The sequence below is a fragment of the Mycobacterium sp. genome (assembly GCF_004298145.1).
In the GTDB taxonomy this organism is placed as follows: domain Bacteria; phylum Actinomycetota; class Actinomycetes; order Mycobacteriales; family Mycobacteriaceae; genus Mycobacterium.
On the sequence record NZ_SCRH01000030.1, the window covers coordinates 112115 to 169785 of the forward strand.

Sequence of the window (57671 nt, forward strand, 5' to 3'; positions counted from 1 at the left end):
ACGCATTCGAGCTGGCCTGCCGACCGGTTGCCGAACGCATCAAGATCGCGATCGCCGGGTGAGGGACCGACCGTGACGAACGCTTCGCCGAGCAATCTGCAGCTGGCACTGAGCAGCAAATCCGTGATATTCGGCGGCTGGGTCACCGGCCCGACATTGCTGGGACCCGAGGAATTCGCACGTGCCGGTTACGATTACGTCGGATTCGACGCCCAACACGGCTATCTCGACGACGCCGACATCGCGGGCATGCTGCGCCGCACCGAACACCTGCCCCTCGGCACCGTGGTGCGCCTACCCAACGCCGAAGCCGCACCCATCGGGCGGGTGGCCGACGCCGGCGCCGACGCCGTCGTCATCGCGATGATCGAGTCGGCCGATCAGGCCGCCGCGGCGGTGGCCGCGACCCGCTACCCGCCGGGCGGCGTGCGTAGCTTCGGACCGCTGCGCGCCAGCCTGGGTCACGACCCCGCCGCCCACGAATCCCGGGTCAGCGTGTTCGCGATGATCGAAACCGCGGCGGCGCTGGCGGACATCCGGGAAATCTGCGCCGTCGACGGCCTGACCGGAATCTACGTCGGCCCCGCCGATCTCGCGATCTCCCTGGGCGCCGGTGTGGTCGGCGCGACCCGACATCCGGAGGTGCTCGACGCGATAACGCGCGTCCAACGCGCGGCGTCGGACGCGGGCCTGGTCACCGGCATCCACGCCGGGGACGGCAACACGGGTCACGCCATGGCGCGATTGGGGTTTGGCATGATCACCCTGGCCGCCGAGTCGCAGGCGCTGCGGCGGGGGGCCGCGGAGCACCTGCGTGAGGCGACGCAATGACCACCCGCCTTTTGGATGACCACGCCGCGATCCGCGAACTGATCGCCGGCTACGCGCTCGCACTCGACGCCGGTGACTTCGACGCGTGCGTGCAGCTGTTCGCTCCCGACGGTGAATTCCTGGTCTACGGCACGACGTTCGCGGGCCATGACGGCATCGCCGGCATGTTCCGCGACGCCCCGCGCGGCCTGCATCTGACCGGCGTGTCACGGATTGCTGTCGAGGCGGAGACCGCCACCGCCAGATCGCAGGTGTTGTTCGTCCGCGCCGGCGATCTGCAGCTGCGGCCCGCCCTCTACGACGACGAACTGACGCGCATCACCGGTCACTGGCGCTTTGCGCGGCGGCGGTGCAGCTTCATCACCAGCGGTGGATTGGCCGACAGTCCGGAGGGCGGGCCGGCATGAACCCACGTGTCGCGTTGGTGACCGGCGCCGCCGGCGGGCAGGGCCGGGCCATCGCCGAACGGCTACGCGCCAAGGGGTTTTCGGTGGCCGCGTGCGATCGGCGCACCGACGAACTCATCGCGGCGATACGCGAATCGCGCGACCAGGAGCTGATCGCGGTCGAGCTCGACGTCACGTCGGAGCAGCAGTGGAACTCGGCCGTCGCACAGGTCGTCGACCGCTTCGGGTCGCTGAGCACGCTGGTCAATTGCGCCGGGGTGCTGCACCGGGCGTCGCTGAGCGAGGAGACGGCCGAAGGTTTCGAAAACTCTTGGCGGGTCAACTGTCTGGGCGCCTTCCTCGGCGTGCGCGCGGTGCTGGAACACCTTCGCGAGGCGCCGGATGCGTCCATCGTGAACATCTGCAGCACCGGCGCGATCCGCCCTTTCCCGCAGCACGGTGCCTACGGCTCGTCGAAGTGGGCACTGCGCGGCCTGACCCAGACCGCCGCGGCCGAACTCGCCCCCTCCGGCATCCGCGTCAACGCCGTATTTCCCGGACCGATCGCCACATCGATGCTCGACGAGGCCACCCAGACCCGGCTGGCCGAGGCGTCGATGTTCGGGCGGATAGGCCGGGCCGATGAAGTCGCCGACGCCGTCGCCTTCCTGGTCTCCGGCGAGGCGTCGTTCATCACCGGCTCCGAACTGATTATCGACGGTGGTCAATGCCTGCAGATCCGATGAACGACATTTCGGTCGGCATCATCGGCGCCGGCCCCGGCGGCCTGGCGCTGGGAATCATGCTGTCACGTAACGGGTTTGGCAACTTCACCATCTTCGACCGGGAAGACGGCGTCGGGGGCACCTGGCGGATCAACACCTACCCGGGACTCGCGTGCGACGTCAAGTCGCACCTCTACTCGTATTCCTTCGACCTGAACGCCCACTGGTCACGGCTGTGGTCGGGACAACCCGAGATCCTGGACTATTTCCAGCGAAGTGTCGATAAGTACGGTCTGCGGCCGCACCTGAAGCTGCGCACCGAGATTTGCGCGGCACACTGGGATCCGGATACCCAACTATGGTGCCTGACCACCCCGGCCGGCGAACGGCATCACTTCAACGTCGTCGTGTCGGCCGTGGGCCTGTTCACCCGGCCGCTGCTCCCCGAACTCATCGAACAAGAGCCGTTCACCGGAACGGTGATGCACTCGTCGCGCTGGGACCACTCGATCCCGCTGGAAGGCAAACGGATTGCCGTGCTGGGTACCGGATCTACCGCCGCCCAGCTGATCCCGGAATTGGCCAAGGTGGCCGACAAGGTGTATTCGGTGCAACGATCGGCGACCTGGATACTGCCCAAGCCGGACCGGCACTACACACGGCGGGAGCGCTGGGCCTTCGCGCACCTCCCGTTCGCCAAGAAGCTCTACCGGACCCGGCTGTGGCTGCGCAGCGAATCCAACGTCTCGGTGATCGAGCACGGCAGCGAAAAGACCGAGCAATTCACCGCTGTCGCACTGGGACTGCTCGAGAGGACCGTCGACGATGAGGAATTGCGCCGCAAGCTCACACCGGATCATCCGATGGGCTGCAAGCGGCTGGTGTTCTCCTCGGACTACCTGTCCGCACTGACCCGGCCCAACGTCGAGGTGGTGACCAGCGCGGCGCGCTACCTGCGCGCCCGATCCCTTCTCACCGAAGACGGCACCGAACGCGAGGTCGACCTGGTGGTGTGCGCCACCGGCTACGCCGCCGCCGACTATCTCGGGGAACTGGACGTGTCCGGCGAACACGGAATCACGCTGCGGCAGGTCTGGCGCGACGGGGCGCACGCCTACCTCGGCATGGCGGTGCCGGGCTTCCCAAATTTCTTCATGCTGTACGGGCCGAACACCAACGTCGGCTCCAACAGCGTCATCTTCATCCTCGAAGCCCAGGCACGCTACGTCGTGCGGGCGCTGCGCTACCTGCGGCGCAACCGCAAGCGCTACGTCGCGGTGCGTCCCTCGGCGCTGGCCGATTTCGTCGCCAAGATCGACCGCTGGATGGCGGGTACCGTGTGGACCACCCAGTGCAGCAACTACTTCCGCGCTCCCAACGGGCGAGTGGTCACCCAGTGGCCGCGTAGCGCGCGTACCTTCTGGGGAATGACGCGCAGGTTCAGGCCGGCCGATTTCCGCTTCGAAGCGCCCGCCATCCCCGTCTCGGCCGCGGCCGCCGCGCGCGAGCGGGGCACGCGATGACGGAGCCGGACGGTGCCGATCGCTTCGACCCCGCGCTGCGCGCGGCCGCGAGCATGCGCACCGACTTTTCTTCGGCCGCAATCCAACTCACCCGTGGACCGTTCGACGAACGCCGCCGTCTCACCGCCGGGCAGACCGATGCGCGCGAGGTCCGGATCGCCGAGGACAACGCCGCCGGCGTCGGGGTGCGCATCTATCGCGGCGGGCCCGAGCCGGCGCCGGTCGTTGTTTATTGCCACGCCGGCGGTTTCGCGCTGGGAAACCTCGATACCGATCACCGCCAGTGTGTGGAGCTAGCCCGCCGCGCCCGCTGCACGGTGGTGTCGGTGGACTATCGGCTGGCGCCGGAACACCCCTATCCGGCCGCGCTCGAGGACGCGAGCGCCGTGCTGCGCTGGGTGGCCGCCGACGCGGCCGCGCTCGGGGTGGATCCGGCACGACTGGCCGTCGCGGGCAGCAGCGCCGGCGCCGCCCTGGCCGCCTGCCTGACGCACGGCGCCGCCGACGGCTCGTTGCCGCCGGTGGCTTTTCAGCTGCTGCACCAGCCGGTGCTCGACGACCGGGCCACCCCGTCGAAGGCGGAATTCCGCACCAGTCCCGCCTTCGACGGCGAGGGCGCCGACCTGATGTGGCGCCACTACCTGGGCCCGGCGGCCGGGTCGGCGGCCATGGTGCCCGCCCGGCGAACCGGATTTGCCGGTCTACCACCGGCTTTGATCACCTGCGCCGAGATCGACCCGTTCCGTGACGAGGCCATCGACTATGCGCAGCGGCTACTGCACGCCGGAGTCTCGACCGAGCTGCACGTGTTTCCGCGCGCCTGCCACGGCTTCGATTCACTGCTGCCGGAATGGCCCGGCTCGCAACGATTGTTCGCGCTGCAGGGCCACGCCCTGTCGTGCGCGTTGCACGGCGGCTAACCGTCGAACCTGATGAGCTGGCGCACCGCCGTGCCCGCGGCCAGATGGTCCATCGCCTCGTTGATGTCGTCGAGCCGGATCGTCGAGGACACCAGTGATTGCACCGGCAGCCGGCCCGAGCGCCACAGCTCGACAAACCGGGGAATGTCGCGGCTGGGCACCGCCGAGCCGAGATAGCTGCCGATCAGCGAGCGGCCCTCGGCCACAAACCCCAACGGCGACACGGTGATCCGCGCGGCCGGCGGCGGCAGGCCGACGGTGACGGTCCGCCCGCCCGGCGCGGTCAAACCGATCGCGGTCTCGAGTGCGGCGGGATGGCCGGCGGCCTCGACGACCACGGCCGCCTTCACGTGCGCGTCGGCGGCCTGCCGCGGCGTGTACGCCTCGTGGGCACCCAGGCCGCGCGCGGCCGCCAGCTTGTCGGGCAGCTGATCGACGGCGACGACGCGCACGTCGTCATAGGTGAGCGCGGTGAGCAGCGCCGCCATCCCGACGCCCCCCAGCCCGACGACGGCGACCGTCTGGCCCGGTCGCGGATGCCCCACGTTGAGCACCGCGCCGCCGCCGGTCAGCACCGCGCACCCCAGCAGCGCGGCGACGTCGGCCGGCACGTCGGGTGGCACCGCGACCGCGCTGGCCCGATTGACGACCGCCCGCGTCGCGAAGCCCGAGACCCCGAGGTGGTGATACACCGGCCGGCCGGCGCGGCTCAGCCGAACATCGCCGCCCAGCAAGGTGCCCGCGCCGTTGGCGGCGCTGCCCGGCTCGCACGGCGTCAGGCCTTCGGTCGCGCACGCCGCGCAGTGGCCGCACCGCGGCAAGAACACCAGCACCACCCGCTGGCCGACGGCCACATCGCCGACGCCGGCACCGACCTGTTCGACGATTCCGGCGGCCTCATGACCGAGCAACATCGGCACCGGGCGGACCCGGTTGCCGTCGACCACCGACAGGTCGGAGTGACAGATGCCGGCCGCCTCGATGCGGACCAGGATTTCGCCGCGCCCCGGGGGCGCGAGGTCGAGGTCGCTGATGCTGATGGGCCGCGACTGCGCGTAGGGCCGGGGTGCCCCGATGCGCTCCAGTACCGCGCCCCGAATTCCGGACATGCTGGAATACAACCATGGCCTCGGCTCCAGCAGTTCCCCCCGCTCCGGACGGGTTGACCAGCAGCGACTTCCCGGTGCTGTGGCCGGTCGGGACGCGGTGGGCCGATAACGACATGTTCGGCCATCTCAACAACGCCGTCTACTACCAGTTGTTCGACACCGCGATCAACGCCTGGATCAACACCAGTACCGGGCTGGACCCGATCACCACGCCCGCGCTGGGCATCGTCGCCGAGTCGGGCTGCCGCTACTTCTCCGAACTGCACTTCCCCCAGAACCTCGCGGTGGGCCTGGCCGTGACACGGCTGGGCCGCAGCAGCGTCACCTACCGGCTGGGCGTCTTCGAGTCCGGAGCAGGCCCAGCGCGGCGGATCACCGCGCTGGGGCATTGGGTCCACGTCTACGTCGACCGGGTCACCCGCAAGTCGGTCCCGATTCCCGACCCCATCCGGTCCCTGCTGTCGACGGCCCGCGTCGGCGAATCGAGCTAGGCCCCCCAGATAGCGGCCTGCGCTGGGGTTTTCGCTCACCCCGTTATGCTGCGCGCATGCCAGTCTTGAGCAAGACCGTCGAAATCGGCGCCGACGCCGCACTGATCATGAAGATCGTCGGCGATTTCGAGGCCTACCCGCATTGGAACGAGGAGATCAAAGGCCTCTGGGTGCTTGCCCGCTATGACGACGGCCGGCCCAGTCAGCTACGGCTCGACACCGATTACCAAGGCATGCAGAGCATGTTCATCCAGGCCGTGTACTACCCGGGGGAAAACCAGATCCAGACCGTCTTGCAGCAAGGCAACCTGTTCACCAAGCAGGAGCAACTGTTTTCCGTGGTGGCGATGGGCCCGTCGAGCCTGCTGACGGTGGACCTGGACGTCGAAACCTCGATGCCGGTCCCGGCGCCGATGGTCAAGCAGCTCCTCAACAACGTCCTCGACCACCTCGCCGAGAGCCTCAAGCAGCGCGCCGAGCAGCTGTCCGCGAGCTAGGGGCCGCGCTCGCGATCGCCGCGGGGCTGATGGCGGCGACCCGCTTCGCCCGGCTTCGCCGCGCTCGCGATCGCCGCGGGGCTGATGGCGGCGACCCGCTTCGCCCGGCTTCGCCGCGCTCGCGATCGCCGCTATTCGAATATTCCGGTGCGGTCGCGCAGCTCGGTCAGCCGGGCCGCCGCGTCGGTGAACTGCCACACGGTGTGCTCGATTACCGCCGCGGTGTCGCGCCGGCGCAGCGCGGCGATCAGCTGCCGATGGTTGTCGACGGCGGCCTTGCCCCAATGCGGATCGGCGGCGTACACCAGCACCGGCATGTAGCGGGCGGCGTTGAGCAGGAACCAGGCCAACTTGATTCGGCCGCTGGCCTGGTTGAACACGCGGTGGAACGCGAATTCGATGCCCGCGATGGTCTCGGCGTCGCTGGACCCGACGGCCGCGGCGAGCGAATCATTGATGCGGTCCAGCTCGTCGATCTGGGCGTCGGTGATGTGATCGGTGGCCGCGACCGCCAACTGTTTGGCGATCGAGGCCTGCAGCCAGAAGATGTCCTCGATGTCTTGGTGGGTGAGCGGCAACACGACGTGACCGCGGTGCGGTTCGAGTTGCACCATGCCCTCACCGCGCAGCTTCAGCAGGGCTTCCCGCACCGGGGTGACGCTGACACCGAGCTGGGCCGCGGTCTCGTCGAGCCGGATGAACGTTCCCGGACGCAGCGTGCCGGACATGATCGACGCCCGCAGATGGCCCGCGACCTCGTCGGACAGCTGAGCCCGCCGCAGCGGCCGCCGGCTCCTCGGCTGCATAGACATCGGTGCGTTCACAGGGGCTGCCAGGGCTTTCAGTGGCTCGGTCGGATGGAGTTCAAGCTTTGACGGGGCTGGACGAGGGCTTGTCGAGGACTTGTCAGTGGACCATCAAAGCCATAGTGTGACCCACACAACACCATGTTTTATCAAATATCAACCTGGCGCAAGCGGTGCGCGAGTGAAGGGAAGTGTTGAGTTTGACCGCGCAATTGGCAAACCATCTGACACGCGCGAACGAGCAGCCGTACCTGGCCCGGCGGCAAAACTGGGTGAACCAACTCGAACGGCACGCGCTGATGCAACCGAAGGCGGCGGCGCTGAGGTTCCTGGGCAAGACTCTGACCTGGGGTGATCTGCGCGGCCGGGTGGCGGCGCTGGCCGACGCGCTGAGCCGCCGGGGTGTCGGTTTCGGCGACCGGGTCATGATCCTGATGCTCAACCGCACGGAGTTCGTCGAGTCGGTGCTGGCCATCAACATGCTCGGCGCCATCGCCGTGCCACTGAACTTCCGGCTCACCGCGGCCGAAATCGCCTTCCTGGTGCAGGACTGCGAAGCGCGCGTCGTCGTCACGGAATCGGTGCTCGCTCCCGTGGCCACCGGGGTACGCGACATCGAGTCGCTGCTCGGCACGATCGTGGTGGCCGGTGGCTCGACCGACGACGGCGTGCTGGGTTACGAAGACCTCATCAACGAGACCGGGGAGCCGCACCAACCCGTCGACATCCCGAACGACTCGCCGGCGTTGATCATGTACACCTCGGGCACCACCGGCCGGCCGAAGGGCGCCGTGCTCACCCACACCAATCTGACCGGCCAGACGATGACCGGGCTCTACACCAACGGCGCCGACATCAACAGCGATGTCGGGTTCGTCGGTGTGCCGTTCTTCCACATCGCCGGTGTCGGCAACATGCTCACCGGGGTGTTGCTCGGCATCCCCACGGTCATCTACCCGCTCGGCGCGTTCGAGCCCGGGCAACTGCTCGACGTGCTTGCCGCCGAAAAGGTCACCGGGATCTTCCTGGTTCCCGCGCAGTGGCAGGCGGTCTGCGCCGAACAGAAAGCACACCCGCGCGACCTGAAATTGCGGGTGATGTCGTGGGGGGCCGCGCCGGCGCCCGACGCTTTGCTACGCGAGATGTCGGCGACGTTCCCCGGCACCCAGATACTGGCCGCGTTCGGCCAGACGGAGATGTCCCCGGTCACGTGCATGTTGCTGGGCGAAGACGCCATCCGCAAACGTGGCTCGGTCGGCAAGGTGATCCCCACGGTAGCCGCCCGCGTGGTCGACGAAAACATGAACGACGTGCCCATCGGTGAGATCGGTGAAATCGTCTATCGCGCACCAACTTTGATGAGCGGCTACTGGAACAATCCGGAGGCCACGGCGGAGGCGTTCGCCGGCGGCTGGTTCCACTCCGGCGACCTGGTCCGCATGGATGAGGACGGCTACGTGTGGGTGGTCGACCGCAAGAAGGACATGATCATCTCCGGCGGTGAGAACATCTACTGCGCCGAGGTGGAGAACGTCCTGGCCAGCCACCCCAGCATCGTCGAAGTCGCCGTCATCGGCCGGGTCCACGACAAGTGGGGTGAGGTGCCGATCGCGGTCGCCGCTGTCGCGGGCGACAATTTAGGGCTCGACGAGCTGGACGAGTTTTTGACCGAGCGGCTGGCGCGCTACAAGCACCCCAAGGCGCTCGAGATCGTCGATGCGCTGCCGCGCAACCCGGCCGGCAAGGTGCTCAAGACTGAACTGCGGATCCGCTACGGAGTCGCGAAAATCGACTAAATCCATTCTAGGGCAACAGATTTTACGGCCAGAGAGGAAATTTGATGGGAGCTGTAACGTTTGCCGGTTGTTGGCGAAGGGTTAATTGTGCAGATGCGGTTCACACGTGCTTGGCCATCGGGTACATTCCTGTGGTCTCCGTTACTACTTGCCAGTAGGGAGCCGATGGTCACAGACATCAAGTCGGGGCGAGGTGGAGGCGTGCTACACGATCCACCGCGGTGCCAGGGGGCGCGCGGTGACGGCCAGAGGGGGCAGCGGTGACTTCAACGTCGACGAGTCGACGGGGTCCCTACCTGGTCGGCTACCTGCGCGATCAATTGGAGACCCCGCTGACGCTTGTCGGCGGCTTCTTCCGGATGTGCGTGCTGACCGGAAAAGCCCTGTTCCGTTGGCCGTTCCAGTGGCGCGAATTCGTCCAGCAGTGCTGGTTCATCATGAGGGTGGCGTTTTTGCCGACCATCATGGTCTCGATCCCGCTGACCGTGTTGCTGATCTTCACCCTCAACGTCCTGCTTGCACAGTTCGGGGCCGCTGACCTGTCCGGCGCCGGCGCGGCGATCGGCGCCGTCACCCAGCTCGGCCCGCTGACCACGGTGCTGGTGGTCGCCGGTGCCGGCTCGACGGCGATCTGCGCCGACCTGGGCGCGCGCACCATCCGCGAAGAGATCGACGCGATGGAGGTGCTCGGCATCGACCCGATCCACCGCCTGGTGGTGCCCCGGGTGATCGCCGCGACCCTGGTCGCCACCCTGCTCAACGGTCTGGTGATCACCGTCGGTCTGGTCGGCGGCTACTTGTTCGGCGTCTATTTGCAGAACGTGTCGGGTGGCGCATACCTGGCCACCCTGACCACCATCACCGGCCTGCCCGAGGTTGTCATCGCGACGGTCAAGGCCGCGATCTTCGGTCTGATCGCCGGCCTGGTCGGGTGCTTCCGCGGGCTGACCGTGCGCGGCGGCTCCAAGGGGCTCGGGACCGCCGTCAACGAGACCGTCGTGCTGTGCGTCGTCGCGCTCTACGCGGTCAACGTGGTGCTGACCACGATCGGCGTGCGATTCGGGACGGGGCACTGACATGTCAACTACCGCCGTCTTTCGCTCCCGCTTCCCGCGGGCCGCAGAGAATCTCAACCGCTACGGCCTTGCCGCGGCGCGGGGGCTCGACGACTTCGGTCAGATGGCGTGGTTCGGTGGCGTGGCCCTGGCGCACATTCCGCACGCGCTGCGCAACTACCGCAAAGAAACCCTGCGGCTGATCGCCCAGATCGGTATGGGCACCGGCGCCATGGCCGTCATCGGCGGCACCGTCGCCATCGTCGGCTTCGTGACGTTGTCCGGTAGCTCCCTGGTCGCCATCCAGGGGTTCGCGTCACTGGGAAACATCGGCGTCGAGGCGTTCACCGGATTCTTCGCCGCGCTGATCAACGTGCGCATCGCCGCGCCCGTCGTCACCGGTATCGCGATGGCCGCCACCGTCGGCGCCGGCGCCACCGCCGAGCTGGGCGCCATGCGCATCAGCGAAGAGATCGACGCCCTGGAAGTGATGGGCATCAAGTCGATTTCGTTTTTGGCGACCACCCGGATCATGGCCGGGCTGGTGGTGATCATCCCGCTCTACGCGCTCGCGATGATCATGTCGTTCCTGTCGCCGCAGATCACCACGACGGTGCTCTACGGACAATCCAACGGCACCTACGAGCACTACTTCCGGACATTCCTGCGCCCCGACGACGTGTTCTGGTCGTTCTTGGAAGCCATCATCATCACCGCGGTCGTCATGATCACCCACTGCTTCTACGGCTACAACGCCGGCGGCGGGCCGGTCGGTGTGGGTGAGGCCGTCGGTCGATCGATGCGTTTCTCCCTGGTGTCGGTTCAGGTTGTCGTGTTGGCCGGCGCGTTGGCGCTCTACGGCGTCAACCCCAACTTCGCACTCACGGTGTAACCGCCATGTCAGCACCGATCCAGACCAACGCCCCGCGGACCCCCCCGTACAAGTGGGTCGGGTTGGCGGGCCTGCTGATCGCCGCGGTGGCCCTCGGACTGGTCTACGGCCAGTTCCGGGGAGACTTCACCCCCAAGACCGAGTTGACGATGCTGGCGTCGCGGGCCGGGCTGGTGATGGACCCGGGGTCGAAGGTGACCTATAACGGGGTGGAGATCGGCCGGGTGGGCAAGATCGCGGAGACGGTGCGTGATGGGAAGCCGGCGGCCAAGTTCACGCTGGAGGTGTATCCGCGCTACTTGAAGCTGATTCCGTCGAATGTGAATGCCGATATCAAGGCGACGACGGTGTTCGGTGGTAAGTATGTGTCGCTGACGACGCCGGCTCATCCGTCGCCGCAGAAGATTTCGCCGCATACGGTGCTGGATGCGCGGTCGGTGACCACTGAGATCAATACGTTGTTTCAGACGATCACCTCGATCGCGGAGAAGGTTGATCCGGTCAAGTTGAATTTGACGCTGAGTGCGGCGGCGCAGTCGTTGGCGGGGCTGGGGGACAAGCTCGGGCAGTCGGTGGTGAACGCGAATGCGGTTTTGGATGAGGTGAATCCGCGGATGCCGCAGGCGCGTAAGGATATTCAGCGGTTGGCGGCGCTGGGGGATACATATGCGAATGCGTCGCCGGATTTGTTCGATTTTTTGAACAATGCGGTGATCACCTCGCGCACCATCAATGCGCAGCAAAAGGATTTGGATCAGGCGTTGTTGTCGGCGGCCGGGTTCGGTAACACGGGGGCGGAGGTGTTCAACAAGGGCGGGCCGTATCTGGCGCGCGGGGCGGCCGACCTGGTGCCGACGGCCCAGTTGCTGGACACCTACAGCCCCGAACTGTTCTGCACGCTGCGCAACTATCACGACATCGAACCCAAGGCCGCCGCGTTCCTCGGCGGCAACGGCTACTCGCTCATCACCAACACCGCGGTGCTGTCCGGGTTGGGGCTGATAGCCAACCCCCTGGGACTAGTCGCCGCCGCCGGGCTCACCCTGGGACTCGGCGCCACGGCCGGTCTGGTCGGTGGGGCGCCCAACCCCTACATCTGGCCGGAGAACCTGCCGCGGCTGAACGCTCGCGGCGGGCCGGGAGGTGCGCCGGGCTGCTGGCAGCCGATCACCCGCGGTCTGTGGCCCGCACCCGAATTGGTGATGGACACCGGTAACAGCCTCGCGCCGTACAACCACCTGGAAACCGGTTCGCCCTATGCGATCGAGTACGTGTGGGGCCGTCAGGTAGGGGATAACACGATCAACCCATGAAAATCACCGGAACCCTTATCAGACTCGGCATCTTCTCGGTGGTGCTGCTGATCTTCACCGTGATGATCGTCGTGGTGTTCGGTCAGATGCGTTTCGACCGCACCAACGGATATTCCGCGGAGTTCAGCAACATCAGCGGCTTGCGTGCCGGCCAGTTCGTCCGCGCCTCCGGCGTCGAGGTCGGCAAGGTCAGTTCGGTGAAGCTGGTCGACGGTGGCAAGCGCGCGCGGGTGGAATTCGCCGTCGACCGCTCGATCCCCCTGTACGCGTCGACAAGCGCCCAGATCCGCTACCTGGACCTGATCGGTAACCGCTACCTGGAGCTCAAACGCGGTCAGGGCGAAGGCGCGGACAAGGTGTTGCCGCCCGGTGGTTTCATCCCCCTGTCGCGAACGCAGCCGGCACTGGATCTCGACGCTCTGATCGGTGGGTTCAAACCGCTGTTCCGGGCGTTGGACCCGCAGAAGGTCAACACCATCGCGACCGCGCTGGTCACGGTGTTCCAGGGGCAGGGCGGCACGATCAACGACATCCTCGACCAGACCGCGCAGCTGACCAGCCAGCTCGGTGAGCGCGACCAGGCGATCGGCGACGTCATCAAGAACCTGAACATCGTGCTGGACACCACGGTTCGCCACCGGCAGCAATTCGACCAGACGGTCGACAAGCTCGAGGTGCTGATCACCGGGCTCAAGGACCACGGCGACCAGCTGGCGGGGGGGACCGCGCACATCAGCAACGCCGCCGGCACGGTGGCCGATCTGCTGTCCGAGGACCGCGCGCTGCTGCACAAGACGATCAACTACCTCGACGCGGTGCAGCAGCCGGTCATCGACCAGCAGGACCAACTGCAGGACTACCTCAAGAAGGTGCCAACCGCGCTGAACATGATCGGGCGCGCCGTCGGTGTCTACGGGGACTTCGTGAACTTCTACGCCTGCGACATCATCCTCAAGATCAACGGTCTGCAGGCCGGCGGTCCGGTCCGCACGGTTCGGCTGTTCCAGCAGCCGACGGGTAGGTGCACGCCGCAATGAGAACACTGGAACCCCCCAACCGGGTCCGCATCGGGCTGATGGGCATCGTCGTGACGGCGCTCGTGATCGGCGTCGGCCAAAGCTTCACCAGCGTCCCGATGCTGTTCGCCATGCCGAGCTACTACGGCCAGTTCACCGACTCCGGCGGCATCAACACCGGCGACAAAGTGCGCATCGCCGGCCTGGACGTCGGCAAGGTGGAGGGCCTCACGATCGACGGCGATCACATCCGGTTGAAGTTCTCCGTCGGCACCAACACCATCGGCACCGAAAGCCGGCTGGCGATCAAGACCGACACCATCCTGGGTAAGAAGATCCTCGACGTCGAGGCCCGCGGTAACAAGGAGCTGCGGCCCGGGGCGACGTTGCCGATCGGCCAAAGCACCACGCCGTATCAGATTTACGACGCCTTCTTCGACGTCACCAAGGCCGCCCAGGGCTGGGACATCGACACCGTCAAGCAGTCGCTGCACGTGCTCTCGGAGACGATCGACCAGACCTACCCGCACCTGAGCGCGGCGCTTGACGGGGTGGCCAAGTTCTCCGACACCATCGGCAAGCGGGACGACCAGGTCAAGCACCTCCTTGCCCAGGCCAATCAGGTGGCCGGCGTCCTGGGTGATCGCAGCGACCAGATCGACAGGGCGTTGGTGAACGCCAAGACGCTGCTGGCCGCGTTCAACGAACGCGGTCAGGCCATCAACGCGTTGCTGGCGAACGTGGCCGCCTTCTCCGAACAGGTGAAGGGACTGATCAACGACAACCCCAACCTCAACCACGTGCTCGAACAGCTGCGCACGATCAGCGACATCCTGGTCGAGCGCAAGGACGACGTCGCCAGCGGGCTCATCGAGGTCGGCAAGTTCCTTCCGTCGTTGAACGAGGCCATCGGGTCGGGACCCTTCTTCAAGGTGATCCTCGGGAACCTGGCCCTCTATCAGATTTCCCAGCCGTGGGTCGACGCGGCGTTCAAGAAGCGCGGCATCGACCCGGAGAACTTCTGGCGTGGTGCCGGGCTGCCCGAATACCGGTTCCCCGATCCCAACGGCACCCGGTTCCCCAACGGCGCGCCGCCGCCGGCACCACCGGTGCTGGAGGGCACGCCCGATCACCCGGGACCGGCGGTCCCGCCGGGCTCGCCGTGCTCGTACACGCCGGCGAACCCCGGCGGCAACGTCACCGTTGGCGACGAGGGTCTGCCGCGGCCGTGGAATCCGCTGCCTTGTGCGGGCGCTGCTGGGGGCCCGTTCGGTGGGCCGGGCTTCCCGGCACCGATCGACGTGATGACGTCGCCGCCGAACCCCGCCGGCCTGCCGCCGACGCCGGGCATCAATATCGCGGGCCGGCCGGGTGACCCGCCGCCGGACGTGCCGGGAACGCCGGTGCCGTTGCCGACGCAGGCACCCCCTGGTGCACGCACCGAGAACCTGGCGCCGGCCGGGCCGGTGCCGCCGCCGTCGACGTTCGCGCCGGGCTTCCCGCCGGGACCGGCCGCGCCACCCGGGCCGGGCAACCAGTTGCCGGCACCGTTCATCAACCCCGGCGGAGCGGGAGGCACCGGTGTCACGGGAGGTAGCCAGAATTGAGCACCATCTTTGACATCCGCAACGTGCGGCTCCCGAAGCTGTCCCGGGCGTCGGTGATCATCGGGTCCCTGGTGATCGTGCTGGCCCTCGTCGTCGGTTATATCGGTTGGCGGCTCTACGAAAAGCTGACGAACAACAGCGTGGTGGCCTACTTCCCGGCAACGAATGCGCTCTACAAGGGCGACAAGGTCCAGATCATGGGCCTGCGGGTGGGTGCGATCGACAAGATCGAGCCGACCGGCGACAAGATGAAGGTCACCTTCCACTACGAGAACAAGTACCGGGTGCCGGCCAACGCGTCGGCGGTGATCCTCAACCCCACCCTGGTCGCGTCGCGCGCCATTCAGCTGGAGCCGCCGTATAAGGGTGGGCCGGTACTGGCCGACAACGCCGTGATCCCCGAAGAGCGCACCCAGGTGCCGGTCGAGTGGGACCAGCTGCGCAACAGCATCACCAACATCATCTCGAAGCTGGGTCCCACACCCGAGCAGCCGAAGGGCCCGTTCGGTGAGGTCATCGAGTCGTTCGCCGACGGGCTGGCCGGCAAGGGCAAACAGATCAACGCGACCTTCAGCAACCTGTCGAAGGCGTTGACCGCGCTGAACGAGGGTCGCGGCGACTTCTTTGCGGTGGTGCGCAGCCTGGCGCTGTTCGTCAACGCGCTGCACCAAGACGACCAGCAGTTCGTCGCGCTCAACCAGAACCTGGCTGACTTCACCACCCGGCTCGCCCACGACGACACCGCCCTCGCCCGCGCGGTGCAGCAGTTCGACGGCCTGCTCACGACCGTGCGGCCGTGGCTGGACCAGAACCGCGGAGTGCTGACCCACGACATCAACAACCTGGCGACCGCGACGAACACGCTGCTGCAACCGGATCCGCTGAACGGGCTGGAGACCGCGCTGCATGTCACTCCGACGGCCGCGTCGAACATCAACCAGATTTATCACCCGGCCCAGGGGGCCGTCGTCGGCCTGCCGGCGATCCAGAACTTCGCCAACCCGATGCAGTTCATCTGTAGTGCGATTCAGGCCGGCAGCCGGTTGGGTTATCAGGAGTCGGCCGAACTGTGCGCCCAGTACCTGGCGCCGGTCCTCGACGCGATCAAGTTCAACTATCCGCCGTTCGGCATCAACCCGTTCAGCACCGCGGCGACGCTGCCCAAGCACGTGGCCTATTCCGAGCCGCGGTTGCAGCCGCCCAACGGATACAAGGACACCACCGTCCCGGGCATCTGGGTGCCGGACACCCCGACGTCGCACCGCAACACCCAGCCGGGCTGGATCGTCGCCCCGGGCATGCAGGGCCAGCAGGTCGGGCCCATCACCGCGGGCCTGATGACCCCGGAGTCGCTGGAAGAGCTCATGGGTGGGCCGAACATCGAGCCCGTGCAGTCGAACCTGCAGACCCCGCCGGGGCCGCCGAACGCCTATGACGAAAACCCGATCGTGCCGCCCATCGGGCTCAACGCCCCGGTGCCGATCCAGCCGCCACCGCCGGGGCCGGGCGTGATACCGGGTCCGGTCGCGCCGACACCGGCGCCGGTGTCGGCGCCCGCGCCGACCGCGGGTGGCCCGGCGTCGCCCGCTGACTTCGGAGGTGGCCAGTGAGGCGCGTGACGAGCGCGGTGCGCGCGAGGAGCAAGCCGAACCGAGGGCCAGTGAGGCGCGTGACGAGCGCGGTGCGCGCGAGGAGCAAGCCGAACCGAGGGCCAGTGAGGCGCGGGACGAGGCCGATCCTTCACCGGTCCTGGCAGGGGCTGGTGCTGCTGGTGACCGCGATGGTGCTGAGCTCGTGTGGCTGGAAGGGCATCTCGAACGTCTCGATTCCGGGCGGCCCCGGCAGCGGCTCGGGCTCGATGACCGTCTATGTGCAGGTGCCCGACACCCTGGCGATCAACGGCAACTCCAAGGTGATGGTGGCCGACGTGTTCGTCGGCTCGATCAAGGCCATCCAGCTGAAGAACTGGGTGGCCACCCTGACGCTGGGCTTGGACAAGCACACCAAGCTGCCCAAGAACGCCACCGCCAAGATCGGCCAGACCTCACTGCTGGGTTCTCAGCACGTCCAGCTCGCCGCACCGCCGAATCCGTCGCCCGAGCTGCTGAAGGACGGCGACACGATTCCGCTGAAGAATTCGTCGTCGTATCCCACCACCGAGCAGACGCTGGCCAGCCTGTCGCTGATCCTGCGTGGCGGCGGCATCCCGAACCTGGAGGTGCTGCAGAACGAGGTCTACAACATCTTCAACGGGCGCGGAGACCAGATCCGGTCCTTGCTGGGCAAGCTGGACACCTTCACCACCCAGCTCAACGCGCAGCGCGATGACATCACCCACGCCATCGACTCCACCAACCGCTTGCTGACCTACGTGGGTGGCCGGGCCGACGTCCTGGACCGGGTGCTCACCGACGTCCCGCCGCTGATCAAGCATTTCGCCGACACCAAAAACCTGCTGATCAACGCCGTCGATTCGGTGGGACGGCTCAGCCAGGCCACCGACCAGTACCTGTCGGAGGCGCGCGGCCCGTTGCACCAGGATCTGCAGGCGTTGCAATGCCCGCTCAAGGAGCTCGGCCGTGGCGCGCCGTATCTGATCGGCGCGCTGAAATTGATCCTCACTCAGCCGTTCGACATCGACACCGTTCCCAAGCTGTTCCGCGGTGACTTCATCAATGTGACGCTGACGCTGGACGTGACTTACAGCGCCGTCGACAACGCGTTCCTGACCGGGACCGGATTGTCGGGAGCACTGCGGGCGCTCGAGCAGTCGTTCGGGCGTGACCCGGAGACGATGATCCCCGACGTCCGCTACACGCCGAACCCGAATGACGCCCCGGGTGGACCGCTGGTGGAAAGGGCGGACAGAAGCCAATGCTGACTTCCTTCATCCGACGCCAGCTGATCGCGTTCGGGATCCTGACCGTCATCTCGCTGCTCGTGCTCGGTATCTACTACCTGCAGATCCCGAGCCTGATGGGCATCGGTCAGTACACGTTGAAGGCCGAACTGCCCGCCTCGGGCGGGCTGTACCCCACGGCGAATGTCACCTATCGCGGCATCACCATCGGCAAAGTCACCGATGTCGAGCCGACCGAGCACGGCGTCGAGGCCACCATGAGTATCGACAGCCACTACAAGATCCCGATCGACGCGACGGCCGACGTGCACTCGGTCTCGGCGGTCGGTGAGCAGTACCTGGATCTGACATCGACCGGAAACCCCGGAAAATACCTGTCATCCGGGCAGACCATCACCAAGGGCACGGTGCCCGCCGAGATCGGGCCGGCCCTGGACACGGCGAACCGCGGCCTGTCGGCACTGCCCAAGGAGAAGATCGGCACGCTGCTGGACGAGACGGCGCAATCCGTCGGCGGGTTGGGTCCCGCCCTGCAACGCCTGGTCGATTCCACCCAGGCGATCGTCGGTGACTTCAAAACCCAGATCACCGACGTCAACGACATCATCGAGAATTCCGGCCCGGTGTTGGACAGCCAGGTCAAATCGGGCGACAACATCGAGCGCTGGGCGCGCAACCTGAACACGTTGGCCGCCCAGTCCGCGCAGGAGGACCAGCATCTGAAAAGCGTGCTGCGCCAAGCGGCGCCGACGGCCGATCAGATCAACGACGTCTTCGGCGACGTCCGGGATTCGCTGCCGCAGACGCTGGCCAATTTCGAGGTCGTCTTCGACATGCTCAAGCGCTACCACACCGGCCTCGAGCAGGTCCTGGTGTTCCTTCCGCAGGGCGCGTCGATCGCCCAGACGGTGGCTGCGCCCTACCCGAACATGGCCGCGCTCGACCTGGCGCTGTCGATCAACCAGCCGCCGCCGTGTTTGACCGGCTTCACGCCGGCCGCGGAGTGGCGGTCCCCGGCGGACACCAGCCTCCAGCCGCTGCCGACGGGCACCTACTGCAAGATCCCGATGGAAACCCCGGCCAACGTGGTGCGTGGATCGCGCAACATCCCCTGCGTCGATGTCCCGGGCAAACGGGCGGCCACGCCGCGGGAGTGCCGCGACCCCAAGCCGTACGTTCCGGCGGGAACCAACCCGTGGTACGGCGACCCCAACCAGATCCTGACCTGCCCCGCGCCGGGAGCGCGATGCGATCAGTCGGTGCGCCCCGGCATGGTGATCCCCGCGCCGTCGATCAACAACGGGGTGAACCCCGCCCCGTCGGACCGGGTCGCGGGGACACCGCCGCCGGTCAGCGATCCGTTGTCGCGGCCGGGGTCGGGTAGCGTGCAGTGCAACGGCCAGCAGCCGAACCCGTGTGTCTACACCCCCGGCGGGCCTCCCACGGCGGTCTACAGTCCCCAAAGCGGTGAACTGGTAGGGCCAGACGGAGTTAAATACTCCGTCGAGAACTCGACCAGAACAGGAGACGACGGATGGAAGGAGATGCTGGCGCCAGCCGGCTGAACCCCATCGCCACGGACGACGATTCGTTGAGCACCCAAGAGAAGGACGAGGATTCGACGGCACCCGAGAACGGAGCCGAGCAAACCGGTCCGCAGGGTGCTTCCGAGGATCCGGTGGAATCCGGCGAGCCCGGCGCGGCCACCCCACGCGGTCCGTCGCGGGTGGGGCGCGGGTGGCTGGCCGCCATCGCGGCGGTGTTGGTGCTATGCGCCGGCGCCATCGGGGCGGGGGGCTACCTCGCGCTGCGCTACCACGACCAAAGCCAGGCGATCGCCCGCAACGATGCCACGGCGCTGCAGGCGGCGCTGGATTGCGTTTCGGCGACCCAAGCGCCCGACACCAACGCGATGACCGCGAGTGAGCAGAAGATCATCGACTGCGGCACAGACGCTTTCCGCGCGCAGGCCCTGGTGTACACCGGCATGCTGATCCAGGCGTATCAGGCCGCGAACATCCACGTTCAGGTGGCGGATGTGCGGGCGGCGGTCGAGCGCAACAATCCCGACGGTTCGATCGATATCCTTGTCGCGCTTCGCGTCAAGGTGGCCAGCGATCAGACGCAGAACGAAGCCGGCTACCGCCTGCGGGTGAAAATGGCTCTCGCGGAGGGTCAGTACAAGATCTCCAAACTCGACCAGGTGACGAAGTGACGGTGGTGGTCGAGCAGACTGCACCCACGGATGTCCAGGAGTCACGGCGGGATGCTCTGGCGCCCTGGCATTGCCGTGTCGGTGCCTTCGTTATCGACGTGGTGGCGGGGGCCGCGGTGGTGACGACGCTGGCGTTGGTGTCGTTCAGCGTGCCGGTGCGTGGCGTGTGGTGGTGGACATGTATCTGCGTGATCGGGGCCGTTGTCCTGCTGGTGTTGGTCAATCGGCTGTTGTTGCCGACGATCACCGGGTGGAGCCTGGGCCGCGCCCTGGTCGGCATCGCGGTGACGCGGCGCGGCGGTGACGTTCCGGGACCGTGGACGCTGCTGCTGCGTGATGTCGCCCATCTACTCGATACCGCATCGGTGGTGGGATGGCTATGGCCACTATGGGATTCGCGCCGCCGCACGTTCGCCGACATCGCCGCGCGCACCGAGGCGCGGTGCCTGCAACCGGACACGGCGCGGCCTGAGGTCCGGCGCTGGGCCGCGGCCGCGGTGCTGGGCGCGACGGTGCTGTGCCTGGGTGGTGCCGCGATGAGTTACTGGGCGGTGTACGCCCCGCAGCGGGCGAGCGATCAGACTCGCGCCCAGATCGCCACGCAGGGACCGAAAATCGTGGCCCAGATGCTGACGTACGACCCCAAGTCGCTGCACGACGACTTCACCCGGGCCCTGTCCTTGGCGACCGACAAATACCGGGCCCAGCTCGCGGCCCAGCAGGACCTCGTGCAGAAGGGCAACCCGGTCATCAACGAGTACTGGGTCATCAACAGTTCGATCGAGTCGGCGGCGCCGAGCCGGGCGACCATGCTGATGTTCATGCAGGGCCGGCGCGGCGCGGCACCCGAGGTGCGCTACATCAGCGCAACCGTGCGGGTGAGCTTCGCCAAGGACGGCGGGAACGCTTGGCGCGTCGATGATCTCGCCGTGCTGTCCAAGCCGAAACCGCCCGGGAACGGCAAATGAGCCCGCGCCGCAAATTCGCGCCCGGTGAGCGGCCATTGCTCGTCGAGCGGCCCGTCGCGCCGCGGCGAGGATGGATGATGCCGTTGGCCAGCACGGTCGCGGCGGTGCTGATGGTGGCGGCGATCACCGTGTGCGCGCTGGTGTGGGTCTCCCACGAATCCCGGGCGCGGGCAGCGTCGAGAGACCGCGAGGTGCTGGGCTACGTGACCGGTTTCATGACGCAGTTCACCTCCATCGACCCCTATCACGCCAACGACTACGTGAACCGCATATTGGCCCAGGCGACCGGCGAGTTCGCCAAGCAGTACGAGAAGAACGCCAACCAGATCCTGCTCCAGATCGCCCGGGCCGAACCGGCCACGGGCAGCGTCCTCGGCGCCGGCCTGGAGCGATGGAACGACGATGGCAGCGCCAATGTCATGGTGGCCACGGCCATCACCACGAAGTCACCGGATGACAAACAGGTATTGGAAAACGCCAATCGCTGGACGGCAACCGCGACGCAGGAAGGGAACAAGTGGAAGATCAGCAACCTGCAGCAGGTGATCTGACCGCCGCGCAGACCCCAGCGGCCCCCGAGGACGAGGCGACCGCCGCGGCATCCCACGACGTCGATCCCGAGGCCACCGAGGACGCCGAAGAACAGGCGACGGACACGCCGCCGGCCGCCCCTGCACGGAAAAGACGGTTGGCGGGTAAGGCGTGGGCCATCGTCGCCATGGTCACCGCCGTGCTCTTCGTCGGCTCCGCCGGATTCGCCGGCGCGATGGTACAGCCGTATCTGGCCGACCGGGCCGTCACCGAAACGAAGCTCAACGTCGCACGGACCGCGGCCAACGCGATCACCACCCTGTGGACCTACACCCCGGAAAACATGGACAGCCTGGCCGACCGCGCATCCGCCTATCTCAGCGGCGATTTCGCGGCGCAGTACCGCAAATTCGTCGACGCCATCGTGGCGCCGAACAAGCAGGCCAAGATCACCAACAGCACCCAGGTCACCGGGGCGGCGGTGGAATCGCTCGGCGACTCCGACGCCGTGGTCATCGTCTACACCAACACGACGTCCACCAGTCCGTTGACCAAGAACGTGCCGGCGTTGAAGTACCTGTCCTACCGGCTGTTCATGAAGCGGTCAAAGAGTAGCTGGCTGGTGACCAGAATGACCACGATCACGTCGCTGGATCTGACGCCGAAGGCTTAGCGTTCGGCGGTGATAGCGACGAGCCTGCGGATCCTCAGGTCGAGTTCCGTCGCTGCGAAAACCGCTGCGGCAGCTGCTAATTGAAGGCCAACCAGCTTGGCAGCGCCCGCTCGTGGGAGTCGCAGAGCACCTGGCGGGTGTCGCACGATCCCCTGGGTGAGCCCGCGCCGGCCCACATGCCGCCGGTGTCACGGCGCAGCACGATCGCCGATGAACCACCGCCGTCGAGCAGCACGGCGTTATCGCTGCCCAGCCCACGGAACAGGTCCTGCATGTTGTCCGGCGTGTAGTTGCCGCCCTCGAAGATGTACATCTCGTCCTTTTGCCTGGCGTAGGCCAGGGCCGTTCGCGCCGCGCTGGGTCCGCCGTCGTTCAGCTGTCCGGTGTTACCGGGTGCCAACAGCCCGATCCCCGACACCGCTACGAACCTCTCGTTCCTGTTGAGCAGGTCCTGGACTACCGGCGTGGCGGCGTCGTAGTCCTTTTTGGTCTTGGGCCACACCACATACGGTGCGCCACCCGACGGCAGGATCATCGTCGTCAGCGCGCTCCAGTTCTCGCCGCCGCCGGAGAGACCCTGCTTGCCGGGGTAGGCCAGGGTGCCGGTGACCGCCTGGTTGGCGCGGCCCCGGCCGTTGGTGTTGTCCACGAAGGCACCCAACGGTGAACTGCAGCCGGTCTGGCGCCACGAGCCGCCCTTTTGCCCGCGCACGTCGAAGAAGTTTGCGTTGATCGCGATCGTCGGCTGACCCATGCGTTGCCAGGCCTGCAGCGGTGCGTAGAGCTCCGAGGCCTGCCACAGCCCCTCGCCGGTGCGGGCGCCGGGATTGTTTTCGCAGCGGGCCTGGTCGCCCTGGTGTGTATCGACCAGCAGGTGCGGCGAGAGCCGCCCCGCCGCGTTCTTGATGATCATCAGATGGCCGCCGTTGTTCATCTCATACCAGCTGCCTCCCGCGTTGAGCATCGGCGCGGAGTGGCCGGGACCGAAGTTGTAGACCAGGTAGGAGCCGCGGGTGCTGCCGATGGCGTTGGCGAGCAGATCGCGCCCGTCAGCGGCGCGCGCGAGGGGCTGCCCCGAGGTGACGGCCAGCGTGAAGCAGGCGATGAGGGCGGTGCAGCACGCCGCCAGCCGGCGGAAGCTGGCGCGTCGGGTCAGCACGATCGCCCTTTCGGCCATGATCTGGATGCAACACGAACATCATCAGCCCCAGCAGTCACACTGTCAATAAAGGTAACGACCCGATGACGCTTGGGCCACGCGCAAATTACGTTTGCTCGCTTGAACTTTCAGACTGTTCGGTGGCGGCCGGCTCCGCCTGCTTGCCGCGGCGGGCTTTGTGTTGAGCCTGGTGCTCCTGAGCGATCGCGAACTCGACCGCACCCTGAATCCGGTGAAAGCCCTTGCGGTCGTAGAGGTGCGTGACGATGCCGCCGAGCAGCAGCCCGATGACGAGGCCCACCGACGTCATCGTCAGCGCCTGGGCCAGCCCCGCATCCCCGCGGCCACCGAAGTACAACAGCGATCGGGCACCCAGGAAAACCTGGTGCATCGGCTCGAATTCGGCCAGCCAGCGAAAGAAGGACGGCGTCGCCTCCAGCGGCACCGTGGCCCCGGCCGACGGCAAGCCGAGGATCACGAAGATGAGCATGCTGACCAGCATCCCCGCCGTACCCAGCACCGAGAGCAGAGAACTGGACGTGATACCCACCGCGGCGATCGCGAACACGCCGAACGCCCAGAGTTGCCAGCTCAGATCGATGGGCATACCCAACCCGTCGGCGATCCACAGATACACCGCCGAGGTGAGCAGCCCGAGCAGCACCATCATGGCCCACTTGAGCAGCAGCGTCTGGAATCTCGAGATCCTGACCTGCTCGGCGAACCGATACACCGGGCCGAATTCGGCCGGCACGTAACCGAGTAGCGCGTCAACCAGCGTGCTGACCACAATGCTGCCGGTGAATCCGGCGAGCAGCAGCAGGAGCGCGTAATAGAAGGCGGACAATCCGTTCCCGGTGCCGTTGGGCAGCGGGTTGTAGACGACCGAGTGGATTTCGATGGGGGCGGCCAGGCCCACCTGGGCCGCACCCGCCAGCGGCGCGCCACCGGTCTGCGCCGCCACCTCCGCCATAACCCGTTGTCCCGCTATGCCGTTGGCCATGCCCATGGCCATGCTGAGGGTCTGGCCGGCGATACTCGCGCCGAGTGTGCCCGCGCGTGGATTGGTGGAGACGGTGATCGACGGCCGTTCGGCGTGGGCGGGTAGCACCGCACTGGTCGCGAAGTCGCGCAGCTTGGACGAGAAGCTGGGCGGTATCACCACCGAGCCGTACACCTCGCCGGTGTCCAGTTGCCGTTTGGCTTCGCTACGCGAGAGCACCCGTACGTCGAACTTGTTCTTGTCCACCCCATTGACCAGCCGATCGGTGATCTGGGCGCCCCCGGGGCCGGCGTCCTCGTTCACCACCGCGATGGGGAAATGGCGCAGATTGGTCGAGGGGTTCAGGATGCCGCCGAGGTAGAGCGCGCACAGCGCGGACATCAGCGCCAACGTGATGACCAGGGGTGCCGCCCAGAACCGCACGGTGCGGATCGCCTTGATGTTTCGGTCGGGGTTGGGCGCCGCGTGCCGCGGGTGCGAGTGAGGCATGCCGGCTCCTGTCTGTCGTGCCCACTCTATGGGCTCAGTCGCCGGCCCTCTATGGTCTCAGTCACCCAGCTTCGCGTGCATCTCCCAGATCAGCAGCTCCGATGGCTCGTTCGCCGCCGCGCGGCGGCCGTCGGCGTCGGTGAATCGCACGGCGTCGCCCTCGTTCACATCCCCGATCCCTTCGACGCTGACCTGGCCGCGGGCCAGGAAAACATGCAGGTAGGGCGCCCGCGGAAGGCTGACGGCCGCCCCGGGCCGCAGGCGTGTGCCGTGCAGCGCGGCGTTGCGATTGTGCAGGGTGATGGCCGCATCGTGGGCGGGCATGCCCGAGGCGATCGTCACAAGGTTGCCGTCCAACGGTTTCTGGTCGATCTCGTGCTGCTGGTAGCTCGGGTCGATACCGGACTCGTCGGGCACCACCCACATCTGCACGAAATGGACCGGCTCGCTGGGGGAGTCGTTGCGCTCGGAGTGCAGGATACCGCTGCCCGCCGACATGCGTTGTGCCAGACCGGGATAGATGATCCCGCGGTTGCCGGTGGAATCGTGGTGGGACAGTTCGCCCCGCAGTACCCAGGTCACAATTTCCATGTCTCGATGCGGGTGGGTGTCGAATCCCGCTCCCGGGGAAACGATGTCGTCGTTATTGACCAGCAGCAGCCCGTAGTGGGTGTTGTCGGGGTCGTAGTGGTCGCCGAAGGAGAACGAGTGCCGGGAGGTCAACCAGGGTGTGGTGGTGACGGCGCGATTGGCGGCGCGCCGGATCTCCATGGTGGCAGACATGTCCCCAGCGTAATCCTGGGCCCGCTCAGACGACCGCGGCGGTAAGCAGCGCTTGGGCATGACCGAGCGCGGCGTCGAGTTCGGGCAAGGTCAACCCGGTTGCGTGGCCGAGGTGGATCTCGATCTGGTACTCCGGCTGGCCATTAGGGGAGAAGATCGGCAATACGACGAATTCGACGGTGCTCAAGTCTGTTTCGAGGATGTCGGTCACCGACTGCAGCGTCACCATCGTCATCAGCGTGGTGAGCTGGCGAGTGACGTGGGCGGTCGGCTCCAGCGAGGCCAGCAACTGCGCCAGCCGATCGTGCAGCGACCGGTGGGTATCGTCGAACCGCCAGGCGCCATAGCCGCGGGCTCGAATATCGCCCAGTACCCGTTGATGTTCCAGGATTTCGGCGCGAGTGAGCCGGGGCATCACGCGATGCAACCAGGCGTGGACGAAATCGTCGTCGCGCCACGCCATGGCGACCAGACCGAATGGCGGGTCGATGGGGAAACGCTGGCCCACAGCGTGTTCCCCGTCGGTGCCGTGACCGGCCGTGTCGACGGTGGTCAGGTGCCGGGCGCCGATCTTCGACATGGAACAGCCCGCGCCGAGCGTGTCGTGCAGGAAGCCCAGCGCGTCACGCCCGCGGTCCAGCAGCGGAAACTGCTCCCGCAGTCCGTGCACCAGTCCGAACAATCCGCTGCCCAGCACGTAGCGGCGATCCCCGTGCCGCGCCACCCAGGCGCGCCTTTGCAGCTCGGCCAGCACGAGGGCACAGGTCGAGCTGCTGATCCCGCAGCTTTTCGCCAACTCGGCAGATGTCCGTCCACCGGGCGAATCCGCCAGGGCGCCAAGGATATCCATCACACGCGCCGTGGGCGGTGATTTGGCGCTCGATCCGCCCCGCGTCTCGGCCATTGACGTATCCATGCCACCTCCCTACGATCCGTCCCAAATACAAGGATAAACGTCCTAATAATAGGAGGTTGTCGTGTTAAAGGTGGGAGTCTGGGGGCCGGGCTCCATGGGCGTGGTCGCCCTGCGCGGGGTGATCGACCATCCGCAGCTACAACTGGTCAACGTTGTGGTGCACAGCGATACCAAGGCCGGCCGCGATGCCGGGGAGTTGTGCGGCATCGCGCCGGTCGGCGTCCTGGCCAGCCAGGACCCGTCGGCCATGCTCGCCGGCGACGCCGACGTGGTGGTGTATGCCGCCGGCGCCAACCTGCGGCCGCTGGAAGCCGTCGAGGACATGGTGTCGATCCTGCGGGCGGGAAAGAACGTGGTGTCGTGTTCGGTGGTGCCGCTGGTCTTTCCCGACGCCGTCGACGGGGCGTTCACGGATCCGCTGCGCCAGGCCGCGCTGGATGCCGGGGTGTCGTTCTTCACCACCGGCATCGACTCCGGGTTCGCCAATGACGTTCTGCCGCTGGTTCTTACCGGTGTGTCGCGGGTGATCGAATCGGTCCGGGTGACGGAGATGTTCAACTACGCCACCTACCCGGATCAATCCGCCGTGTACGAGATCCTGGGGTTCGGCCAACCGCCGGAGTATCCGGCGTTCGCGGCCACGCCCGGGGTGTTCACGTTCGGCTGGGGGCCGGTGTTGCATCAGCTCGCCGCCGGGCTGGGGGTCAAGATCGACGACATCGAGGAGGCCAACGAGCGGATTCCCGCCGGCGAATCGTTCGACACGCCGACGGGTCACATCGCGGCCGGAACGATCGCGGCCATGCGCTCGACGCTGACCGGTTACGTCGGCGGGAAACCGACATTCACCCTCGACCACGTGACGCGCATGCGCGACGACATCGCCCCGGACTGGCCCCAGCCGCGCATCTGCATTCCGCCGAAGGATCTCGGTTATGGCATGGCGTCCGGCCGCGGTCTGTACCGCGTGGAGATCGAGGGGTCCCCGAGCATGCGGTGCGAATTCGAGATGGCCGAGGACGGCGACCACGATCTCGGGGCGCGCATCGCGGGTGCCTCGCGGATGGTCAATGTCATCCCCGCGGTGTGCGCGGCCCCGCCCGGTCTACTGTCGGCGCTGGATCTACCGCTGACCACCGGGGCCGGCCTCCTTCGCCCGGTGCCGGGACCGGCGCCGGACAGCCGACTGTTTTAGCGCGGCGACGGCGAGCGCCGGAACGGCGCGAGTGAGGAGCCGGGCAATCGGACCTAAGGCCGCTCGCCGGGATACGTTGCGGCGGCGAGCTGCAGGATCTCGGCGCGGTCGGCCGGCAGGACGAACCCGGAATCGATCGCCGCGTCGAGCGCGGCGGTGAAGCGGTCCAGATATTCCGTGCCTCCGCCGGGGTAGAGCCGGCGCAGCGTGGCGGCATCGAAAAGCTCTCCGGAGCCGAAAATCATGGACATGATGCTTTCAGTGTCGCCGTCCGAGCCGCCCAGTCCCGAGGTCCGGGCGATCGGCACGTCCACCCATGGGGTTCTGACGCCGCCGCGGGTGAGGCCGTTGCCATCCAGAACCGGTTGCGGCCCTTGCATTTCGCGGGCCTCGAGGGGCTCGCCACCCGGCGGCGGTTCGCCGGTGGCGACCCAGGTGTTCAGGGCCGCGAGCGCGGCCTGCACCACATAGTGATGTTGCGGGCCGAAGTTGATGCAGTGCGCCAATTGCTGGCCCATCAGCATGTTGGTCGGCGTGTAGGCGGCGACGATGTCCTCGAGTGGCGCCGAGCCGCTGTCGATGAACGCGACCTGAATGGTGTAGTTGTCGGCGTGGGCGGCGCCGGCGATCTCCCAGACCCGCAGCCGTGGGTTGTCGGGCTGCCTGGCGAAGTAGTAGCCCTCTCGGGCACCGCCGAAGACGTCGGTTTCGGTGATGACCGTCAGCAGCGGAACGCGCAGGTCGGGGCGGAAGGTAACCGCCTGCGACGCTTCGGATTCCGCGAAGATGGAACTTCCATCGAGCGGGGCGGCCGGGCCGAAACGGGAATGGACGAGGAAGCCGTCGTAGCTGCGGACCAGCGGATCGACGGCATTGATATAGGTCGTGAGGTACATCGCCGACTGCGATTCGCCCAGCGCGATGAGGCGTTCGACGGGCAGATCCCGTACGAGGGCGTGATGTTCAGCGCTTTTGAGGAGGCCACCGATCTGGGAGAAGATGTCGTAGGAGAACGCGTCACCGGGGTGATTCAGGGCCGCATACCGTTGCGGGTCCTGGCTTTTCAGCGACATGTCCGCACCGAGCAGGCTGTCGCCTCCCTCGACCCCCACCCGCTGCGCCGAGACCCCCACGTAAGCGTAACCGGCGCGGATGATTTCGCGGTGCGCCATCATCCATACCGCGGGCGCGTCGATGCCGCCGCTCACGTTGAGCCATTCGACGAGCACGCTCCCGTTGAACCGAGTCGGATCGCTGGGCGTCAACACCACGATCCGGGTCGTGAAATCGGCGGCGCCCGAAGGCGTCACGTCCCATCGTCCGTCGGAAGTCAGCTCGGTCACCGGGGTGTAGGACGAGGCCGTCGCGGAGACGAAGAACTCCTCGACCCGGTAGCCCACGCCGGCGAGGTCATAGGCGCTCAGCAGCAGCAGTGGTTTGCCGGGCACGGCCGTGACCTGCACGGTGGAACTCGTCATGCGCACATCCTTCCTACCTGTGACCCGCGGGCAGCGAACCGGGTAGCCCGAATTTCGCGAACAGGGTGTCGTCGAGGAAGGCCACCACGTGAGATACCTTCTCGCCGTGCACATCCAGCACATGCAACTGGAAGGGGACGTGCATGTCGCCGGCGCGCAGGTACATGGCCGCGGCAAGCTGGCCGTTGGCGACCAGCGGCAGCAGCCGCATGTCGCCACCCGACTCGGCCGGGCACTGCTGATGGATCAACGTGACGATGTCCGCCGCACCCTGATACCAGCCGAGGTATGGCGGCATTTCCCAGATCGCCTCCGCGGTGAACAACTCCACCAAGCGGTCGATGTCGTAGGTTTCGAACGCGGCGATGTAGCGGGTCAGCAGGTCTTGGGCCTCCGGCGAATCCGGCGGCGCCAGTTGGTCATCGGCGCTGGGGCCGACGGCGTCCAGTTGGGACCGGGCCCGCTGCAGCAGGCTGTTGACGGCGGTCGTGGTGGTACCGACCGCTTCGGCCACCTCGGCGGAGCGCCAACCCAGCACGTCGCGCAGCAACAACACTGCCCGCTGCCGTGGCGGAAGATATTGCAGCGCAGCCACAAACGCCAACCGCACCGACTCACGCGATCCGACGACGACCGACGGGTCGGCAGGATGATCGGTCAACTCCGGTAGCGGCTCCAGCCAGGCCACTTCGCGGCCCTGGACCAGCTCGGCGGTCGGGTCCGAGCTGGGGCCGCCCAGGCCCACCGGCAGCGCCCTGCGCCCTCGCCCCTCCAGCGCGCTCAGGCAGGTGTTGGTGGCGATGCGGTGCAGCCAGGTCCGCAGCGAGGACCTGCGTTCGAAACGGTCGTAGGCCTTCCAGGCCCGCAGCAACGTCTCCTGCACCAGGTCCTCGGCGTCGTGCAGTGACCCGGTCATCCGGTAGCAGTGGGCGAGCAGTTCGCGGCGATACGGTTCGGCCTGCGCCGAGAAATCGGTCCCCACCTGCGGAGTGGGCGCCGAGTATTCCGCCGGGTGGCGGTGCCACCCGCTTGCGGGGGAGCTCATCCGCAAGAGCCTACGCAGTGTCCGCAAACACGGCCCGCATCAGCGGCCATTACGCTGCACCCTGATGACTAGGACCTCCCAGTGAACCGCACCGAGCGCAGTTTCGACGGATTCGGCGGTGTGCGCATCGTCTACGACGTCTGGACCCCCGAGACGGCGCCGCGGGCGGTCCTGGTGCTGTCGCACGGACTCGGCGAGTATGCCCGCCGCTACGACCACGTCGCCCAGCGCTTCGGCGAGGCCGGCCTGGTCACCTATGCGCTGGATCATCGCGGGCACGGCCGTTCCGGCGGCAAACGGGTGCTGGTGCGCGACATCCGCGAGTACACGACCGACTTCGACACCCTGGTCGGTATCGCCACCCGGGAACACCACGGCCTCAAGTGCATCGTGCTGGGCCACAGCATGGGCGGGGGGATCGTCTTCGCCTACGGCGTCGAACGCCCGGACAACTACGACCTGATGGTGCTGTCGGGGCCCGCGGTGGCAGCCCAGGATCAGGTATCGCCGCTCCTGGCGCTGGCCGCCAAGGTGCTCGGCGCCGTCGTGCCCGGACTGCCCGCGCAAGAACTCGACGTCGACGCCATATCCCGGGACCCCGCGGTGGTGGCGGCCTACAAAGACGATCCGCTGGTGTACCACGGCAAGGTGCCGGCCGGCATCGGCCGCGCGTTACTGCAGGTCGGCGAGACCATGCCGGAGCGGGCACCGGCCCTGACCGCGCCGCTGCTGGTGGTGCACGGGGAGCAGGACCGGTTGATCCCCGCCGCCGGCAGCCGGCGCCTCGTCGAATGCGTGGGGTCCACCGACGTCGAACTGAAGGTGTATCCCGGCCTGTATCACGAGGTCTTCAACGAACCCGAGCGCGAGCAGGTGCTGGGCGACGTCGTCTCCTGGATCACCGCTCGGCTGTGAGCGAGAGTGTCGGACCGCTCCCGTAGTTTGGCGCTATTCAGTGACGCCGGCGACGATGCAGATCGACGCGATGAGGAGGAGCGGCGCTATTGAGTGACGCCGGCGACGATGCAGGGCGCGAAGCGATGAGGAGGCGGCGCAGTTGAGTGACGACAAAATGCTGGCGCGCATCGCCGCACTGCTGCGTCAGGCCGAAGGCACCGACAACACCCACGAGGCCGATGCGTTCATGAGCGCGGCGCAACGGCTGGCGACGGCGGCATCCATTGATCTGGCGGTGGCGCGCTCCCATGCGGCCCAGCGCTCGGCGGCCCAAGCCCCGACCCAGCGCACCATCACCATCGGCGCTGCGGGCGCCAAGGGGTTACGGACGTATGTTCAGCTCTTCGTGCTGATCGCGGCGGCCAACGACGTGCGTTGCGATATCGCATCGAATTCGACGTTCGTGTACGCCTACGGGTTCGCCGAGGACATCGACGCCAGCCACGCCCTGTACGCCAGCCTGGTCGTGCAAATGGTGCGCGCGTCGGACGCCTACCTCGCCTCGGGTGCGCATCGTCCCACGCCGACGATCACCGCCAGGCTCAACTTTCAGCTGGCCTTCGGGACGCGCGTCGGCCAGCGTCTGGCCGAGGCCCGCAATCAGGCCCGCCACGATGCCACCAAGGACCGTCGGAGCGCTCCGGGCACTGCTATCGCCTTGCGGGACAAGGAGGTTGAACTGGTGGACTACTACCGCAGTGCGTCGAAGGCGCGTGGCAGCTGGCAAGCCAGTCGGGCTTCGGCCGGGTATTCCTCGGCGGCGCGGCGGGCCGGCGATCGGGCCGGGAAGCGAGCGCGGCTAGGCAGCAGCCCCGAGCTCCCCGGGGCGCGGAGCGCGCTGAGCGGGTGACTGCGGGGAACCCGCCACAGCGGGATTCTCAACGCTCCAGGGTCTATGCGGCCGAGGAGTTCGTCCGAACGCTGTTTGACCGCGCCGCCCAGCACGGCTCACCCGCCGTGGACTTCTTCGGCACGCAGTTGACGCTGCCGCCGGAAGGCCGATTCGGCTCGGTGGCGTCCGCCCAGCGCTACGTGGACGACGTGCTGGCGCTGCCTGCGGTGCGGCGACGATGGCCGCGTGTGGCGCCGCTGCGGGTCCGGCCGCGGCGGGCCGCCACCGCCGCGCACTACGAAAACCACGACGGCACAGGCGTTATCGCCGTTCCCGACCGCGATACCGCCGACTGGGCGCTGCGCGAGCTGGTGATGCTGCACGAAGTGGCGCATCATTTGTGCCAGGCGGAGCCGCCGCACGGCCCCGAGTTCGTTGCGACGATCTGTGAGTTGACGGAGCTGGTGATGGGACCCGAACTGGGGCATGTGCTGCGCGTCGTCTACGCCAAAGAGGGTGTGCGGTGACAGGTCCCGACGACCGGGCGCGCGAGATCGAAGCCCAGCTGACCGACGACGAGCGATTCTCGCTGCTGGTCGCGGTGATGGGGGCCGGTGACATGTGGCCGGTGCGCGACGCCCGCATCCCGGCGGGCACGCCGATGAGCGCGGGATACGTGCCCGGGGTTCCCCGCCTCGGCGTTCCCCCCTTGCTGATGAGCGATGCCGGCCTGGGCGTCACCAACCCCGGCTACCGGCCGGGTGACACGGCCACCGCGCTGCCCGCCGGGCTGGCGCTGGCGGCCAGCTTCAATCCGTCGTTGGCCCGGGCCGCCGGCGAGGTGATCGGCCGGGAGGCGCGCAGCCGCGGGTTCAACGTGCAGCTCGCGGGGGCGATGAACCTCGCGCGCGACCCGCGCAACGGCCGCAACTTCGAATACCTCTCCGAGGACCCGCTTTTGACCGCCACGATGATCGCGGAGTCGATCGACGGCATCCAGCGCCAGGGTGTCATCTCGACGGTCAAGCACTACTCGCTGAACTGCAACGAAACCAACCGGCACTTCGTGGACGCGGTCATCGATCCCGACGCGCACCGCGAATCCGACTTGCTGGCCTTCGAGATCGCGATCGAACGGGCGGAGCCCGGCGCCGTGATGACCGCATACAACAAGATCAACGGCGGCTACGCCGCGGCGAACCATGTCCTGATCAACGAGGTGCTGAAGGGCGCCTGGGCGTATCGCGGTTGGGTCATGTCCGACTGGGGCTCCACCCCGAGCTGGGAGTGCGCGCTGGGCGGCCTCGACCAAGAATGCGGGGCCCAGATCGACGCGCTGCTGTGGCAGGCCGAGACCTTCGGGGCGCCGCTGCGCGACGCGTACGCCGACGGCAGGCTGCCCAGGGAGCGCCTGTCGGACATGGTCCGCCGGATCCTGCGGTCCATGTTCGCCGTGGGTATCGACCGCACCGATGCGGTACCGACACCGGACCTGGCCGCGCACAACGAGGTTGCGTTGCACATAGCGCGGCAGGGGACCGTGTTGCTGATCAACCGGGGGCTACTTCCGTTGGCGCCCGAGTCGCGCATGCGCATCGCCGTCATCGGCGGGTACGCGCACCTCGGTGTGTTGGCCGGTTACGGTTCCAGCACCGTCGTGCCCCGGGGCGGCTACGCGGGCGTGGTCCCGATCGGCGGTGTGGGGCTGGAGGCCGGGCTGCGCAACCTGTACCTGTTGCCGTCGATTCCGATTGAGGAGCTGCGAAAACAGCTGCCGCAGACGCAGATTGAGTTCGACCCCGGCGTCAGTGCGGCCGAGGCCGTGCTGGCGGCCCAGCGCGCCGACATCGCGATCGTGTTCGCGATTCGCGCGGAAGGGGAGGGATACGACCTGGCCGACCTGTCGCTGCCGTGGGGCCAGGACGAGATGATCGCCGCCGTGGCGGCCGCCAACCCCAATACCGTGGTGGTGCTCGAGACCGGCAATCCGGTGAGTATGCCGTGGCGGGACGAGGTGAATGCCGTTGTGCAAGCATGGTATCCGGGTCAGGCCGGTGCCCAGGCGATCGCCGAGATCCTCACCGGGCGGGTGAATCCGTCGGGTCGGCTTCCGATCACCTTTCCGGTCGATCTCGGCCAGACACCTCGCCCGCAGCCGCCCGACCTCGGCGAACCGTGGGGTACGGCGACCACGATCGATTATTTCGAGGGTGCCGAGGTCGGCTACCGCTGGTTCGCCGGCCGCGGCCACGTCCCGATGTTCGCGCTCGGTCATGGGTTGTCGTACACCAGGTTTGACTATCGTGACCTGGTGGTCAGCGGCGGGACGACCATCACCGCCAGTTTCAGCGTCGTCAACGCGGGCGATCGCGCCGGGGCGGACGTGCCGCAGCTGTATGTGACGGCATCGCCCGGCGGACCGTGCCTACGGCTGCTGGGATTCGAGCGGGTCGAGCTCGAACCGGGGGCGACCCGCCGGGTGACCATCGAGGCCGATCCGCGCCTGCTCGCCCGCTACGACGGCAACGTCACAAGCTGGCGGATCGAGCCGGGCGGTTATACGGCGGCGGTGGGGATTTCGGCGACGGCCATGCGGCTGTCTGCCGTCGTCGAGCTGACCGGCCGTACGTTCGGGCGGTGATTGACCCAGGCCGAGCCCGAACGTACGACCGGCCCGACGCGTTACTCGACGGGGGTCAGCGCGTCGCCGCACGTGCAGCGATACGGCTCACCCGCACCCGAGCAATGGCAGGGGACCTCGACGCGAACACGGCAGCCGCAGCCTTCGTGACCGCATGTCAGCAGGGTCCCGGCCTCGTAAGTTGCCATTTGACTCACCCTTTTCTCCTGGTGTGACTCTCGCGGCGCGGTTCGGCCGCCCCCTCACTATATACCCCCGGTGGGTATGCACAAGGGCCGCGGTCAGGTTCCGTGGCGGGCCGGCCGTTCGTGTGAGCACCGCCGGGCGCGGCTAGCGTTGGCGCCATGACCGACAAACCAACCCCCAGCGACGTCGACGCATTCTTGGACAGGACGGTGGTTGGCGACGATCCGTCGTTGAACGCGGCGCTCGACGCCAGCAACGCGGCCGGATTACCGCCGATCGCGGTCTCGGTGCAGCAAGGAAAGTTCTTGAGCCTGCTCGCCGGCGCCATCGGTGCGCGGCGCATCCTCGAGATCGGCACCCTGGGTGGCTTCAGCACCATCTGGTTGGCGCGCGGCGCCGGCCCGCAGGGACGGGTGGTGACGCTGGAATACGAGCCCAGGCATTCCGAGGTTGCGCGGGGCAACCTGGAGCGCGCCGGCCTCGCCGACCGGGTGGAGGTGATCGTCGGGGCCGCACTGGATACGCTGCCGACGGTGACCGGCCCGTTCGATCTGATCTTCATCGACGCCGACAAGGAGAACAACCTCGCATACCTGGAGTGGGCCGTCCGGCTGGGCCGCCCCGGCGCAGTCATCGTGGTAGACAACGTGATTCGCGACGGCCAGATTCTGCTCCCGGATTCCGGCGATGCCCGGGTGCGGGCGACCCGCCAAACGCTGCAGGCGATGGGTGAGCACCCGCGCCTGGACACCGCGGTGATCCAGACGGTCGGGGCCAAACACTGGGACGGCTTCGCGTTGGCCCTGGTGCGGTAGCGTCAGCGCGGGGACAGGTCGGCGACCGCTTGCCCGGCGGAGGTGAGTTCGCCGATCCGCAGCGCGGTTTCACCCGCGTACAGGGCGGTGCTGTCCAGCCAGGAATCGGGTACCCCGGCCACCGGTGTCAGCGGTGTGAAGAACGGACGGGCCGGCGACTGCAGGCGCATCAGTGTGCCCGCATCGAAACGGCTCAGCACCGACAGGGGGCGGCTGGCCGCGTTGAGGGCGGCCGGCAATGCCTTCGCCCTCCCGTCCGCGCCGCACCATCGGCGGGTGGCCTCGTTCGGCACCACCCGGTGACGCAGCGGCCAGCTCAGGCCGAACAGGTTGGTTTCGATCGTCTTGTCCGCCCGCATGATTCGTCGCTGATACTCGCGGCTCGCGTTGGCCTCGTGCGTCAACAGGAATCGTGTGCCGGCGATGACGCCACTGGCGCCGCCGTCCAGCGCGGCGCGACTGTCCGCGGCGGTGGCGATGCCGCCGGCCAGAAACACCGGCCGCCCCGCGGCCGCGCGCAGGGCGTGCGGCAGGAAATCCAGGGCCGGCATGGTCCCGACGAGGTGCCCGCCCGCCTCCCGTCCCTGAGCGATCAAACCGTCGGCGCCCCAGGCGATCGCGGCACGCGCCTGGGCCTCGGTGCCCACCATCCCGAAGACGAAGATCCCGGCGTCCCGCAGGTGCTCGGCGAGGCCCCGCTTCTCGCCGAACGCCAACACGACCACGTCAACTCGGGCATCGACACATGCCGCGACGTGGCCGCGATGAACGAAGGGCAGCAACAGGTTTACCGCGACGGCCCGACCCGGCGCCTGTTCGCGCACCTGATCGATCGACGCTCGCAGCCGCCGGGGGGTTTCGATGCCCAGCGTGCCCAGCCCGCCCGCCTGGGCGACCGCGGCGGCCAGCGGTGCGCCCGCCAGCCCACCGCCCATACCGGCCTGTCCCACCGGGTGATCGAGCCGCAATCGATCCGCGAGGTCCATGGCCAAGACAGTACGCGGTTTCTCGAACTGGGCAGCGATCGGGCGTAATCTTGAGGGCGGATGGATGGGTGCAGTCCGGCTCACAGTGCTTGTCACACAACGGGCTTGCTGCATAACAGAAAGGTCACAAAAATGAGTACAGTCCATTCATCAATCGATCACCACCCGGATCTGTTGGCGCTGCGCGCCCGCTATGAGCGCGTTGCCGAGTCGATGAGTGCGCATTTCACCTTCGGCCTGGCTCTGCTGGCGGGTCTGTATGTGGCCGCGTCACCGTGGATCGTGGGATTCAGCGCGACGAGATCGCTCGCCACGTCTGACCTGATCGCCGGGATCGCGGTGGCGTTCCTGGCGTACGGATTCGCGACGACCCTGGACCGTGCGCACGGCATGACGTGGACGCTGCCGGTGCTCGGCGGGTGGGTCATCGTGTCGACGTGGATCCTGCCGGACGTCGTGCTCACCACCGGCATGACCTGGTCGAATGTCGTCGCGGGTGCGTTGTTGACGTTCTTGGGCCTCAACGCCACCTACTTCGGCATGCGTACGCGCGCCACGGCCGCCCACTGATCGACGACGACGCGAGCGTGCGTGTGTGTACGCGGCACGCCGTGTGGCGCAGGCATTCTGCGCGCGCTCGCGCCGAACGTTGACTAGCCGCAGACGGCGCCGATCGCGGCGGAGCTGACCAGCTTGACGTACTTGGCCAGCACGCCGGTCTTGTAGCGCGGCTCGGGCGGCGTGAAGCCCGTTCGCCGAGAATCGAATTCGGCCGGATCGGCCAGTACGTCGAGGACGCGGTTGGCGACGTCCAGGCGGATTCGGTCGCCGTCGCGCAGGAACGCGATCGGTCCGGCGTCCACCGCCTCGGGCGCGATGTGGCCGACGCACAGGCCGGTCGTCCCGCCGGAGAACCGGCCGTCGGTCAGCAACAGCACGTCCTTGCCGAGTCCGGCGCCCTTGATCGCCCCGGTGATGGCGAGCATTTCCCGCATCCCGGGGCCGCCCTTCGGGCCTTCGTAGCGGATCACCACCGCGTCACCCTTGGTGATGGTGCCGTCCTCCAGGGCGTCCAGCGCGGCCCGCTCGCCATCGAAAACCCTTGCGGTGCCCTCGAACACGTCGGAATCGAAGCCGGCCGACTTCACCACCGCGCCCTCGGGCGCCAATGATCCACGCAGGATGGTGATCCCCCCGGTCGGGTGAATGGGATCGCTCATGGCCCGCAACACCTTGCCGTCCGGGTCGGGCGGGGCGATCTCGGCCAGGTTCTCGGCCACGGTCGCGCCGGTCACCGTCAGACAGTCACCGTGCAGCAGGCCCGCATCCAGCAACGCCTTCATCATCACCGGCACGCCGCCGATGTGGTCGACGTGGGACATGACATGGCGGCCGAACGGCTTGACGTCGGCCAGGTGTGGAACCTTCGACCCGATGCGGCTGAAATCGTCGAGCGTCAGCGCGACGTCGGCCTCGTGGGCGATGGCCAGCAGGTGCAGCACCGCATTGGTGGAGCCGCCGAACGCCATCACCACCGCGATCGCGTTCTCGAACGCCTCCTTGGTGAGGATGTCGCGGGCGGTGATGCCGCGCCGCAGCAGTTCGACGACGGCTTGGCCGCTGCGCCGCGCGAACCCGTCGCGGCGGCGGTCGGTCGCCGGCGGCGCCGCGCTGCCCGGCAGCGACATGCCGAGCGCCTCGGCGGCGCTGGCCATCGTGTTGGCGGTGTACATGCCGCCGCAGGCACCCTCGCCGGGACAGATCGCACGCTCGATGGCGTCGACGTCCTCGCGCGGCATGAGTCCCCGGGCGCAGGCCCCGACCGCCTCGAACGCGTCGATGATGGTGACCTCGCGCTCGCTGCCGTCGGAGAGCTTGGCGACCCCGGGCAGGATCGAACCGGCATAGAGGAACACCGAGGCCAGGTCCAGCCGCGCGGCGGCCATCAGCATCCCGGGCAGCGACTTGTCGCAGCCGGCCAGCAGCACCGAGCCGTCGAGGCGTTCAGCCTGCATCACCGTCTCGACGCTGTCGGCGATCACCTCGCGCGACACCAGCGAGAAATGCATCCCCTCGTGGCCCATCGAGATGCCGTCGGACACCGAGATAGTGCCGAACTCGAGCGGGTAGCCGCCCGCTTGGAACACGCCCTCCTTGACCGCCTTGGCGAGCCGGTCCAGCGAGAGGTTGCACGGCGTGATCTCGTTCCAGGACGAGGCGACCCCGATCTGCGGCTTGGCGAAGTCTTCGTCTCCCATGCCTACCGCCCGCAGCATGCCACGGGCGGCGGCCTTCTCCAGGCCGTCGGTGACGTCACGACTACGCGGCTTGATGTCGGCGGTTGGAGCCGAATCGGTGGTGGGCATCGTTCAAGTATGCGCTGGCCAGTCCCGATACCGATTTCCGGGGTCATACCCCGATGGGGTATAAGGTGGGATTGGCGCCACGCGGCGGCAGGTAGGCGTATCGGCAGGGGTGAAATACAGATGGCAAACGAACACGGGTACTCGCAGCAGAAGGACAATTACGCCAAGCGGCTGCGGCGCATCGAGGGCCAGGTGCGGGGCATCGCCCGGATGATCGAGGAAGACAAGTACTGCATCGACGTGCTGACCCAGATCAGCGCCGCCAACAGCGCCTTGCGTTCGGTCGCCCTGAACTTGCTCGACGAGCACCTGAGCCACTGCGTCACCCGCGCGCTCGCCGAGGGAGGCGACGAGGCCGACACCAAGCTCACCGAGGCCTCCGCCGCCATCGCACGCCTGGTTCGCTCCTGAGCGCAGGGCGTGTTGCCACGCCAAGTTGGATGAACCGGTAGCCGGTGTGCGTACGGTTAGGGAGCGTGACCCCCGCGGCGTTGCTCGGCCGATTGCGCACACCCAAGCGATAACTGTGATGACTGCCGAAACCACCAACGCAGCCGCGCGAACGTGGACGCCACGGATCGCGGCTCAGCTCGCCATCCTCGCGGCCGCGGCCTTCACCTACGTCACCGCCGAGATCCTGCCGGTGGGTGCGCTGCCGGCGATCTCCCGCAACCTGCACGTCAGCCTGGTCCTGGTCGGGACCCTGCTGTCCTGGTATGCCCTGGTTGCGGCACTGACGACGATTCCACTGGTGCGCTGGACCGCGCACCTGCCCCGCCGCCGTGTGCTGGTGGCAAGCCTGACCTGCCTGACCGCCTCGCAGCTCATCTCGGCGCTGGCGCCCAATTTCGCGGTGCTGGCCGCGGGGCGGGTGCTCTGCGCGCTCACCCACGGCCTGCTGTGGTCGGTCATCGCACCGATCGCGATCCGATTGGTGCCGCCCAGCCACGCCGGGCGCGCCACCATGTCGATCTACGTCGGCACCAGCCTCGCGCTGGTCGTCGGCAGCCCGCTGACCGCGGCGCTGAGCCTGATGTGGGGCTGGCGCCTGGCCGTCGTGTGCGTCACCGTCGCGGCCGCCGTCGTCACGGTCGCCGCCCGGCTGATGTTGCCGGAGATGGTGCTCACCGAGGACCAGCTGGCCCACGTCGGACCCCGGTCCCGCCATCACCGCAACCCGCGGCTGATCACCGTGAGCGTGCTGGCGATGATCGCGGTCACCGGGCACTTCGTGTCCTACACGTTCATCGTCGAGCTCATCCGCAACGTGCTCGGGGTGCGCGGGCCGAATCTGGCCTGGGTGCTGGCCGCCTACGGACTGGCCGGCCTGGTGTCGGTGCCGCTGGTGGCGCGGCCGCTGGACCATCGGCCCAAGACCGCGGTCATCCTGTGCATGACCGGTTTGACGGCCGCCTTCGTGGTGCTGACCGCGCTGGCTTTCGGCGGTCGATCCGGCGCGATGACCGCGCTGATCGGCACCGCCGCCATCGTGCTGTGGGGAGCCATGGCCACCGCCGTATCGCCGATGATGCAATCCGCCGCGATGCGCAACGGGGCCGACGACCCCGACGGGGCGTCGGGGCTTTACGTGACGGCGTTTCAGGTCGGCATCATGGCCGGCTCGCTGGCGGGCGGCCTGCTCTATGAGCGCAGCGTCACGATGATGCTGATCGCCTCGGCGATCCTGATGGCTGTGGCCTTGGTCGGCATCGCGGCCAACCGGCGGATCCTGGACGTTGCTCCGGCAAGCTCACGCAATTCATAAACGCCCAGGACATCGGCTAAACCACGGCGGTTTTGGTGTCGCGGCGCACCGTCGATGGCGGTAGCTGGCGTGCCCCCTATGCCAGACTGTGTCGAGAAGTCGAGTGGAGGTATGCGTATGTCGGGCTGGACGAAAGCCTGGACCGGGAGGGGTTTGTTCGCCGCTCTGAACGGCGCCGGATTGGCGATTGTGCTGAGCCTGGCGCTGGTGTTGACCGCGGCTCCCGCACTGGCGGATCCGGACCCGGCTCCGGCCGACCCGGGCGCGGTCGCCGCACCGCCCGGCCCGCCGGATCCGCTGGCGCCGCCGCCTCCGCCCGACCCGTTGGCGCCGCCATCTCCGCCCGACCCGTTGGCGCCGCCGCCTCCGCCGGACCCGCAGGCCGCGCCGCCGTGGGCTCCCCCGATGGCGCAACCCGCCGCGGCCTCGGCGGCCGGGCAGAATCCGGCCCCGTTCACCGGCACGGCGCCGTTCGGCCCGCCGAAGATCCTGCCCGCCAACGGCTCGACGGTGGGTGTTGCCCAGCCGATCATCATCAATTTCCCCGGACGGGTCGACGACTCCGGCGCCGCGGAAGGCGCCGTGCACATCTCGTCGGCCCCGGCGGTGCCGGGCAAGTTCTATTGGATGACCCCGACCCAGCTGCGCTGGCGGCCGACGAGCTTCTGGCCCGCCCACACCGCGGTGACGGTCGACGCGGGGGGGACCGTGTCGAGCTTCCGGACCGGAGACACGCTGGTGGCCACGGCCGACGACGCCACGCATCAACTGACGGTCACCCGCAACGGCACAGTCGAGAAGACGATCCCGATGTCGATGGGCATGTCGGCCGGCAATCACCAAACCCCCAACGGCACTTACTACGTGCAGGAAAAGATGCCCTCGGTGGTGATGGACTCGTCCACCTATGGGGTTCCGGTCAACTCGACGTACGGCTACAAGGTCACCGTCGAGCAGGCCGTCCGGTTCGACAACGTCGGCGACTTCGTGCACAGCGCTCCCTGGTCGGTGGACGACCAGGGCAAGCGCGATGTCAGCCACGGCTGCATCAACATCAGCCCTTCGAACGCGAAGTGGTTCTACGACAACTTCGGTGCGGGAGACCCGATCATCGTGAAGAACTCCAGCGGCGGCAACTACAAGAAGAACGACGGCTCCGCCGACTGGATGAACTGACCTTCTGCCGCCAGCGGTCCCCCGCAGGCGGGAGGCACCCCCAGCAGAATCGCCCATTCCGTGCCGGAATCGGGCGATTCTGTGTCTGCTCGCCAGATATCCGCCGCGTGGGCTTTCGCGGGCCGGGCGATTATGTATAGCATCATATATAGACCTGGCCCTGAGGAGCGGCGATGCGCGGTCCACGTGAACGGATGGTCGTCTCGGCCGCGCTCCTAATCAGGGAGCGTGGCGCGCATGCGACCGCCATCTCGGACGTCCTCGAGCACAGCGGCGCCCCGCGCGGATCGGCCTACCACTACTTCCCGGGCGGCCGCACGCAACTGCTCTGCGAGGCGGTGGACTACGCCGGCGACCATGTCGCCGCGATCATCGCCGAGGCCTCCGACGGCCTGCAGCTGATCGACACCCTGATCGACCAATACCGTGGGCAGTTGCTCGACAGCGATTTCCGCGCCGGCTGCCCCATCGTGGCCGTGTCCGTGGAGGCGGGCGAGCCGGACAACGCCGACCGCATGGCGCCCGTCGTCGAGCGCGCGGCGGCGGTGTTCGACCGCTGGACCGACCTGATCGCACAGCGCTTCATCGCCGACGGGATGGCCCGGGAACGGGCGGGCGACTTGGCGGTCCTGGCCACCACCGCGCTCGAGGGCGCGATTGTTCTGGCGCGGGTGCGCCGCGACCTGATGCCCCTCGACGTCGTCCGCCGTCAGGTGCGCGAGCTGCTGTCGGCGACCCCGTCCCACCTGGGGGCCTATCAGGTGACCGGAGAGGATGTCCCGCAATGACCGGTGAATGGCAATCCAGCGCATGCATCCTGTGCGAATGCAACTGCGGCATCGTGGTTCAAGTCGACGATCGCCGGCTGGCCCGCATCCGCGGCGACAAGGCGCACCCGGCATCGCAGGGCTACACCTGCAACAAAGCGTTGCGGCTGGACCACTATCAGAACAACCGCACCCGGCTGCGGACCCCGCTGCGCCGCCGCGGCGACGGCAGCTACGAGGAAATCGATTGGGACACCGCGATCGTGGAGATCGCCGAGGGGTTCACACACATTCGCGACACCTACGGCGGGGACAAGATCTTCTACTACGGTGGCGGCGGGCAGGGCAACCACCTGGGCGGGGCGTACAGCGGCGCCTTCCTGAAGGCGCTGGGCTCGCGCTACCGCTCGAATGCGTTGGCGCAGGAGAAAACCGGTGAAGCCTGGGTAGACGGGCAGTTGTACGGCGGCCACACCAGGGGCGAGTTCGAGCACACCGAGGTGGCGGTGTTCGTCGGCAAGAACCCGTGGATGTCGCAGAGCTTTCCGCGCGCCCGGGTGGTGCTCAACGAGATCGCCAAAGATCCGGCCCGGTCGATGATCGTCATCGATCCCGTCGTCACCGACACGGCCAAGATGTCCGACTTCCACCTGCGCGTGCGGCCCGGTACCGACGCGTGGTGCCTGGCGGCGCTTGCCGCCGTCCTCGTCCAGGAAAACCTATGCGACGAGACGTTTCTCGCCGAGCGCGTGCGCGGCGCCGACACCGTCCGCGACGCGTTGCGCGAGGTTGCGGTGGCCGACTACGCGCAGCGCTGCGGGGTCGACGAGGAACTGCTGCGCGCGGCGGCCCGGCGTGTCGGCACCGCCGCGAGCGTGTCGGTCTTCGAGGATCTCGGCGTGCAACAGGCGCCCAACAGCACGCTGTGCTCCTACCTGAACAAGCTGCTGTGGGTCCTCACCGGCAACTTCGCGAAAAAGGGTGGCCAACACCTGCATTCGTCGTTCGCGCCGCTGTTCGGCCAGTTCTCCGGCCGCACACCCGTCACCGGCGCTCCCATCATCTCCGGGCTGGTGCCCAGCAATGTGGTTCCCGAGGAAATCCTGACCGACCACCCGGACCGCTTCCGGGCGATGATCGTGGAGAGCAGCAATCCCGCTCATTCACTGGCCAATTCGGCCGCCTGCCGCGAAGCGTTCCAGGCGCTGGAACTGATGGTGGTCATCGACGTCGCGATGACCGAGACCGCCAGGCTCGCCCACTACGTGCTACCGGCCGCGTCCCAATTCGAGAAGCCGGAGGCCACCTTCTTCAACCTGGAATTCCCGCACAACACTTTCCAGCTGCGCCGCCCGCTGCTGGAGCCCCTGCCGGGAACACTGCCCGAGCCCGAGATCTGGGCCCGGCTGGTGCGGGCGCTCGGTGTGGTCGACGACGCGGAGCTGCGGCCGCTGTCCGACGCCGCCCAGCGCGGACTCCCGGCGTACGCCGAGGCGTTCCTCACCGCCGTTGCGGCCAATCCGACGGTGGCGCAGCTGCTTCCGTATGTGCTCTACGAGACGCTCGGGCCCACACTGCCGGACGGGCTGCGCGGTGCGGCCGCGCTGTGGGGGCTGGCCCAGAAGACCGCGATGAGCTACCCGGACGCCGTGCGGCGCGCCGGTCACGCCGACGGCAACGCGCTGTTCGATGCGATCCTGGACAACCCCTCGGGGGTGACGTTCACCGTCCACAACTACGCGGACGACTTCGCGTTGATCAGCCACTCCGACCACAAGATCGCGCTGGAAATCCCGTCGATGCTCGACGAATTGAGGGCGCTGACGCGCGCCCCGTCCGAGCTGACCACCCCGGATTTCCCGATCGTGCTGTCGGTGGGGGAGCGGCGCGCCTACACCGCCAACGACATCTTCCGCGACCCGTCCTGGCGCAAACGCGACGCCGAGGGCGCGCTGCGGGTCAGCGTCGAAGACGCGCAGGCCCTCGGTCTGGTCGACGGACGCCGGGCGCGAATCAGCACCGCGGCCGGCAGCGCCGAGGCCACCGTCGAGATCACCGAGACCATGCTCGCCGGTCATGCCGCTCTGCCCAACGGTTTTGGGCTCGATTACATCGACGACGACGGCCACACCGTCGTTCCCGGTGTCGCCCCGAACACGCTCACCTCGACCGAATGGCGCGACCCCTACGCCGGCACGCCGTGGCACAAACACGTGCCGGCGCGCATCGAGGCCGCCCCGGTGCCCGCCGGCATCAGTTCCAGATCTTGACCCGGCTGTGCGGCTCCAGGAACAGCGCACCGGTGTCGGCGCCGTCGAAGGCGTCATAGAACGCGTCCATGTTGCGCAGCACGCCATTGCAGCGGAACTCCGGTGGCGAGTGTGGATCCACCGCAAGGCGCCGGATCGCTTCGGCGTCACGGGATTTGGTGCGCCACACCTGGGCCCAGCCGTAAAACACGCGCTGCACGCCGGTCAGGCCGTCGATGACGGGAGCGGGCCGCCCGTTCAGCGACAACTGGTAGGCCAGCAGCGCGATCGACAACCCGCCCAGATCGCCGATGTTCTCCCCGACGGTGAACGCGCCGTTCACGTGGTGGCCACCCGTTAACCCCCGCGGCGTATACGTGTCGTACTGCTCGATGAGAGCCCTTGTGCGGGAGCCGAATTCGGTCCGATCGGCATCGGTCCACCAGTCGACCAGGTTTCCGTCACCGTCGTACTTGGCGCCCTGGTCGTCGAAGCCGTGGCCGATCTCGTGCCCGATCACCGCGCCGATACCGCCGTAGTTGGCGGCGTCGTCGGCCTCGGCGTCGAAGAACGGCGGCTGCAAAATGGCCGCCGGGAACACGATCTCGTTCATCCCGGGGTTGTAGTACGCGTTGACCGTCTGCGGGGTCATGAACCACTCGTCTTTGTCCACCGGGCCGCCCAGCTTGGCCAACTCACGGTCGTGGTTGACGGCGTACCCGCGTCGGTAGTTGCCGTAGAGGTCGCTGCGGTCAATCACCAGCGCGGAGTAGTCCCGCCATTTCGCCGGGTAGCCGACCTTGGCGGTGAACTTATCCAGCTTGGCCAGCGCGCGCTCCCGGGTCCGCGGCGTCATCCACTCCAGGTCGTTGATGCTCATCCGGTAGGCCGCACGCAGATTGCTCACCAGCTCATCGATGCGGGCCTTGGCGTCGGGCGGGAAATACCGCTGCACGTAAAGCTTTCCGACGGCATCGCCCATCAGGCTCTCGACCAGCGACACCGCCCGCTTCCACCGGTCCCGGATCTGCTCGGTGCCGGTCAGCCGGCGGCCGTAGAAGTCGAAGTCCGCGGCCACCAGGTCGTCGGTCAGCCAGGAGGCGCGGGCGCGGATCAGCCGCCACCGCGCCCAGCTCTTCCACACCTCGAGGTCTTCGTTGCGCCACAGCTCGGCGAATGCCCGGATGTAATCCGGTTGGCGCACAACGACCTCCGCGAACGCGTCGGCGCCGGTGCCGAGCGCGGCGGCCCAGGCGACCCAGTCGAAGCCCACCGACTCGTCGCGCAATTGGTCGAACGTGCGCAGGTTGTAGGTGAGGTCGGCATCGCGGCGTTTGACCACATCCCAGTGCGCCTCGGCGAGTTTGGTCTCCAGCGCGACGATGCGCTCGGCGGTCCGGGTGTGGGCTTCCAGTTCCCCGGGGGATGCCCCCCGATACACCAGGCCGAACATCCGCGCGATGTGTCCGGGATAGGCCTGAAGCACCTCGGCGTGCTGCTCGTCGCGGTAGTAGGACTCGTCGGGCAACCCGAGCCCGGACTGGGTGAAGTGCACCAGGTAACGGGCCGAGTTCTTGGCGTCGGTGTCCACATACATCCCGACGCCGCCGCCCACGCCGGTGCGCTGCAGGGCGCCCAGGGCGGTGGCCAGCGCGTCCGCATCGACGGCGTCGTCGATCGCCGCCATCTCGTCGAGCAGCGGCCGCACGCCGCGGTGCTCCACCGTCTTTTCGTCGAGGAAGCTGGCATAGAGGTCGCCGATGCGTTGCGCGTCGGCGTCGGCGGTGGCCGAACCCTGCTGGCTGGACTCGACGATGAGGTCACGCACCTGCTCCTCGGCGCGGTCGTACAGCTGCCGGAAGGCCCCGTCGGTGGCCCGGTCCGCCGGTATCTCGTATTCGGCCAGCCAGCGGCCGTTGACGTGGCCGAACAGGTCGTCTTGGGGGCGGATGCTGTCATCGACAAAGCTCAGGTCGATGCCCGAGCGGATGGCCGTATTCGTCACCCCGCCATCCTTCCATCTTTCCCGGGTGCAACGATCGGGCCATGTCCGAGGGCGAGCGAACCGAGCCAGGAGCCGAAGAAGATTCCGTTGACGTCGACCCCGACGACGACACGGACTCGAACGCCGACGGCCCCGAATCGGGCCCCGAGTCCGGCGGCGGGATCCTCTCCCATTACGGCGTCGCCTCAACGGTTCTCGGCGCGCTGTCGGTGGCCGCGGTGGTGCTCGGCGTCTTCATCTGGTCCGGCCACCGCGACCAGATCGCCGAACGCGGCCATCTGAGCCGCGTCATGCAGACCGCCGCCGAGTGGACGAATGTGCTGATCAACATGAACAGCGCCAACGTCGCCGCCAGCCTGCAGCGGCTGCACGACGGCACGGTCGGCGAGCTCAACGCCGACTTCGACGCCGCCGTGCAGCCCTACCGGGCTGTGGTGGAGAAACTGCAGTCCAAGAGCATCGGGCGGATCGACGCCGTGGCGATCGAAACCGTGCACCGTGACCTGGACCCCCGGCCGGAGGGGGCACGGCCTCCAAGAGAGATAGTGACCACCAAGTTGCCGCCGTTCGCCAGCCGAACCGATTCGGTCATGCTGGTCGCCACGTCGGTCAGCGAAAACGTCGGCGCCAAGCCGCAGACTGTGCACTGGAGCCTGCGGCTGGACGTCTCCGACGTGGACGGCAAGCTGATGATCTCCGGGCTGGCTTCGATCCGATGAGAAACATCTGGCGGCTCTTCGCCTTCGACATCGCGGCCCCACTGGCCGCGATCGCCGCGTTGCTGGCCATCGGGGTGGTGCTCGGCTGGCCACTGTGGTGGGTGTCGGCCTGCTCGGTGCTGGTCCTGCTGATCGTGGAGGGGGTCGGCGTCAACTTCTGGCTGCTGCACCGCGATTCGGTCAGCCTCGGCACCGACGACGACGCACCGGGGCTGCGGTTGGCGGTTGTCCTGCTGTGCACGGCCGCCCTGGCGGCGGCCGTCGCGACCGGGTACACGCACTGGACGAAGACGGACCGCGACTTCACCGATGACACCCGCAAGGTCGTGCGGATGGCCACCGGCATGGCGGAGGCCATGGCGTCGTTCAGCCCCGCCGCCCCGACCGATTCCATCGACCGGGCCACGGCCATGGTCGTCCCCGAGCACGCCGACGCGTTCAAGGAGCAGTACACCAAGTCCAGCGCCGAGCTGGGCCAGCACAACGTCACCGCCCAAGCCGCCACGGTGTCGGCCGGCGTCGAGGCCCTCGGGCCGTCAGCGGCCAGCGTGGCGGTGATCCTGCGCGTGACACAGAGTGCGCCGGGACAACCGCCCAGCCAGGCGGCGCCCGCCCTGCGGGTGACGCTGACCAAGCGCGGCAGCGACTGGCTCGTCGCCGACGTGCTGCCGATCAGATGACGATCAGTTGGATTCGGCCGAGCGACCGGAGTTCACCTTGACGAACCGATCCGACAATCGGCGGATCCGGATCATCAGCGCGGCCGTCGGGCTGGTGCTGCCGTCGAGATAGCCGCCCAGCTCCTCGGTGCTGACCCCGATGCGGGACGCGAATTCCTGCTGGGCCAGGCCCGATCGGTCGATCAGCAGCCGCACGTGGCGAGCCACCTCGGCGCGCTCGTTGGCGTCCAGGTGGATGCGGGCGCGCTCGAGCACCTCCCACAGCGCCTTGGCGATGCCGTAGGGCCGGGTGCCTGCGAGGACCTCTTCGACCTGGCGGGCGGTGCGCCCGTACGGGTCGCGCTTCAACGCGCCGGCGATGCGCTTCCAGGTGGCGATGTCACCGCCCTGCAGGGCGGAACGGATGGCGGCGGTCGGCCAGAACTCCACCGGCTGGTCGAGGTCCGGAACGGATCCGGATGGCGCGTTGCCGCGGTTGCGCTGCTCAGCGGCCGGCCGGCGGGGCGGCGGTGGGGGGCGTCGGTCGGGTGCCAACGTCACCTCGCCTCCTCCAGCATCGCCACCGCCACGGACAGGCAGCGCTCCCTGATCCCCTCCCAGTCCGAGTTGGCGTCGGCTTCCGGCCCCTGCTCTTCCGGGTAGTCGCACGGATCGGGATCTGCGAGTCGACGGACCAACTGGGTGGCGATCCATTGCCGCCTGGATGATCCACAACAGTAATACCTGTCCATTCCGGCGAGCACCACCGCCGCGGTCTCGGGCTCCAACGAATCGACCATGTCTGCAAAGTCGGCATAATCGCGGCGACTGTTACGGCACATGATCAGGTAGCCCTTGAGACGCAGGGTCTCCGCGCCGGTCGGGACCAGCAACCGGTCGCCGGTGGGCAGCTGCACGTTGGTGGTCTCCACCGGGCTGCGCCGCGCGTATTTCGGCCGGTCGGTGGCCCCCGCCTGCTCGGCGTCCGGGTCCGTCTCGAGCGCGTCGATCGCGACCGAGAGCCGACCCCGCCACAGCGTCACCGGATGAACCGGCCGGCCCGTCCCGGCGATGGCTTTGGCGATGCCGTTGCGCGACGTCAGGCCGCCGACCAGCTTCTTGGCTCCCGACGAACCATTGGTATGGCCGTTGGTGGTGGTCTTCTTCTCACCCGGGGCCACCCCGACCGCGAGCTTCGCCTCGCTCAGGGCGACCTGGTGCGGGATCTGCCCGGGCCCCCGGCCGCGGGTCCGGTCGTCGTCAGGGCCCGCCGACGTCTGGCCGGCGTTGTGCCCGCAGCCACTGAAGGCCAGCGGATCGGTCACACAGATGGCGTCGGGTGCCAGGTGCCTGAGCTTGGCCGCGGACTTGAGCACCATCCGCAGGTCGGCATTGGGCGCCACCAGCGCCGAGATGTCGTCGGGGATGACCACGACGTCGCCGAGGTCGACCTCCGGCAGCGGCCTGTCGAAGTCGACGGACGGCAGAACGCGGGACAGCCACGCCGGCAGCCACCAGTTCCACTGGGCGAACATCGCCATCAACGCCGGAACCATCACCAGCCGCACCACGGTGGCGTCCACCGCGATCGCGACCGCGCACGCCACACCGATCTCGGCCACCAGCGGCATGCCGGCGAACGCGAAGCCGACGAACACCGCGATCATGATCAGCGCCGCGCTGGTGATGGTTCGGGCGCTGGTGCTGACGCCGTACGCCACCGCATCACGGGTGTTACCGGAATGCAGGAACCGCTCCCGGATGCGGGTGAGCAGGAAGATCTCGTAGTCCATCGACAACCCGAAGGTCATCGCGAGCACCAGCGGGGGAACGGTGCTGTCGATCGAGCTGATCTGGGCGAAGCCGAGATCCTTCAGCCACCCCCACTGGAACACCATCACCAGGCTGCCGTAGGCGGCCGCGACCGACAGCAACGTCATCAGGACGCCCTTGAGCGCCAGGAACACCGAGTGGATGGAGACCAACAGCATCACGAACGCGATCAGCGCGACGAAGCCCAGCACCAACGGTTCGGTCGCCGACACCCGGTCGTCGAAGTCTTTGATCAGCGCGGTCGGGCCGCCGACGTCGACGCGTGCCGTTCCCGCCGCGGGGACCTTCGGTAGCTCGGCGCGCATCCAGCCCACGGTTTGGCGGGCGCGCATGTCCTCGGGGTCCACCGACAACACGGCGGACAGCAGCGCGCTGCCGTTGTCCTCGGCGAACTGGGGCGGCGACACCGACACGATGTTGGGTGCCTGCGTCATCCGCTGGCGGACCGCGCCGACGGTGTGGCTGTGTTCGGGCGAGGCCGCGCCGCCGTCGGGGAAGTCGATCAGCACCCGGATCGGGCCCAGCGCGCCCGGACCGAGCGCCTGGGCCGCCGCACCGACCCCGGCGCGGATTTCGTGGGACGAGTCGAACTGACGTAACAGGCTGTTGCCCAACACCATTGATGCCGCCGGCGCGGCCATGACGAGCAGCACAAACGATGCCCCCAGCGCGGACATCCACGGTCGGTGCATCACCCACCCGATCCACCGGTTCCAGAACCGCGACTGGGTGCTTTCGGGCCGCCGCGACCAGTGCAGGAAGCCCGACCGCTTGGCGGCCGCCCGCCCGAACGTGGCCAGCGCCGCCGGCGTCAGGGTCGTCGAGGTCAACATCGCCACCGCGACGGCCAGGATCGCGCCGGTGGCCATCGATTTCAGGGCCGGGGTGTTGATCACGTAGATCCCGGTGAGGGAGGCGATGACGGTCGCCCCGGACAACACCACGGCCAGCCCGGAGGTGGCCATCGCGGCGTCGACGGCCTCGCGGGGCTGGCGCCCGGTCCGCAGTTCCTCCCGGAAGCGCATCAAGATGAACAGCGAATAGTCCACGGCGAGAGCGATTCCGAACATGGACACCGTCGAGGTGACGAACACCGACATCGTGGTGTACGCGGACAGCAGGTAAACCAGGCCCATGGTCACCACGACCGTGCAGACGCCCAGCGCGAGGGGGATCGCCGCGGCGGCCAGTGACCCGAACACGGCGAGCAGGACGATCAGGATGACCGGCAGATTCCACTTCTCGGCGGCGGCGATGTCGTGCTTGGTGTTGGCGGCCGCGGCCGCGCTCAGCGCGCCCTGCCCGATGACGTAGAGCCGGACCCGCCCATTCGCGGTCTGCCCGGGTTGATCGCCCTTGATGCCGACCTTCGTGCGCAGCTTCTTGGCGACGTCGCTGGTGTTACGGGAATCCAGCCGCACCGACAGCACGTACGGCCGGTCGGGCTGCGGTGGACGCTGGGTCGGGTTGGGGATCTCCGCGGTGCCCGGGACCTCGTCGGTGAGTCGCCTCAGCTGTGCCACCGCGTCGTTCATGTCCTGGTAGCTGGCGTCGGCGCGAGGGGCGGCCACCAGCGCCAGCGACGATCCGCCCTGGTCGTGGTAGAGCTCCTCGAGTTTGTCGTGCACCGCCAACGACTGGGATCCGGCCACGTCGAAACCACCGCCGGTGAGGTTGCCGGACTGCGTCAGCGCCAGGTAGACCGCCGGAACCAATGCCAGCAACCAGCCTGTGAAGACCAACCAGCGGTACTTACGCAGGCTGCGGCTGAGGCGCATCATTAACTGCTGGATTTTTCTCGCTCCCCGGTTCTCGCGTAACGCGTGCAGGCGACGATACCGCAGCAAGCTGTGCTTTATGTGGGCTTATCTAGTTCCTGAGCTGCGGTGACAGCGTCGTTGCCAAGACGCTGCGAAGTCGTTGTGAACCGGTGATCACGCGGGATGTCGGTCACATACGCAGTTCCGGGCTGGCAGGGGTGATATCGGCGATGGCAGGATGTCGGTTGGCCCAGCGGGGCCCCGGGGGATGCGGGGGAACGCGGCGATCGTGGGGCCGTGTATTGCAGCCGTTTGCGAGGCGCCGACTTTTGGCGGGCCGCCGCAAACTGTAAGGAGTTACCCATGACGACAGGCAGCGCTGGACGGCGTCGCAGAATCTTCGCCGGGCTCATCGCCGCCACCGTGCCCGGCGCCGCCCTCGCGGTGCTCGCCGGGCCGCCGGCGACCGGCGCCAACGACCCGTGCGCGGCCAGCGAGGTCGCCCGGACGATCGGTTCGGTCTCCAAGTCGATGGGTGACTACCTGGATTCGCACCCGGAGACCAACCAGACGATGACCTCGATGCTGCAGCAGCAGGCCGGGCCGCAGTCGTTGAACGGGCTGAAGTCCTACTTCGACGCCAACCCCAAGGTCGCCGGCGATATGACGTCGATCGCGCAGCCGCTGACGAACCTGTCGCTGCAGTGCAAGCTGCCGATTTCGATCCCCCAGGCGATGGGCATGATGCAGCAGGCCCAAGGCGCGGCCGGCGCGTTGCCCGGTAACCCCGCGGGCGCCTCGCCGCTGGGCGGGACGGGCGGCTCGCACGCCGCGCCGCAGCCGGCTCCTCCCGTCGTGACCAACCCGCTCCCGGGCCCGCCGCGCGGCAACACCATCGGCTAGTTGCTAGTCGTCGATTTCCGGATTCCGGTCGGGCGGTAACGGCCCCTGCAGGGCGGCATCGGTCGGGTCGGCGGACGGATCGCTCGGCAGCTGCACGATGGGCAGCGGACCCGTGATCGGATCGTCGTCCGAGTCCGCGACGTTCTCGGTGCGGAACACGAAGAAGAACACCACCCAGCCGACCGCGGCGATGAGCAGCCAGCTGATCAGCCGGTAGATCAGCATGGCCGAGATCGCGCTCGACAGCGACATCCCACTCGAGACCAGCCCCGGCACCAGCACCGCCTCGACGACCAGCAGGCCACCGGGCATCAGCGGGATGGTGCCGACCGCGCGGGCGGCCGCGTAGGCCACCGTCAGCCCGGCCACCGACGCGTGGTCCCCGGCGGCGTAGGCGGCGAAGCCGAGGCAGGCGACGTCGGCGATCCAGTTGAACATCGACCACCCGAACGCCACCCCCAGGTCGCGCCGGCCCAGGCTGACCGATTCGAGCTGCATGAGTGTCTCGCGCCACTTGTCCCGGCCGGTGTCCGCCGGCCTGCCGCGAACCGAGTTGACCCACGCCAGAACCCGGCTGCCGATGCCCTCGATCAGCTCCGGCCGCGACGCCACCGCCTGCGCCAGGAGCAGCAGCGCGACGAAGCCACCGAGGGTGAACAGCAACGAGAACGGGTTGTTCTTCGCGCCCAGCAGGAAAGCCCCGCCCAACCCGAGCAAAGCCAATCCCACCGCCTGCAGCACGCCGGACATCACCAGCTGCCACGACGCCACCACCGTCGAGGCTCCCCAGAGCCGCTGCTGGCGGAACAGGAAGGTCGCCGACAGCACGGGTCCGCCGGGCAGCGTGGTGCTCAGCGAGTTGGCGGCATAGAACGCGGCCTCCGAGCGCAATTGCTTGACGTGCACCCCGGCCGACTTGAGCAAGGTTCGCTGGATCTGAGCAAAGCTGTGCATCGACGCGGCCGCAGCCACCACCGACGCGAGCAACCACCACCAGTTCGCCTCGTACAGGCTCATCCAGGCTTTGGCCAGCTGATCCCAGCCCAGCGAAACCTCGACGGCAAGCACGCTGGCAACCATGCCGAGGATGACCCACCGCACCCACCAGTACTTCCCGCGCGGGGTTTGTTCGCGCGGGAAGTCGAGATTGCGGGCGGGCGCGTCGTGCGACACGTGGTTTAGGGTAACGGTGCAGGTGGCGCGGCGATCGCTGCGCGCCGCCGACTGTGTCGCCGTCGTAACCGGATCGTGCCGGCTCCGACGGCCGCGGGCGACCCGCAGGAGCCTCGGAACAGGTTCGGAGCAGCGCGGCGGCCGATAGGCTGGCCAGATGTCAGCAAACGTCGACGACGCCTCGGTCGAACCCGTAATACGCAAGACCGCAGCCTGGGCGTGGCGTTTGCTCGTCATACTGGCCGCCGCGGTCGCCCTGTTGTGGGTGATCAACAAACTCGAAGTCATCGTCGTTCCGGTGCTGGTGGCGCTGCTGTTGAGCGCGTTGCTGGTGCCGGTGGTCGACTGGCTGGACCGGCGGGGCCTGCCCCGCGGCGGCGCGGTGGCGCTGGTGCTGCTGGGCGGCTTCGCGATCCTGGGCGGCATCCTGGCGTTCGTCATCCTGCAGTTCATCGACGGCCTGCCCGGCCTGACCGAACAGGTGACGCAGAGCATCGAGTCGACCCGCCGGTGGCTGATCAACGGGCCGACGCATCTGCGCAGCGAACAGATCGACAGCGCGGGCAACGCCGCGATCGAGGCGCTGCACAACAATCAGGCGAAACTGACCAGCGGCGCGCTGTCAACCGCGGCGACCGTCACGGAGCTGGTCACGGCGGCGGTGCTGGTGCTGTTCACCCTGATCTTCTTTCTCTACGGGGGGCGCAACATCTGGCAGTACGTTGTCCAGATCATCCCGTCCGACGTCCGCGACCGGGTGCACGAGGCCGGCAACGCCGGGTACGGGTCGCTGATCGGGTATGTGCGGGCCACCTTTCTGGTGGCGCTGACCGACGCGGCCGGGGTCGGTGCCGGCTTGGCGATCATGGGCATCCCGCTGGCGCTGCCGCTGGCCTCCTTGGTGTTCCTGGGTGCCTTCATCCCGCTGATCGGTGCGCTGATCTCGGGCCTGCTGGCCGTGGTGGTCGCCCTGTTGGCCAAGGGGATCGTGTACGCGCTCATCACGCTGGGCGTGCTGATCGCGGTCAACCAGGTCGAGGCCCACCTGCTGCAACCGCTGGTGATGGGCCGCGCGGTCTCGATTCACCCGCTCGCCGTGGTGCTGGCCATTGCCACCGGTGGTGTGCTCGCCGGGATCGTCGGCGCCCTGCTGGCCGTCCCGACGGTCGCATTCCTCAACAACGCGTCCCGGGTGCTGCTGGCGCCGAATCCCGAGGCGGCGGCCGAAAAACAGACCGAGGAGGCGGACGAGAAGAACGCCGTGCTGCAGGTCGAACCGGACAAACCCGGGGACGGCTCCGGCTGATACCGCGTCAGCCGAGGCGCCTGCCTATAAACGTCCCTCGCGACGCAGCAGATCCGCCGCGGACAGCCCGCCCCCGGAGCGGCGCCGCTGCCGCGCCGGGTCGCCGTTCTCGGCCCGGCCGTGCGAGTTCACCTGCTCGCCCGCCGCAGTGGAGTCGCTGCTCCCCGAGCCCTCCGGCCGCGCGATCGGCAGGGCGGTGGTGGGTTCGGCGGCGTCGCTGTCGGCGTCGTCGGAACGGTTGCCGGGGACGGGGATGGCGCGGGTCTGATCGCCGGATGGCGGCGACGCAGGTGCCGGGGGCCGCTTCGGTGCCTGGGCCGCGAACCGCGCCGTCTTGGCTTCGGTCGGCTGGCTGGGCCGGGCCGGGATGCGGGTGGTGTTCACGCTGTCGTCCGCCCCGGATCGCGTCTTCGCCGTGCTCGAGGACGGTTCCCGGGCGGGCCTGGGCTCGGGCGGGGCGGCCAGTCCCGGGCGCGCCGGGCGCGATGGCTCCAGCGGGCCGGGATGGCTGGGGTCGTGCGGTTGGCGCGGCGCCGCGGCGACCAGGCTGGCCGCCACCGGCGGCCGCGCGGGCCGGCCGTTGAGCGTCGGCCGCTTGCGCTCGTCGGGCAGGTCGATCTCGCCCAGCCCGATCTTGTTCTGCAGCCGACGGGCCCAGCGCGGCGCCCACCAGCAATCGTCGCCGAGCAACTTCATCACCGACGGCACCAGGAACATCCGGACGACGGTCGCGTCCAGCAGCAGGGCGGCCATCAGACCGAACGCCAGATACTTCATCAACACCAGGTCGGAGAACACGAACGATCCGGCGACCACGGCCAGCACCAGCGCGGCGGCGGTGATCAGGCGTCCGGTGGTCGCGGTGCCGATCCGGATGGCCTCTGCGGTCGACATGCCGCGTTCGCGCGCCTCGACCATCCGGGACACCAGGAATACCTCGTAGTCGGTGGCCAGACCGAATCCGACGGCGACGACCAGCGCGATGACCACCACCATCAGAGGGGTTGGCGTGAAATTCAGCCAGGTCGAGAAGTGCCCGTCGACGAAGATCCACGTCAAAATGCCCATCGTGGACCCGAGTGTGAGCGCGCTCATCACCACCGCCTTGACCGGCAACACCACCGACCCGAAGGCCAGGAACATCAACAGCAGCGTGGCGCTGAGAAGGAGCACCAGCATCAACGGACCCTTCGCGGCCAGGCTGTGGATGCTGTCCTGTTCCAGCGCCGGCGTACCGCCGACATAGATGTTCAGCCCCTTCGGGGGTGATATCGCCCGCAGTTCGGTGATCTTCTTGGCGGCATCGTTCTTGTTGACCAGGCCGTCCTGGATCACCCGCACCGAGCCGTCCTTGGGCTGAGACGTCCCGTTCGGGCCGGCGACGCAGGGATTGTCGGCGATGATCGGGCAGGCCCGCTCCTCCCACGTCTTGTCGGTGAACCCGCTGATCGAGGAAATCCTGTTGCGGATTTCGGCAACCTGCTGGTCGGTCACCTTGCTGTGGTTGTCGCTCTGGATCACCACCGTCAACTGTTCGGTCCGGTAGCCGGGGAAGAGCTTGTCGAAGTGCTCCTGTCCCATGCGCACCGGATTGTTCGGCGGCAGGTATTTCTCGCTCATGCCGCCGAACGAGAGGTTGGCCAGCGGAATGACCAGCAAGATCATGCCCACGGCGATCGGGATGGCGAACGCGAGCGGCCGCTTCATCACCCAGTTGACTAATTTGCCCCAGAAGCCGGCCTCGACCTCTTCGCGGGTCTTGGTCTTCTGCAGCCGATCGGCGAGCCAGTTCAGGTACGCACGCGAATATTTCCAGTTCCGCAGGAACGGAATTCGGAACGCGGTCCGCACGCCGAGCGCGTCGACGTGGCGGCCGAGGATGCCCAGGCACGCCGGCAGGAACGTGATCGACAGCAACGCCGCGAGGCCGACCGCGGCAAAGATCGCGTACGTCAGCGAATGCACGAAGCCCTGCGGAAACACCAGCAGGCTGGCGCTCGACGCGATGATCAGCACGGCCGAAAAGATGATGGTCCGGCCGGCCGTCATGACGGTGCGCCGCACCGCGGCCTCGGTGTCGTAGCCCTCGGCGATCTCCTCCCGGAACCGGCTCACCACGAAAAGCCCGTAGTCGATGGCGATACCCAGACCGATCAGCGAGACCACCGGCTGGGCGAAAAAGTGCACCGGCCCGAACACAGCGACAAGCCGCAGGATGCCCAGCGAGCCCGCGATGCTCAGGCCGCCCACGATGGCCGGCAGGCCGGCGGCGACCGCACCGCCGAAGACCA

Annotated in this window: 52 protein-coding genes and 2 pseudogenes (2 of these 54 running past the window's edge); 38 read left to right on the forward strand and 16 right to left on the reverse strand. The window is 67.8% G+C overall.

Translation table 11 applies throughout. From position 1 onward, the window contains the following. The 6 genes in view from EPN51_RS10980 to EPN51_RS11005 are tightly spaced (at most 10 nt apart) and all read left to right on the forward strand, a layout consistent with a single transcriptional unit that may run on beyond the window. Positions 1 to 62, forward strand: partial view of a zinc-binding dehydrogenase gene (locus tag EPN51_RS10980; RefSeq protein ID WP_293041939.1) — the final stretch only. The gene continues 907 nt to the left of window position 1, outside the view; the window shows 62 of its 969 coding nt (coding positions 908–969); the start codon falls outside the window, past its left edge; its stop codon occupies positions 60 to 62. Between the two features lie 10 nt (positions 63 to 72). Then, positions 73 to 831, forward strand: coding sequence for an aldolase/citrate lyase family protein (locus EPN51_RS10985; RefSeq protein WP_293041942.1), 759 nt, complete (start codon positions 73 to 75; stop codon positions 829 to 831). After that, the gene (locus EPN51_RS10990; RefSeq protein ID WP_293041945.1) at positions 828 to 1238 is read left to right on the forward strand and encodes a nuclear transport factor 2 family protein; all 411 of its coding nucleotides are present in this window, start codon (positions 828 to 830) and stop codon (positions 1236 to 1238) included. Before EPN51_RS10985 ends, EPN51_RS10990 begins: the two co-directional genes overlap by 4 nt. After that, positions 1235 to 1963, forward strand: coding sequence for an SDR family oxidoreductase (locus EPN51_RS10995; RefSeq protein WP_293041948.1), 729 nt, complete (start codon positions 1235 to 1237; stop codon positions 1961 to 1963). Before EPN51_RS10990 ends, EPN51_RS10995 begins: the two co-directional genes overlap by 4 nt. After that, entirely contained in the window at positions 1945 to 3465 is a 1521-nt protein-coding gene (locus tag EPN51_RS11000; RefSeq protein WP_293041951.1) for an NAD(P)/FAD-dependent oxidoreductase, read from the forward strand. Before EPN51_RS10995 ends, EPN51_RS11000 begins: the two co-directional genes overlap by 19 nt. Continuing rightward, a complete protein-coding gene (locus tag EPN51_RS11005) occupies positions 3462 to 4385 on the forward strand; it encodes an alpha/beta hydrolase (RefSeq protein ID WP_293041954.1) in 924 nt (307 codons plus the stop codon). Before EPN51_RS11000 ends, EPN51_RS11005 begins: the two co-directional genes overlap by 4 nt. Here the strand turns inward: EPN51_RS11005 and EPN51_RS11010 are convergent. Next, complete coding sequence (locus EPN51_RS11010) at positions 4382 to 5494, reverse strand: alcohol dehydrogenase catalytic domain-containing protein (protein ID WP_293041957.1); 1113 nt, start codon at positions 5492 to 5494, stop codon at positions 4382 to 4384. The genes EPN51_RS11005 and EPN51_RS11010 overlap by 4 nt on opposite strands. 14 nt (positions 5495 to 5508) lie before the next feature. Between EPN51_RS11010 and EPN51_RS11015 the strand changes: the two genes are divergently transcribed. The 3 genes and pseudogenes from EPN51_RS11015 to EPN51_RS11025 all read left to right on the forward strand — a co-directional run. Then, positions 5509 to 5985 (forward strand): thioesterase family protein, encoded by a 477-nt coding sequence (locus EPN51_RS11015; protein WP_293041960.1) that lies wholly within the window; start codon positions 5509 to 5511, stop codon positions 5983 to 5985. Between the two features lie 56 nt (positions 5986 to 6041). Next, a complete protein-coding gene (locus EPN51_RS11020; protein ID WP_293041963.1) occupies positions 6042 to 6482 on the forward strand; it encodes an SRPBCC family protein in 441 nt (146 codons plus the stop codon). A 25-nt stretch (positions 6483 to 6507) separates the two neighbouring features. Next, a pseudogene (locus EPN51_RS11025) lies at positions 6508 to 6709 on the forward strand (gamma-glutamyl-gamma-aminobutyrate hydrolase family protein); the annotation flags it as partial. On the opposite strand, the gene EPN51_RS11030 reads toward EPN51_RS11025, so the two are convergent. Beyond that, positions 6614 to 7294, reverse strand: a complete 681-nt coding sequence (locus EPN51_RS11030; RefSeq protein WP_293041966.1) for a GntR family transcriptional regulator — start codon at positions 7292 to 7294, stop codon at positions 6614 to 6616. The pseudogene EPN51_RS11025 and the gene EPN51_RS11030 overlap by 96 nt on opposite strands. A gap of 194 nt (positions 7295 to 7488) precedes the next feature. Between EPN51_RS11030 and fadD5 the strand changes: the two genes are divergently transcribed. From fadD5 to EPN51_RS11095, 13 genes are all read left to right on the forward strand, one after another. Beyond that, complete coding sequence (fadD5, locus tag EPN51_RS11035; RefSeq protein WP_293042300.1) at positions 7489 to 9084, forward strand: fatty-acid--CoA ligase FadD5; 1596 nt, start codon at positions 7489 to 7491, stop codon at positions 9082 to 9084. Positions 9085 to 9344: 260 nt separating this feature from the next. Then, the gene (locus EPN51_RS11040) at positions 9345 to 10160 is read left to right on the forward strand and encodes an ABC transporter permease (protein ID WP_293041969.1); all 816 of its coding nucleotides are present in this window, start codon (positions 9345 to 9347) and stop codon (positions 10158 to 10160) included. Between the two features lies 1 nt (position 10161). Further along, a complete protein-coding gene (locus tag EPN51_RS11045) occupies positions 10162 to 11031 on the forward strand; it encodes an ABC transporter permease (protein ID WP_293041972.1) in 870 nt (289 codons plus the stop codon). Positions 11032 to 11036: 5 nt separating this feature from the next. Then, complete coding sequence (locus EPN51_RS11050; protein ID WP_293041975.1) at positions 11037 to 12344, forward strand: MCE family protein; 1308 nt, start codon at positions 11037 to 11039, stop codon at positions 12342 to 12344. Further along, positions 12341 to 13381 carry a virulence factor Mce family protein gene (locus EPN51_RS11055; protein WP_293041978.1) on the forward strand — a complete coding sequence of 347 codons (1041 nt, stop codon included), beginning with the start codon at positions 12341 to 12343 and terminating at the stop codon, positions 13379 to 13381. Before EPN51_RS11050 ends, EPN51_RS11055 begins: the two co-directional genes overlap by 4 nt. After that, the gene (locus EPN51_RS11060) at positions 13378 to 14967 is read left to right on the forward strand and encodes an MCE family protein (protein ID WP_293041980.1); all 1590 of its coding nucleotides are present in this window, start codon (positions 13378 to 13380) and stop codon (positions 14965 to 14967) included. Before EPN51_RS11055 ends, EPN51_RS11060 begins: the two co-directional genes overlap by 4 nt. After that, positions 14964 to 16577, forward strand: a complete 1614-nt coding sequence (locus EPN51_RS11065) for a virulence factor Mce family protein (RefSeq protein WP_293041983.1) — start codon at positions 14964 to 14966, stop codon at positions 16575 to 16577. The genes EPN51_RS11060 and EPN51_RS11065 overlap by 4 nt, the downstream gene beginning before the upstream one ends. Before the next feature lie 104 nt (positions 16578 to 16681). Further along, a complete protein-coding gene (locus EPN51_RS11070; RefSeq protein ID WP_293041986.1) occupies positions 16682 to 17848 on the forward strand; it encodes a virulence factor Mce family protein in 1167 nt (388 codons plus the stop codon). Beyond that, the gene (locus tag EPN51_RS11075; protein WP_293041989.1) at positions 17842 to 19392 is read left to right on the forward strand and encodes an MCE family protein; all 1551 of its coding nucleotides are present in this window, start codon (positions 17842 to 17844) and stop codon (positions 19390 to 19392) included. Before EPN51_RS11070 ends, EPN51_RS11075 begins: the two co-directional genes overlap by 7 nt. After that, entirely contained in the window at positions 19362 to 20042 is a 681-nt protein-coding gene (locus tag EPN51_RS11080; RefSeq protein ID WP_293041992.1) for an Mce protein, read from the forward strand. Before EPN51_RS11075 ends, EPN51_RS11080 begins: the two co-directional genes overlap by 31 nt. Next, a complete protein-coding gene (locus tag EPN51_RS11085) occupies positions 20039 to 21010 on the forward strand; it encodes an RDD family protein (protein WP_293041995.1) in 972 nt (323 codons plus the stop codon). Before EPN51_RS11080 ends, EPN51_RS11085 begins: the two co-directional genes overlap by 4 nt. After that, complete coding sequence (locus EPN51_RS11090) at positions 21007 to 21561, forward strand: mammalian cell entry protein (RefSeq protein WP_293041998.1); 555 nt, start codon at positions 21007 to 21009, stop codon at positions 21559 to 21561. Before EPN51_RS11085 ends, EPN51_RS11090 begins: the two co-directional genes overlap by 4 nt. After that, positions 21528 to 22214 carry a mammalian cell entry protein gene (locus EPN51_RS11095; RefSeq protein WP_293042000.1) on the forward strand — a complete coding sequence of 229 codons (687 nt, stop codon included), beginning with the start codon at positions 21528 to 21530 and terminating at the stop codon, positions 22212 to 22214. The genes EPN51_RS11090 and EPN51_RS11095 overlap by 34 nt, the downstream gene beginning before the upstream one ends. A gap of 76 nt (positions 22215 to 22290) precedes the next feature. On the opposite strand, the gene EPN51_RS11100 is transcribed toward EPN51_RS11095, so the two are convergent. The 4 genes from EPN51_RS11100 to EPN51_RS11115 all read right to left on the reverse strand — a co-directional run bounded on the left by EPN51_RS11100 (position 22291) and on the right by EPN51_RS11115 (position 26552). Continuing rightward, complete coding sequence (locus EPN51_RS11100) at positions 22291 to 23400, reverse strand: phosphodiester glycosidase family protein (RefSeq protein ID WP_293042303.1); 1110 nt, start codon at positions 23398 to 23400, stop codon at positions 22291 to 22293. 79 nt (positions 23401 to 23479) lie between these two features. Then, positions 23480 to 24865, reverse strand: coding sequence for a YhgE/Pip domain-containing protein (locus tag EPN51_RS11105; RefSeq protein WP_293042002.1), 1386 nt, complete (start codon positions 24863 to 24865; stop codon positions 23480 to 23482). Positions 24866 to 24922: 57 nt separating this feature from the next. After that, positions 24923 to 25648: a pirin-like bicupin family protein gene (locus EPN51_RS11110; protein ID WP_293042004.1), complete on the reverse strand. Its 726-nt coding sequence runs from the start codon at positions 25646 to 25648 to the stop codon at positions 24923 to 24925. 25 nt (positions 25649 to 25673) lie between these two features. Then, positions 25674 to 26552: a MarR family transcriptional regulator gene (locus EPN51_RS11115; RefSeq protein ID WP_293042306.1), complete on the reverse strand. Its 879-nt coding sequence runs from the start codon at positions 26550 to 26552 to the stop codon at positions 25674 to 25676. 73 nt (positions 26553 to 26625) lie between these two features. Here EPN51_RS11115 and EPN51_RS11120 point away from each other — a divergent pair, with 73 nt between their 5' ends. Next, a complete protein-coding gene (locus tag EPN51_RS11120) occupies positions 26626 to 27759 on the forward strand; it encodes a dihydrodipicolinate reductase (protein ID WP_293042006.1) in 1134 nt (377 codons plus the stop codon). A 53-nt stretch (positions 27760 to 27812) separates the two neighbouring features. Here the strand turns inward: EPN51_RS11120 and EPN51_RS11125 are convergent, their stop codons facing one another. Then, positions 27813 to 29237 (reverse strand): alpha/beta hydrolase domain-containing protein, encoded by a 1425-nt coding sequence (locus tag EPN51_RS11125; protein ID WP_293042008.1) that lies wholly within the window; start codon positions 29235 to 29237, stop codon positions 27813 to 27815. A gap of 13 nt (positions 29238 to 29250) precedes the next feature. Further along, positions 29251 to 30332 (reverse strand): annotated as a pseudogene (locus tag EPN51_RS11130) (sigma-70 family RNA polymerase sigma factor). Between the two features lie 31 nt (positions 30333 to 30363). Here EPN51_RS11130 and EPN51_RS11135 point away from each other — a divergent pair. From EPN51_RS11135 to EPN51_RS11150, 4 genes are all read left to right on the forward strand, one after another. Then, a complete protein-coding gene (locus tag EPN51_RS11135; protein WP_293042011.1) occupies positions 30364 to 31197 on the forward strand; it encodes an alpha/beta hydrolase in 834 nt (277 codons plus the stop codon). Between the two features lie 142 nt (positions 31198 to 31339). After that, positions 31340 to 32089: a DUF2786 domain-containing protein gene (locus tag EPN51_RS11140; RefSeq protein ID WP_293042014.1), complete on the forward strand. Its 750-nt coding sequence runs from the start codon at positions 31340 to 31342 to the stop codon at positions 32087 to 32089. After that, a complete protein-coding gene (locus EPN51_RS11145) occupies positions 32086 to 32598 on the forward strand; it encodes a TIGR04338 family metallohydrolase (protein ID WP_293042017.1) in 513 nt (170 codons plus the stop codon). The genes EPN51_RS11140 and EPN51_RS11145 overlap by 4 nt, the downstream gene beginning before the upstream one ends. Continuing rightward, a complete protein-coding gene (locus EPN51_RS11150) occupies positions 32595 to 34712 on the forward strand; it encodes a beta-glucosidase (RefSeq protein WP_293042020.1) in 2118 nt (705 codons plus the stop codon). Before EPN51_RS11145 ends, EPN51_RS11150 begins: the two co-directional genes overlap by 4 nt. A 41-nt stretch (positions 34713 to 34753) precedes the next feature. Here the strand turns inward: EPN51_RS11150 and EPN51_RS11155 are convergent, their stop codons facing one another. After that, positions 34754 to 34900, reverse strand: a complete 147-nt coding sequence (locus EPN51_RS11155) for a metallothionein (protein ID WP_293042022.1) — start codon at positions 34898 to 34900, stop codon at positions 34754 to 34756. 156 nt (positions 34901 to 35056) lie between these two features. On the opposite strand from EPN51_RS11155, the gene EPN51_RS11160 reads away from it, so the two are divergent. After that, on the forward strand, positions 35057 to 35713 hold the full coding sequence (locus tag EPN51_RS11160) for an O-methyltransferase (RefSeq protein WP_293042024.1): 657 nt from the start codon (positions 35057 to 35059) through the stop codon (positions 35711 to 35713). 2 nt (positions 35714 to 35715) lie between these two features. Here the strand turns inward: EPN51_RS11160 and EPN51_RS11165 are convergent, their stop codons facing one another. Continuing rightward, positions 35716 to 36699, reverse strand: a complete 984-nt coding sequence (locus tag EPN51_RS11165) for a nitronate monooxygenase (RefSeq protein ID WP_293042027.1) — start codon at positions 36697 to 36699, stop codon at positions 35716 to 35718. Between the two features lie 132 nt (positions 36700 to 36831). Here EPN51_RS11165 and EPN51_RS11170 point away from each other — a divergent pair, with 132 nt between their 5' ends. Further along, the gene (locus tag EPN51_RS11170; protein ID WP_293042030.1) at positions 36832 to 37269 is read left to right on the forward strand and encodes an SPW repeat protein; all 438 of its coding nucleotides are present in this window, start codon (positions 36832 to 36834) and stop codon (positions 37267 to 37269) included. Positions 37270 to 37352: 83 nt separating this feature from the next. Here the strand turns inward: EPN51_RS11170 and ilvD are convergent, their stop codons facing one another. Then, entirely contained in the window at positions 37353 to 39065 is a 1713-nt protein-coding gene (gene ilvD / locus EPN51_RS11175) for a dihydroxy-acid dehydratase (protein WP_293042033.1), read from the reverse strand. A 120-nt stretch (positions 39066 to 39185) separates the two neighbouring features. On the opposite strand from ilvD, the gene EPN51_RS11180 reads away from it, so the two are divergent. The 5 genes from EPN51_RS11180 (at position 39186) to EPN51_RS11200 (ending at position 45043) form a co-directional block, all read left to right on the forward strand. After that, complete coding sequence (locus tag EPN51_RS11180) at positions 39186 to 39476, forward strand: metal-sensitive transcriptional regulator (protein WP_293042036.1); 291 nt, start codon at positions 39186 to 39188, stop codon at positions 39474 to 39476. 118 nt (positions 39477 to 39594) lie between these two features. Next, a complete protein-coding gene (locus EPN51_RS11185) occupies positions 39595 to 40830 on the forward strand; it encodes an MFS transporter (protein WP_293042039.1) in 1236 nt (411 codons plus the stop codon). A 117-nt stretch (positions 40831 to 40947) separates the two neighbouring features. Next, positions 40948 to 42006 (forward strand): L,D-transpeptidase, encoded by a 1059-nt coding sequence (locus tag EPN51_RS11190; RefSeq protein ID WP_293042042.1) that lies wholly within the window; start codon positions 40948 to 40950, stop codon positions 42004 to 42006. Between the two features lie 173 nt (positions 42007 to 42179). Continuing rightward, positions 42180 to 42794, forward strand: a complete 615-nt coding sequence (locus EPN51_RS11195) for a TetR/AcrR family transcriptional regulator (protein ID WP_293042045.1) — start codon at positions 42180 to 42182, stop codon at positions 42792 to 42794. Further along, entirely contained in the window at positions 42791 to 45043 is a 2253-nt protein-coding gene (locus EPN51_RS11200) for a molybdopterin-dependent oxidoreductase (protein ID WP_293042048.1), read from the forward strand. The genes EPN51_RS11195 and EPN51_RS11200 overlap by 4 nt, the downstream gene beginning before the upstream one ends. Here EPN51_RS11200 and EPN51_RS11205 read toward each other — a convergent pair. Next, positions 45027 to 47027, reverse strand: coding sequence for a M13 family metallopeptidase (locus EPN51_RS11205; RefSeq protein ID WP_293042051.1), 2001 nt, complete (start codon positions 47025 to 47027; stop codon positions 45027 to 45029). The genes EPN51_RS11200 and EPN51_RS11205 overlap by 17 nt on opposite strands. A 41-nt stretch (positions 47028 to 47068) precedes the next feature. On the opposite strand from EPN51_RS11205, the gene EPN51_RS11210 reads away from it, so the two are divergent. Next, positions 47069 to 47746: a hypothetical protein gene (locus EPN51_RS11210; RefSeq protein WP_293042054.1), complete on the forward strand. Its 678-nt coding sequence runs from the start codon at positions 47069 to 47071 to the stop codon at positions 47744 to 47746. After that, the gene (locus tag EPN51_RS11215; protein ID WP_293042057.1) at positions 47743 to 48426 is read left to right on the forward strand and encodes a hypothetical protein; all 684 of its coding nucleotides are present in this window, start codon (positions 47743 to 47745) and stop codon (positions 48424 to 48426) included. The genes EPN51_RS11210 and EPN51_RS11215 overlap by 4 nt, the downstream gene beginning before the upstream one ends. Positions 48427 to 48429: 3 nt before the next feature. On the opposite strand, the gene EPN51_RS11220 is transcribed toward EPN51_RS11215, so the two are convergent. Together EPN51_RS11220 and EPN51_RS11225 are read right to left on the reverse strand one after the other, a co-directional pair. Continuing rightward, positions 48430 to 48966 (reverse strand): XRE family transcriptional regulator, encoded by a 537-nt coding sequence (locus EPN51_RS11220; RefSeq protein WP_293042060.1) that lies wholly within the window; start codon positions 48964 to 48966, stop codon positions 48430 to 48432. Further along, positions 48963 to 52019, reverse strand: coding sequence for an MMPL family transporter (locus EPN51_RS11225; protein WP_293042063.1), 3057 nt, complete (start codon positions 52017 to 52019; stop codon positions 48963 to 48965). Before EPN51_RS11225 ends, EPN51_RS11220 begins: the two co-directional genes overlap by 4 nt. Positions 52020 to 52361: 342 nt before the next feature. Between EPN51_RS11225 and EPN51_RS11230 the strand changes: the two genes are divergently transcribed. After that, on the forward strand, positions 52362 to 52901 hold the full coding sequence (locus tag EPN51_RS11230) for a hemophore (protein WP_293042066.1): 540 nt from the start codon (positions 52362 to 52364) through the stop codon (positions 52899 to 52901). A 3-nt stretch (positions 52902 to 52904) separates the two neighbouring features. Here EPN51_RS11230 and EPN51_RS11235 read toward each other — a convergent pair whose 3' ends face one another. Further along, a complete protein-coding gene (locus EPN51_RS11235) occupies positions 52905 to 54074 on the reverse strand; it encodes a YbhN family protein (RefSeq protein WP_293042068.1) in 1170 nt (389 codons plus the stop codon). Positions 54075 to 54231: 157 nt separating this feature from the next. Between EPN51_RS11235 and EPN51_RS11240 the strand changes: the two genes are divergently transcribed. Continuing rightward, complete coding sequence (locus EPN51_RS11240) at positions 54232 to 55380, forward strand: AI-2E family transporter (protein ID WP_293042071.1); 1149 nt, start codon at positions 54232 to 54234, stop codon at positions 55378 to 55380. A 24-nt stretch (positions 55381 to 55404) separates the two neighbouring features. On the opposite strand, the gene EPN51_RS11245 is transcribed toward EPN51_RS11240, so the two are convergent. Next, a protein-coding gene (locus tag EPN51_RS11245; protein ID WP_293042074.1) for an MMPL family transporter crosses the window boundary here: on the reverse strand, positions 55405 to 57671 show its 3' portion. Its footprint extends 607 nt past the window's final position; 2267 of the gene's 2874 nt are visible here — the last part of the coding sequence; its start codon lies beyond the right edge, outside the window — the gene reads right to left on this strand; the stop codon is at positions 55405 to 55407.

Coding starts and splice junctions, on each gene's coding strand:
- EPN51_RS11170 (WP_293042030.1), top strand. CDS start 36,832: ATGAGTACAGTCCATTCATCAATCGATCACCACCCGGATCTGTTGGCG.
- EPN51_RS11190 (WP_293042042.1), top strand. CDS start 40,948: ATGTCGGGCTGGACGAAAGCCTGGACCGGGAGGGGTTTGTTCGCCGCT.
- EPN51_RS11000 (WP_293041951.1), top strand. CDS start 1,945: ATGCCTGCAGATCCGATGAACGACATTTCGGTCGGCATCATCGGCGCC.
- EPN51_RS11115 (WP_293042306.1), bottom strand. CDS start 26,552: ATGGCCGAGACGCGGGGCGGATCGAGCGCCAAATCACCGCCCACGGCG.
- EPN51_RS11010 (WP_293041957.1), bottom strand. CDS start 5,494: ATGTCCGGAATTCGGGGCGCGGTACTGGAGCGCATCGGGGCACCCCGG.
- EPN51_RS11225 (WP_293042063.1), bottom strand. CDS start 52,019: ATGATGCGCCTCAGCCGCAGCCTGCGTAAGTACCGCTGGTTGGTCTTC.
- EPN51_RS11210 (WP_293042054.1), top strand. CDS start 47,069: ATGTCCGAGGGCGAGCGAACCGAGCCAGGAGCCGAAGAAGATTCCGTT.
- ilvD (WP_293042033.1), bottom strand. CDS start 39,065: ATGCCCACCACCGATTCGGCTCCAACCGCCGACATCAAGCCGCGTAGT.
- EPN51_RS11060 (WP_293041980.1), top strand. CDS start 13,378: ATGAGAACACTGGAACCCCCCAACCGGGTCCGCATCGGGCTGATGGGC.
- EPN51_RS11015 (WP_293041960.1), top strand. CDS start 5,509: ATGGCCTCGGCTCCAGCAGTTCCCCCCGCTCCGGACGGGTTGACCAGC.
- EPN51_RS11215 (WP_293042057.1), top strand. CDS start 47,743: ATGAGAAACATCTGGCGGCTCTTCGCCTTCGACATCGCGGCCCCACTG.
- EPN51_RS11020 (WP_293041963.1), top strand. CDS start 6,042: ATGCCAGTCTTGAGCAAGACCGTCGAAATCGGCGCCGACGCCGCACTG.
- EPN51_RS11125 (WP_293042008.1), bottom strand. CDS start 29,237: ATGACGAGTTCCACCGTGCAGGTCACGGCCGTGCCCGGCAAACCACTG.
- EPN51_RS11030 (WP_293041966.1), bottom strand. CDS start 7,294: ATGTCTATGCAGCCGAGGAGCCGGCGGCCGCTGCGGCGGGCTCAGCTG.
- EPN51_RS11055 (WP_293041978.1), top strand. CDS start 12,341: ATGAAAATCACCGGAACCCTTATCAGACTCGGCATCTTCTCGGTGGTG.
- EPN51_RS11005 (WP_293041954.1), top strand. CDS start 3,462: ATGACGGAGCCGGACGGTGCCGATCGCTTCGACCCCGCGCTGCGCGCG.
- EPN51_RS11045 (WP_293041972.1), top strand. CDS start 10,162: ATGTCAACTACCGCCGTCTTTCGCTCCCGCTTCCCGCGGGCCGCAGAG.
- EPN51_RS11155 (WP_293042022.1), bottom strand. CDS start 34,900: ATGGCAACTTACGAGGCCGGGACCCTGCTGACATGCGGTCACGAAGGC.
- EPN51_RS10990 (WP_293041945.1), top strand. CDS start 828: ATGACCACCCGCCTTTTGGATGACCACGCCGCGATCCGCGAACTGATC.
- EPN51_RS11160 (WP_293042024.1), top strand. CDS start 35,057: ATGACCGACAAACCAACCCCCAGCGACGTCGACGCATTCTTGGACAGG.
- EPN51_RS11180 (WP_293042036.1), top strand. CDS start 39,186: ATGGCAAACGAACACGGGTACTCGCAGCAGAAGGACAATTACGCCAAG.
- EPN51_RS11105 (WP_293042002.1), bottom strand. CDS start 24,865: ATGCCTCACTCGCACCCGCGGCACGCGGCGCCCAACCCCGACCGAAAC.
- EPN51_RS11080 (WP_293041992.1), top strand. CDS start 19,362: ATGGAAGGAGATGCTGGCGCCAGCCGGCTGAACCCCATCGCCACGGAC.
- EPN51_RS11165 (WP_293042027.1), bottom strand. CDS start 36,699: ATGGACCTCGCGGATCGATTGCGGCTCGATCACCCGGTGGGACAGGCC.
- EPN51_RS11230 (WP_293042066.1), top strand. CDS start 52,362: ATGACGACAGGCAGCGCTGGACGGCGTCGCAGAATCTTCGCCGGGCTC.
- EPN51_RS11200 (WP_293042048.1), top strand. CDS start 42,791: ATGACCGGTGAATGGCAATCCAGCGCATGCATCCTGTGCGAATGCAAC.
- EPN51_RS11185 (WP_293042039.1), top strand. CDS start 39,595: ATGACTGCCGAAACCACCAACGCAGCCGCGCGAACGTGGACGCCACGG.
- EPN51_RS11090 (WP_293041998.1), top strand. CDS start 21,007: ATGAGCCCGCGCCGCAAATTCGCGCCCGGTGAGCGGCCATTGCTCGTC.
- EPN51_RS11075 (WP_293041989.1), top strand. CDS start 17,842: ATGCTGACTTCCTTCATCCGACGCCAGCTGATCGCGTTCGGGATCCTG.
- EPN51_RS11240 (WP_293042071.1), top strand. CDS start 54,232: ATGTCAGCAAACGTCGACGACGCCTCGGTCGAACCCGTAATACGCAAG.
- EPN51_RS11050 (WP_293041975.1), top strand. CDS start 11,037: ATGTCAGCACCGATCCAGACCAACGCCCCGCGGACCCCCCCGTACAAG.
- EPN51_RS11110 (WP_293042004.1), bottom strand. CDS start 25,648: ATGTCTGCCACCATGGAGATCCGGCGCGCCGCCAATCGCGCCGTCACC.
- EPN51_RS10995 (WP_293041948.1), top strand. CDS start 1,235: ATGAACCCACGTGTCGCGTTGGTGACCGGCGCCGCCGGCGGGCAGGGC.
- EPN51_RS11195 (WP_293042045.1), top strand. CDS start 42,180: ATGCGCGGTCCACGTGAACGGATGGTCGTCTCGGCCGCGCTCCTAATC.